Raw genomic sequence first — 57,671 nt, 5'->3', positions numbered from 1 at the left:
GAGGATCATCCGTGCAAGCTCACCGATTGTCACGCCCTTTCCGCTTCCTGCATTTACCGTCTCTCCGATCGCTGCCGGCGATCCGGCTATCCTGATGAAAGCGGAAACGGTGTCAGCGACATAGGTCAGATCCCTGACCGGATCCAAGGATCCGAGTCTCACGGTATCCGATGTGAGCGCCTGGGTAATGATTGTGGGAATTATGGCGCGGGTCGACTGGCGGGGCCCGAAGGTATTGAACGGACGGAGCGTCGTCACCGGGAGATCGAAGGAGCAGAAGAACGATTCGGCGATTTTGTCAGCTCCGATCTTGCTGGCCGAGTACGGGGACTGGCCTTGCAGGGGGTGTTCCTCATCGATGGGGGTATAGCGCGCGGTCCCGTATACTTCGCTCGTGGACGTATGTACGACGCGGGACACGCCGGCATCGAGAGCCGCCTGCATCACGTTCAGGGTTCCCCTGATATTCGTGGCCACGTAGGATTCCGGTGCACGGTACGAATAGGGGATTCCGATAAGTGCCGCGAGGTGAAAAACGACATCTTTGCCTTCGGTACAGCACCGTACAGCGCGCGCATCCGTCACATCTCCCGCTATAACCTCAGGGGATTTGCCTTCATGGGAGATATCCTCAAGCATTCCCCAATCATTGCGGGAGTTGTAATGGACCAGTGCGGTGACGTTTGCACCTTCCCCGAGAAGGCGTTCGACCAGATGACTTCCGATGAAACCGCCGGCACCGGTCACCAGTACTGATTTTCCCTTCCATTTCATTCCCCTTTTCCTCCGTACTGTCTGATAAGGGCGATGTAATCATCTTCCGCCGTTTTCATGAGTTTCCACCAGTCTCCAGAATCTTCAATATTTTTCCGGGCGTTCATCCCCAGTGTTCTTCGTTTCTGTTCGTCTTCGGCGAGCATTAAGATTTTTTCTGCAACAAGCGCGGGCTCTCTCGGCCTTACCATAAGGCCGTTTTCTTCATCGCGAATCCATTCGGGTATCCCGCCTACCGCCGTGGCAATGCAGGGGAGTCCTGCCGCCATTGCCTCGAGCAGCGAGACGGGAGTTCCGTCCGATAGTGCCGTTGTGATGAAGATATCCGCAGCCCGAAGGTCTGTTGCCACGTCCCGGTATTCCCCGCGCCCCTGGAATATAACAACACCGTCTATTCCCAGAAGGTGCACGAGTCCGGCTATTTTTTCCTTTTCCGGCCCTTCACCCTTGAGAATCAGCCTGAGGGATGGATTTTCGGCATATGCCCCGGCGAATCCTCTCACAAGTGTTTCGTTGTCATATACGGGCTGAAAGCCGCGGTTTGAGAAGATCGTAATCGTGCGATCCGCCGGCTCGTCACGGTGTCCGGGCTTGAACATCCCGGTATCCACGCCGAAGGGAAGATGCCTGACTTTATCGGGGCTGATATGAAAATCATGGATGATACGGGATTGTATGTCGCGGGAGACAGCGTAGATCCGGTCGGCACGGCGGAGGGCGAGGCGCGTGAAAGCACGGATGATGGTGCTCTGCGGAGGAAGGATCAGCACGTCATCTCCCCATGCTGAGAGTACCGACGGGTGAAACCGGAGCAGTGCGAGGTGAAATCCGTATTTGGTGATAAAATGCGCATGGATAAGATCGGGGCGAATTTTTCGGACGAGACGGATAATCCGGATGTGCCGGGGCCAGAATGCGGCATGGAGGCCGGGAATCACTGTCCGGAGAACGTGCTCCTGCACCCCGGGGATGGTTCGTTCCATGGCATCATAGGTGATGAGGTGCACCTCGTGCCGTTCGGCAAAATACTCCACCCACCGCTGCGTGTGCACACTTCTCCCGTCCCCGATCACGCACAATCTCATAGAATCGCTCTTCCGCCGTTTTTACAGCTGAGGTACGTGTTGCTTCCCAAGATTCATGTAATCTTCTATAGTATCGCCCGTTTCATGCTGACCGGCGAGCGTCCGCCCGGCTGACGGCAGGCACCCGGCAGGATGAGACCCGCTGTGCCTTTCCTGTCCCATGCACTTGATCAGAGGGCTCATAACAGTGAAGAACGAAAAAGAATAGATAATGTGCGGGATTGCGGGGCATTTTGCCATGTCCGGAGGTGAACCGGACGAGATGCTGGTACGACGCATGTCCGGGCGGCTTGTCCATCGAGGACCCGACGGGGAGGGTTTCTTTCGTGACGGCCGCATTGCCCTTGCCCACCGGCGCCTGTCCATCATCGATCTGAGTGAGCATGCCGTACAGCCGATGACGAACGAAGACGGGTCGCTCCTGCTCGTTTTCAACGGGGAAATCTATAATTATCGGGAACTCCGGAAGGAGCTTGCCCTGCTCGGCCACCGTTTCAGGTCGGAAAGCGACAGTGAAGTCATCCTCCATGCCTTCGAGGAATGGGGGCCCGAGTGCCTTGCACGGTTCAACGGCATGTGGGCATTCGCCCTGTATGACAGTACCTGCGGAGAACTCTTCTGCGCCCGCGATCGCTTCGGGATAAAGCCTTTTTATTATGCTCTCAGGGACGGATCACTCTACTTCGCCTCGGAGATCAAGGCGCTGCTCGAACATCCGGGCATTGGCACACGCCCTGATGATGAGATGGTGATGGCGTTTCTTGCATGGGGCGTTATGGACCATACGCCGGCAACAATGTTTGCAGGAATATCCCAGCTCCCTCCGGCCCATTTCATGGTTGTTCGCGGTGGTGAAGCGCTCCCTCCGGAACGCTACTGGCGGCTCTTCATGTCGGATACGGTGGTATCACGCGGAAGTGCTGAAGAGGCGGACGCTGCCGGGCGGTGTATTGACCTGCTCCGTGATTCCGTAAGGCTTCGCCTTCGAAGTGATGTGCCGGTCGGGACCTGCCTGAGCGGTGGCATTGATTCGTCGACAATTGTCGCCCTGATTAATGGTCTGATCCGTACCGAATCACCGGGGAGTGTCGGGGATCGCCAGAACACCTTCTCGGCCCGGTATGCCGATGAACGATTTGATGAGGGCAGATTTATCGACATCGCCCTTGCAGGAACAGAGATCTCGCCCCATTCCGTATATCCTGATCCGGATCGGCTGAAAGAGCATCTCGATCGGCTTGTCTACATGCAGGATGAGCCCTTTGGATCGCTCTCCATATTCGCACAGTACTGTGTTATGCATCTTGCCGGTACAATGGTCCGTGTCGTGCTTGACGGGCAGGGTGCGGACGAGCAGCTGGGAGGATACATCGCATATATGGTACCGTTCTTCCGCAGTCTCGTCCGCCACCCTGCCCGTGCCGTAAGTGAAGTGGGGTTGAGCCTTCTGCGCCACCACGCCTTCTTCCGGGACGCCTTCGTGCAGAGGCAGGTTCGATCCGGCAGGCGTGCGCTCCTGAGTGGATCGGTGCCCTCCATTAACCGGTATGAAGGTACGCTTGACCGCGTTCTTGCCGCTGAGATTGAGGCTACGAACCTTCCCGCCCTTTTGCACTACGAAGACAGGAATTCGATGGCTTTTTCCGTTGAGGCGCGGGTTCCGTTTCTTGACTACCGTCTTGCCGAGTTTTTCGGGGCACTTCCGCTCGACCATAAAATTCGCAGGGGTGTAACGAAATCCGTTCTCAGAAAGGCCATCAAAGGGATTGTCCCCGATGCAATTCGATGCCGCATGGATAAAGTCGGATTCGCCGCACCCGATGAGGTGTGGATGAAAGAGGATCTCCGTGCGTTGATCTGTTCAATCCTCACCTCGGAGAGTTTCCGGAAACGGAAGTACTGGAATGCCACCGCAGTTGAAGAAAGCTTTCGTGATTTTCTCGCCGGCACTTCGGCATATTCCCATGAAATATGGAGAATTGTGTGCACGGAACTCTGGCTGCGCAGTTTTTTTGACGGTCGCTCAGGGAATCCATGAAGGGGGGTCGGGGTCTTTTCACTCATCCGGTACCGGGATTTTCATGAACCGTATTCTGCCCTGATATACCGGTAAAGTTCATAAAGGTCGCTTATAACATGATCGACGCCGGGTTCGCCGGTGAACCTGTTCGGCTGACGGGGGGTGACCCTGCCGACAAATCGCACTCCTGCCTCCTTTGCCGCCTGCAGATCGTTATGCGCATCCCCGACGAAGAGGACGGACTCCGGGGGAACCCCTGTCATGGCAAGGATAGCCCTGATGCAATCGCTTTTTGATCGGGGAGAGCCATAGACACCCGTGAAATAACGGTCAAGATTCCTTCGCCTGACAATTTCCCGTATCTCCCCCTCGGGCGTTGCCGAGACGATGAAGAGCGGAATGTGTTTTGAACACACTCTGAGCAGTTCTTCGGCTCCGTCGACAAATGATGATGCGAGCACCCCGTCAAAGACCAGTTCCGAAAAACGGCTGCCAAGCCATAAAAACCGCTCCTCGGACAGTGGTTCGAGCAGAATATGTGCATAAATATATCGGAATTTGTCAAATCTGGACATTCCTCCGTTATTGAGATGAAAATTCACGATTTCATCGAGATGTTCGGGCGCAAAGGAAAAGAGTTCTCGGAAGGCATCTGTTTTTACTAAAACCGATTCGAGAATTACCCCGTCAAAATCCAGAATCAGCACATTCAGGTTGGACATGAAAATCCTGCCTCCTTCTTAACCGTGCGATACGATTGCTGACACCGCCGTATATGTCACGGGTTCCTCTGCCGGTTGTTTCATGGCATGCCATCTTCCTCTTTGCTGAGTATGCACATGTAAAATTTTTTAAAACAGCCACAGTACATGTCTTTTTCCATGAACATCCGCCAGAAAAAGAAAATCATTTTTTCCCGGAGGGTGTTGCCGTCATTCAATACGACTGCTTCGGCTTCTTTTTGAAGGGTAAATCGCGTATGTGTCAGGATTTTTTTAAAGTCCGGGGGAGAGAATTCGAAGATATGGTGCTGATGGAGGGGCTTTATCGGATCATAGTTGTGGCGGTGGATCGTGGTTGTTGAGACGAACGGAATGGAGAGTACAAGTGACTTCCTGCAGACACGGCCGATCTCGTTCAGGAGTGCGATGGGATTGGGAACGTGTTCAAGCGTTTCAAAGAGCAATATATGATCAATACTCCCGGCTTTAAAGGGGAGATGTTCGATATCGGCCTTTATTACCTCAATCTGTTTTGCGTGAATCGCTTTCAGAGCAGGATCGCTGATATTAACGCTTATCCCGTCCCTGTTCATTGACCTGATAAATATCCCGTTCGAATCACCAAGATCGACCAGCGTATCGTTCTCTGAAATCCGGATATTATCGTGGATAAACCGTATTCTGTCAATGGTAAATCCGCGGATGACATTCTGCGACCCGCTCTCCGTCAGTTCGATGTCGCCGTAATGCTGCCGTTCGTCTTCTTCTTCGAGAAGTTTTTTGACCGGACGGTTGAGATGCTTTATTTTCTCATCAAGAATCCTTCCGGAATTTCGTTCGAAAACATCAAATAAGATTTTATGTGTGTCCAGGTGTAAAATGCGTGTAACCTTTGAGATTATTGTTGAGATCATGGATTCCCTTCGTTTTCCGCCCTATGCCTTCTCATTCACGCCCAGGTCGAGTCAATCTCCGCCGGTTACGCCGTATGCCTGCCCGGTTATGTAATCGCCACATTCCGAGGCGAGGAAAAGGCACAGGCGTGCTACATCGAGGGGCGTCCCTGCCCGCCGGAGAGGAATTCTTTTTACCCGGTCATCGAGTGACTCCCTGCCGATTTTTTTATGAAATGCCGTATCGATTACACCCGGCTGGATGGAATTTACAAGAATATTGTAATCCGCTCCTGACCGTGCAAGGGTACGCGTCACCGCGTCGAGCCCTCCTTTCGCGGCACCATAATGCGCTGTAATTTCAGAACCCCCATATTTCGAAGCGATTGAACTGATATTGATGATCCTGCCCCCTCCATGGTCTTTCATAAAGCGAAAGGCTTCACGGGCCAGGAAAAATGGTCCGGTGAGGCAGATCTGGAGTGTTTTATCCCACGAATCCCGGTCCATGTCAAGGAAATGGTCATGCCCGTATACCGTTCCGGCATTGTTGATGAGAACGTCGATGCCGCCGGCAAGCCCGATAAAGTCGGGGATTACATTCTCGCGTTCCGCCGGACTGAGGAGATTTGCGGTGAGGAGGAATGCCTCCCCACCGTCCTCCCGGATCTGGCGGACTACGTTTTCCGCATTGTCCCTGCTTCTGTGGTAATGGACGCCCACGATGGCTCCATACTGTCCGAAGAGGCGTGCTGTGGATGCCCCGATACCCGATCCCGCACCGGTAACCAGAACTTTTGATCCCTTTATCGCTTCAAACATGGTCATACCCATGGTTTTTCAGCCAGTATTCGACACCCGGCACCTGCCATTCATAATCCACATCGCAACCGCCCCACTGCCTGAGCGGATAGATATGCTGTCCCATCCATTTTTGCGGCAGGAGACCGGATTCAAGATTTTCAAGACAGTGTGGTCTTACTATCGACACTCCCATATCGGCAAACCAGACATCACCCTGTGAATCACGGTCGCAGTTGAGTGTTTTCGGGTCACCGAAGTGCTCGAACGGAATAAAGGGGTGCAGCAGACCGTCATTTCCTATCCTCCGTGCTCTCAGCGGACTCCACATGTTATATCGGGATACCGTCACGGCGGAGTCGATGTCGGGATTTTCGCGCAACACCCGGATCCCCTCATCAATGGTTTCAGGAAGGATTGTTGCAGCATTGCAGAGCAAAAGGACGATGAATTCAAGGGTTTTACCTGCCTTCTCCTGTTCATCCCGGATCAGCCGGTAGCCGTGGACAAAGGCGTCCTCGCCAAGCGCCTCGGGCGTGCATAGCTCCGGTGGCCTGTCAATAATTATCGCCCCGGATTTCCTTCCGATTGCCTTTATCGCTTCCGAGTCGGTTGAGATATAAACATCATCAACTTCCCGCGATTTCTTTGCGGCAAGGAGGGGATATTCCATAAGCGGTCTGCCGAGGACAGGTTTTGTATTTTTACCGGGAAATCCCTGGCTGCCCTCTCTCCCTAGCATTAATGCAGCAATCATACACGTTTCCTCAGTAATTTTCGAACTTCGTTTTCACGGAGCGGACAGCGGTCACATGCCGGGATCTCATGCGCTTTTCCCCTGCGGTGCACCTCACGGTATCCCGCCTCCCGGGCACTGTTCCACGCTTCCCTGATTGTAATCTCCTGAATGTTTCCGAAACTCATCCATTCATAGATATCATGAACACAGGGCAGGATAGTGCCTTCCCACGTAATTGTCATCCTCTGCCACAGCTGCGGACATGCCCAGGGATAGATCCGGCCGCGATGATCCGGATTGCCCTCTTCATCCTTCATGTCCAGAAAACCCACTTCATCGGCTCGTGCAGACCAGAAATCAGCATAATTTTTTTCTTTACCCAGCAACTCGGGAACGCGAACCGTCTGAATCCGCACAAGAGGCTTCTCCACTCCCAGTTCCTCCTTTATTGCTTTCAGGCGTTCGATATTGCCAACCACCTGCTCAAACTGTGCACCGACCCGGTATTTTTCGTATAACTCTTTTTCATATCCCTCGAAAGAGATTGAAATACGGTCAAGTCCCGCGTCGATGAGCTTTCTTACGGCATCTTCGTCGAGTTTCGTGGCATTTGTATTGAAATAGACGTCCATGACGCCGGCATCCTTGGCATATGCCACCATCCGGACCAGATCCTTATGGAGCATTGGTTCGCCGCGATAGGTGAATTTCAGCGAATACAGCTCGTTCTTTCCGGCCTCATCAAGGATTTTCTTCCAGATTTCCTCCTTCATGAAGCCGCCTTTATACTTATTGTGGGTTGTTGCACAGAAGGGGCATCTCAGGTTGCAGACGTTTGTGGCCTCGATATCGAGGTGAAGGGGAAAATCTCCCGTGGAAAAATTTTTCGGCCATTCACTCCACTTCCTGCGATACTCCTGATATCTCGCATCGTTGCGCTCAACGACGCTCGTCCCGGCAATTGTATGAAAGTTTGCATCAACGTTTATTTCTGTCATTATCGTCACCTGCGGTAGCGTTAGTCTCTTTTATTTCGTAATCAGATTCGCATTCCTTCTGGACTTCTCTCAGGCACCCGAGAATTCCTTCATTAATATCAATATACGTGGAGAGATTGACTCTGACGGGGATATCCGCTTCGAGGGAATACGGGGTCATTACGTAATGCCGCTGTTTTTCTTTTGGCGTATAGTGAATAGCTATGTCACGGTTGATAATTTCCCGGATGATCTCAAAAAATTCCTCAATTTTCATCCGCTGGTGGCCGGTAATCATAGCTGCCTTATTGATGAAATCCTTGTCCTGCGCTATTCTCACGGTTTCACGGGCGGCATCCTGAATATGAATATATTCTCTCACCGAATCCGGGGAGCTCAGATACGTGAATTCACCTTTCGTCAGCAATTCCCTGCAGACATTATTGACAAAATTCCAGTGATTACTATCGCTCCCGTAGAGGCTGCCGTACCGGAGAATCGTATACTCCAATCCGAATTCTTCGTAGAATGTCTTGCATAAGGATTCACCGACCTGTTTTGAGACACGGTAAAATGAGCCGTGAATGCCGGATGTATAAACGCTGCTGGCAAACATAAATCGCCTGACGCCTGCATTGCAGGCGGCTTCGAGGCATTTTGCCGTGCCGATACCATTGACCTCCATAGTCCGGACGGGAACCGTGCGTGCCACGTCGATATCGGCAATGGCGGCCGTGTGAAATACCAGATCACACCCCTCCATTGCCAGAGCCAGTGATTCGCCATCAAGAATATCTCCCTGAATATGACGGACGCTCTCCGCGTTTTCGCCGGGTGAGTAATTCACGTTCTCCAGATCATACGAAACGGTTTCAATCCCTGACTTTTGAAGTTCTTTCACAAGATATCTGCCAAGAAATCCTGCTCCTCCCGTCACAAGAGCCTTCATGATATTCCCTCCTCAACAAAACGAAGAATGTTGTCCACAGCCTCCATCTCCATCCGGTAGCGGGACTCAACGGTATCAGATGCCACATGCGGTGTCAGAATAACCTGGGGGAGGGCGAGCAGTCGCCCGGAAACAGGCTCGCCGACAACATCGAGGCCGGCACCGGCAACCACCCCCTCCTCAAGTGAACGAATCAGTTCGTCCTCATCGATAAGCGATCCGCGTGCCGTATTGATAACGATGACATCCTTTTTACAGGCTGAAAACGCCTTTCTGTCAAGAACCGGCTTATTTCCTGCCTTCGGTGGCATATGGAGCGTGATAATGTCGGACAGGGAATAGAGTGTCGAAAGCTCCTCTGTCCGTACCCACGAATCGGGTACCGCATGTGTTACGTAGGGATCGTAGTAGAGAACGGTACACCCGATTGCATCAAGGATGGTCGCCACCCGCGTGCCGATCCTTCCCAGCCCGATAATGCCTGCCGTCTTTCCGGCGAGGAGAGAACCCCGGAGTACAGGGGTAGTTCCCCGTCTTATCTGTTCATTGTAATTCGGGATATGCCGAAGGCAGGAGAGGATGAGGGCGAGCGTATGCTCGGCAACGGCCTGTGCGGGAGCCTCCGGTGTGTTTAAAATCCTGATATCCCTTTCAGCCGCCGCCGCCATATCGATAGCGTCGAGACCGACTCCCACCCGTGAAACAGCCCGGAGATTTTTTGCTGAAAACAGCACTTTTTTGGAATAAACTTCCGTTCCTGCGATGGCGGCATCGGCATCTCGGAGCGCTTCAATCAACTCCTCTTCCGAAAGGCGTCTGCCTGTTGTATTGACATAAACAAGTGAGCACTTTTTTTTTAATTTTTCCACTACAGGACCGGTTTGATCAAATGAGCGAATGGTAATAGCGACCCTGAATAATGTCATGCGCATGTCCCGATACTTCGGTCTGGATTAATATAGGGAGAGAGGGGTTATAAATATGGTCGTAATGGTAAATTACGGCGCATCGTTTTGCCTGTCCACTCCCGGCTGCCGCCACATCAAAAAGGCTCCTCCGCAACGGTTCGGGGATTTTATCTCACATATGCCAAGAAATAAATCTCTTGTCAGATTATTCTATGCATAGGTCACATAGATGAAAACATCGGATGCACGAAGAGTTATTCTTATACATGCAAATGCCACATTAATTAAAGATTTTTACAGACTTAATGGGCAATTTTACGGTAAATTTTGGATTTATCTGGGAGAAAATGTGCCGTTTGCCCTTGGTCTTGAGGAATTATTCGGCACGGTGCTTCAGAGGATTGAAATCGGTGACGAATTGCAAAAGACGGCAAAAGAATGTCGGCAGGAGTATATAGACTATATAGGGAGGCTTTCCGAAAGCCATGATCTGAACTGGTGGTTAACATCAGCATCTGAAAAAAATCCGTTTATATCAAATATATTCCTTTATTTCTGCTATGTGAAGATATGTATGCGGTGTATGGAGAGATTCGACGACGATCTTCTCATCGTCTGCGAATCTCCCGCACTGATGCGGTCACTGCAGAAAAATCTGGAGAATTTCCCCTGCACTGTCGAATGTATTTTTCAACCTTTCTATTCCGTTGTCAATGCTGTAAAATCGTGGACGGAAAGGATAAGAAATAAGCTCTGGTTTTTAATCAGATATACCGGCCGTAAAATGGTTGCACAGTATTATCTCTTGAAAAAGAGTCGATTTCATTCGGGAGAGAATGATCGGGAATATGTTGCCATTCATTCCTGGGCTGACGGGCGCTCATTTACCCGCACGGACACCTATCAGGAAGTCTATTTTGGTAATCTCAGGGATGAGCTTGAAAAAAAAGGCTGCAATGTTCTCTATCTGGTGCATGTGCTGCCGACATTGGCGTATCTTCAGGCAGTCCGGGAACTGCTTCGCAGAGATTATGACGGTGTCCTTTTCGAAGAATTTTATTCGTATGCGGATATCATGAGGGTTCTTGTCACACTTTCCGCGAATTATCCGTGTCCACAATCGATTCCGCCTTTCATGGGACTGGACGTTTGTGCGATTGTTGCACACGAATGCACAAAAGACCGGATTACCACCCGTGCTGAACAGTCATATCTCTGCTATTTTGCCGGCCGGAATCTTTGCCGGGATTTTCGTATCCACACCTTCACCTACATCTTTGAAAATCACATGTGGGAGAAGATGTTTTGCGCCGGAATAAAAGATGCAGGCGGCCAGACACGAACTGTGGGATATCAGCACTCCGGCGTAATTTCAATGTTCACCTGCTATGCGGTATCGAAATTCGAAGCAGAATGGATGCCTCTTCCCGATCTGATTGTAGCGAGCGGATCAGCAGCCAGAGAGCAGCTGATCGCTTCGGGCTTCAATCCGAAATCAATTGTCGTAGGAGGTGCATTACGCTATTCGCACCTGACAGAAGAGATGCCTTCATCGCATCGCGGTGCGGGAAACACTATCCTCGTGGCGTTGTCCGCGAGTCTGAATTCCTCGATGGAACTTACTTATAAGGCTCTTCTCGCATTTGGCAGCGCCGGCGATCTGAGTATTATTATCAAAGCTCATCCTATCGCACCGTTTGAAAAAATCGCTCAATTTTTACCTCCTTTTCCGGAGCATTTCCACCTGAGCGACAAACCGATAAATGTTCTTCTCCGGTCGGCTGATCTGGTATTATATTCGGAATCTACCGTCTGTGTCGAAGCTCTGGCTCATAATATCCCGATAATTCATATTAAGTCTGATTTCAAGATAGATTTGAATCTTCTTGAGGAGGTGGCGTGGGTACCTTCCCTGAGCAGTCCTGAGGAGATCCGCGCAACATCAAGGAATTCTTTACAGAATGATACGATTTCATCCGAGAAAGCCCGGGAACTTGTACGTCGGATATTCAGCCCTGTCAAAAGCGAAATTGCGTCGTTTTTTATGAAAGATGGATGTAAACGTGAGGAATTCAGTCTCCGGACAATTGAGTGATCAGTGTTCTTTTGAAAAATTCTCAGCGTATTCAGGTGGGATATATCGAGGCCGGACGCAGTGATGATCCCAATGAATAACTTCATATCATATTTTTACTAACCCGTAGAGTACTATGAAATATGGGAAATCAAACACCAGGTCCGAGAGTTCTGAAAAAATACTGGATAAAGAAACATTAAAGAAGATCCGGGCATTTGGGAGTATCGTTATCATTCGTGGCGGAAGCCTCTACAAAGATGATTGATGTATAAGATCTCATTGTGCTGTGGTGTTGCTTTGGAAAAAAAAGGATATCTCCCATCGATTGAAGATGAATTTATATCGTCAATAACAGACGGGACGATTGAGGCTTTTTTGGAACTCTGGTTTGATAATATCAGGAATAATTTTGATATAATCCGCAAATCGGAAAGCGTCAAAAATATACCAAAACATCCGGATATTCCTGCGATTGTCGTGGGTGCAGGCCCCTCCGTAAAAGAAAAAAACCACATGAAGCTCATCAGGGAATCTGACTTCGGAGGGATCATCATTGCAGTCGATCGTATGCTCGTTCCCCTTCTTGAAGAAGGAATTGTCCCTGATTTTGTGATCAATGCCGATGGACACTGCGAAAATATTCTCAATTTTTTTGATAATCCTCTGGTGGATCAGCATGCCAGTGAAATAACAGCGGTTTTTGCCACAATTGCCCCCTCAAACGCGGTGAACCGGTTTGTCGGGAGAAAATATTTCTATAATCCGATGATTGACAATATCGACTCCACCACATCCATTACCCGGTGCATGAAATTCCTCACAAAAATGAGCATACTTAATACGACGGGTAATGTTGGAGGCTTTGGTGTCATATTTGCATATTATCTCAAGTGCAATCCCATTGCGATGATAGGGCTCAATTACGGATATCCCGGAGGAACTTCATTGCAGGACACATACGCATATCCCAATATCAGGACGGCATTCCCGAATCTGACCGATGAGGAGATCTATGATCGGTTCTATATACAGGTGGATCATCCGTTCTTCAAGGAGGGCGGTTTCACCGAACCGATATTCTCCTACTACAAAATTGGTTTGTTAGAGGCAGCCACTACGATTTCAGAAGAAGGTTATACTATTTTCAACTGCACGGAAGGTGGGATCATTTATGAGGAGCCAATCAAGTGCCTCAGGCTTGCTGAATTTTTAGAGAGTTGCAGGTGAATTTATGGGTAAGAAACGAATTTTATTGATTAATTCCCCGATACGGCTGACACAACCTCCGACGAATATCCCCTACGGACTCTCGATTATCGCCGCTGTGCTGGATCTGGAAGGGCATGATGTTGTTTTACTGGATGCCAACGCTCACAGATTGGGGATCGATGAGATTCTCGCTGATATCGCGGATGAGTCTTTTGACATCATATCTCTTTCGGGACTTGTAACAACATACGGATTCCAGAAAAAGATCCTCCCCGGCTTAAGGGGATTATTTCCCGACGCACTTCTCATAACCGGTGGCGGCTGTGCCAGCAGCATCCCTGAAGAGATGCTCACGTGGATTCCCGAACTGGATCTTTGCTGTATCGGAGAAGGCGAAAAGACAATCGTTGAGATTGTAGATAATTCGGATGACCGGAATTTTTCTGATGTAATCGGGATCAATTACCGAAATAATGAGGGAGTCATCATTAAAAATCCTCCGCGCCCCTATATGAGCGAGGAGGAACTCAATACCCTGCCTTATCCGGCTCTCGACATGCTGCCCATGGAGGAGGTATACTTTCCGAACAGCTCCATTGCCCTTTCTGCCGAGGCTTTCGGTGCAAAACGAAGAATCGATGTCATTTCGCAGCGCGGATGTCCCTATGACTGTACGTTCTGCTATCATATCGTCGGCGGGAAAAGGGTACGCTTTCAGAGCGCCAGGTATGTTGTCGGCATGATCAAGCATTTCAGGTTCAGGTATGCGATCGACTTTGTGACACTGATTGACGAAAACATGCTGGCGAACAAAAAAAGAGCTCTCGAATTCTGCGATCTCTATGAGGAGGAGGGGCTTGCAGATCTGGTAAAATGGGGCACAACGAGTCATGCAAATTCGATCGATCCGCAATTACTCAAGAGGTTGAAGGAATGCGGATGCACGTATCTTGAGATCGGTGGGGAGTCCGCAGATAACCGGATCCTGAAGGAAATAAAGAAGAATACAACGGTTGATCGGCTGCAATACGCACTTCAAGAGACAATCAGAGCCGGGATCAATCCTGTAATGAACTTTATGGTGGGATATGAAGGAGAGGATTGCCAGTCGATTTATGAAACGGTCACTTTCTGGATTAAAAACGGCTTTAAGATCTATCCGTTTATTATTACGCCATATCCCGGTTCCGCGTTATATCACTCGAATATGGATAAAATCCTCGAGCAGTATGACGGAAAATTGGAAGATTACATTCTGTCGCTTGGTGACGCCACCGAATTGACAGTAAATATCAGTCGTTTCAGCGATCCAGAACTTCTTGGCCTGAGAGAACTGATGGCGAAAGGAGATCTCAAACGGATAATGCGCTTCAGTGAACAGAGAGGGGAGAAAATAACGGTAAATAAGGCGGACAACGGAGAATTTCCCGTCGGAAACAAAGGGGAATAATTTTTTTACCACGGTGAGAGGAGATTGCGGATCCTTTCATTCATCTCATGAAAGTACATCCACCGGGACCGGTATCACACCAGCTCCCCGATATTCGCGGTAACCTTCTCGAATGCCGCAATCACATCATTCTGATCCGATCGGGATACATTTCCGTGACAGATGTCGGCAATCATCATCTCCTGATAGTACATCCGCTCAGTCACCGGACATATGCCGGGGCTGTAGTCCACTTTCCCCCTATAGCCGTGATAGGTGAAGGGAAAACCCTCTCTTCCAAAAGCAATGCGTCGCTGGTACAGGGGCTGCATGTAGATCGGTTCAACATAACCGCTGGAAATTGGAATTCCTTCCGCATTGAGGGCTTCAACAAATCGTTCTCTGGGTATTCCGATAATTTCTGAATTATAGCGAATCGGATATACGTAATAGCCGTGGCTGACATCAGGACGAACGACCGGCGGAGTAATTCCGGGTATGGCTTTCAAATGTTCTGTCAGGAATTTAGCCGCTGTGATGCGTGATTCGAGCAATGTGTCCAGTTTCTTAAGTTGCTCGCGTGCAATTGCTGCTTCAATCTCCGTCATCCGATAATTAAACCCTACCATATTCACGAGATTTGAGACTCCTTTTGCTCCGACCGCACCCTCGGCATGGTTGCGTATCATCCGGCACCGCTCCGCCAGATCATCGTGCTCGGTTACGATGATACCGCCCTCTCCGCACTGAATTGTCTTGTGGTAATTCAGGCTGAATACACCGATATCCGCAAGTGTCCCTGCATAGCGGCCTTTATATGATGCCCCCGGTGCCTGAGCGGCGTCTTCAATAACGATGATATCCCGATCTCTTGCGATCTCCACGATCTCATCCATATCCGCGGGGTGACCGAAGATATCGACAGCGATGATTGCTTTTGTCAGGGGAGTGATTCGTTCTTCAATCGATTCCGGTGTAATGCAGAAAATCTCAGGATCGATATCTGCAAACACGGGAATCCCCCCGTAGACAACTGCTGCAGTCGCCGATGCGCTCATTGTATAGGGAGAGACGATGACCTCGTCACCCGGTCCCACACCTGCCGCCCCGACCGCAGTATAGAGTCCCGAGGTTGCAGAGTTTACACTGACGGCATGCCGCACCCTGAAATACTCTGCCCACTCTCTCTCCAGTTGACGGACCTTCGGTCCGCCATAATAGTCCGGAGACCATTTCGCAAGGAATTTCGAGAGTACTGTGCTGTCGAGCACCTCCATTACTGCCCGTTTCTCCTCCTCACCTATCGTGACATAGCGTGGAAATGCCTCATTTCTGACCGGAGTTCCACCATTTAATGCCAGTTTATTCATATTGATTCTCCTAACCTGATACGGACACTATGATAGCATATCATAAATGCACTGTGCAACCCGCTCGGTGGCTCTACCATTAATTTTCACTTTTTTTAGTTTTTGAACGAGTAGACGGTGTTTTTCAGTGTTGCTCAATACATCTTTTATTACTGCGGATATAGCATCTTCGGAGTAGACCCCGATACTCAGGCCCATCCGGTTGGTCGGCAGGGGATCAGCAGTGCGAATACCTGGCTGCAGGCTTACAACGATCCGTCCGAGACAGCACGCCTCAATGAGCAAAGCAGTGGTCATGCCGACAACGAGATCGGCAGCCATCACAAGCTCACGCGAATTTCCCTCAGTTGAAACGATGACAGGCACCCGGTCACTTTTCACCGGGAGGAAATCCTGTGGTTTTTCGCGCGGATGCGGACGTATTATCAGAAAAATCTTCCGGTTTACCAGAAATCCGGGCTCTTCGAGGGATCGAAGGAGGGAAGCGAGCACACTCATTTCGGTATAGCCGGGGTACAACGGATGTGAAGGATCCGTGCCATATAATGCGGAGAGAGGCTGCGATGCAAAAAGAACCATCAGGTCATCGTGCCCGATCCCCAGGCTCTTTCGAAGTCCTGCAATGCTGTCAGGGCCAAAATTCTGTTTCCACCTGTAGAGATCATCATATGCGGGATTACCTGTGATAACAAGGCTCATTGGATCAAAGCCCGCCTCAATCATCTCCTCTTTCATTCTTTCATCGATTACCGCAACCCGGTCAGGAAGAGAAGACAAATTCCCTTCGTGATCACAGAACCGTTCACAATAATGCGACCAGAAGTCCATGATCGTCAGTGAGGGTATTGCCAGCCGGCGGGCTTCATCGACGAACAGCCTTTCGAGGCCAATACCATTGAAGGATGTTCCTGTAAGCAGCAATGAAGGCATTATCTCCTTTAACAGTGATTGAATGTCACAAGCAGTCATTTCCTCGGATATTTCAGTGTATTCAATTCCCTGCTGCTTCCAGAGATGACATGCTTCGCGGTACGCCATGGCCCGGACCTGAACGCGGGCGTCACTCCTGAGAAGGTTTATGACGGGAGCCACCGCCTTTGCCCCGCCCGGATCACCGCAGACCGCCACAATCACCGGGAGATGTTTTTTCGGTATCATTCACTATCCATTGTGATCGCTCTGCCTTCTTTTGCTGAATTCAGGGCAGCCTCGGCAATTTTCAGGTTTTCAATGCCGTCTCTTCCGGTGCAGAGGGGTTCTGCTCCGGTGTCGAGGCACATTACGAGATCTTCGACGGCATGGAGTACTGTGTCCACCATACCGCCTCTCTCTTCCTTAAACGGCATGAGAGACCGGTAACCCGAGTAATAGGGACTGTCAGCCACCCGGTGAAACCTCATGGTATGGCCTGAATCGGAGATTGTTACACGTCCGAGTGTTCCGATGATATCCAACTCGAATATGCTGAAGTCACGGGAATTATATCCATGGAGATATCCGAAAATGTTTCGATCAAGTTCGAGATGAACATCAAGAGTGGGATCCTCTCCTGCTTCATGCAATCTGTCAAATGCCCGGACACGGCGTATTTCTCCGACCAGAAATCTGACGAGATCGAACCAGTGCGTTCCGGTATGTCGTGTCCCGTTTCCATAATGGCCGCTTATAGCCTGAATATCCCCGATACCTCCTGATTGAAGGAATTTACGAAGATTCTGAAAATTTCCTGCATAGCGACGGGAATAGTTCACCGCCAGGACAACCTTTTTTCGGCCTGCCATCCTGAAAAGGTCACGGGCCTCATCAACACGCATTGCGAGAGGTTTTTCGGCTAATACGGCACGGACGGATGGTGATGCAATTGCAGTTCGAATAAGCTCATAATGGGTAGGATCCGGTGTGCAAATGCTCACAATTTCCGGCTCCTGCACCGCGAGCATGTCATTAATGTCATCAAACCGGTATTTTACTCCCCATCGGCTCGCACATCGCTTCAATTTCCCGGGATTGCTATCGCAAACAGCTACAAGTTCCGTATCCCGGCATACGGAGTAGGCTCCTGCGTGCGTATAAATATCCTTGATCCGGGGATCGTCTGCAAATTCACTGCCTATCTTTCCGCATCCGACAACTGCCGCACGATATACCATTTTACCTCTCATCGTTGAACTGGTTCACCCGATCATCTCCCACCTGAACGGCGTCCCCTTCCTCGCATCCCTGTTCACACGCTTCCCCAGCAGCATCTCATAATATTTGGGCGATAATCCCAGACCCGGCCTGACACACCGCAGATTCTCCGGGGTGAGCAGATCTCCCTTCTGAAGATCCTCGGCAATGTAGAGAGACCGTCGAAAGGCCAGAGATCTCTTTTCTTCTTCACCCGGACCATACCGCACCTGTCCCAGCGACTGCCAGGCGCGCTTGGTCTCCACAACAAGAGCGCGGAACTCATCCGGCTCCAGCGAGAATGTGCTGTCCACACCGCCATCTGCACGGCTGAGGGTGAAATGCTTCTCGATCACCGTCGCACCCTGCGCCACTGCCGCGACGGCAACTCCCACGCCCATCGTGTGGTCGGACAGACCCACCTCACAGCCAAACAGGGCTCGCATATGGGGGATGGTGACTACATTGCTGTTCTCCGGAGTAGCCGGGTAGGTGCTTGTGCATTTGAGCAGTATAAGGTCACGGCAACCGGCTTCACGGGCGGCCCGCACCGCCTCATCGATTTCTGCTACGCTTGCCATGCCGGTGGATATGATCACCGGCTTGCCGGTGGCCGCCACTTTTCTAATCAATGGGAGATGAACATTTTCAAAAGAGGCGATCTTATAGGCGGGGACGTTCAGTTTCTCGAGAAAGTCGACTGCGGTCTCGTCAAAAGGAGTGGAGAAACAGAGTATCCCCAGTTCCCGTGCCCTCTCCATGATCGGCGCATGCCACTTCCATGGTGTGGATGCAGTGGTATAAAGATCATGCAGACTCTGTCCCTTCCATAGATTCTGCTCGTCACTAATGAAGAACTCGCCCCCGTTGATATCGAGGGTCAGGGTGTCGGCAGTATATGTCTGGAGTTTGATGGCATCAGCGCCCGCCTGTGCCGCCGCCTCAACAATAGCAAGGGCCCGGCCGATGGACTGGTTGTGGTTGCCGGACATTTCGGCGATGATGAAGGGGGGGCTGTCGAGGCCGATTGCGTGTTCTTTGATTTTCATAGCCATCAATTATTCTTTTGTACTACTGGTGTGTTCAGATAATCCGTCTTTTTCCTTGTGATGGTGATCAGAAAACACGCTGAAACACCACCACATCCCCGTTACAGTGAGATTCGAAGTCAAGAGATTCAAATACTTTGCGGGAAGAAAGATTGTTCTCTTTAACCTTACCGAAAACTACCAAATCTGAGGATTCAGAATGCATTGCATTTAAGGCAGCCTCGATAAGAGGTCGGCCAAGACCTCTTTTGCGATACTCGGGAGCTAAAGAGTAACTCATCTCCCATGCCTGATCTTCCTTCTCGAACCGCACCTGCCCGACTGGTATCCCTTCTTCATTCTCCACGATATAGAAATGGCAGTTCTCCAGATTCCGCAGCCGATTGCGGAACCAGTGCCGATGAGTATCCGCAGATATGGGATCCGGCGTGAAAGAGTTACGCCGTGTCTCGGGATCGTTCGCCCACGCGAGTATCAGAGTTTCATCAGACAGGCGGGCATGGCGAACCGTTAACGGCGCCTCTGGCGTGATCGTTATCACCGCAGAGGTACGCTCCGCCCCTTTTCCATCCACGATCCGGTGACATCGCAGAGACCATTCCTGATCCAGTTCCTCTTTCACCAGCTGACAGAGTGCCTGCCTGATAGCATCTTCAGATACCTCATCCTTATGTCCGAGCCACCGCGCCAGCCTTTCGTGTTCCAGCCAATCGCCAATCGGCCGCTGGTTCTCAGCCAGCGTCACGACGAGTGCGGGGAGTCCGAGGCATAAACGCTCCCAGCTTGTTGTTCCCGCTGCACCGATGGCGAGATCAGCTTTCACCATCAATGGCGCAAGGGTGGGCAGATTGCCATGCAGATGAATATTCGCGAATCCCGCAGCCAGGTCCCGAACTATATGGTTATGGGGACTGCTATCGGGGATAACAACATTGACCTCGATATCCGTGCGATTCAGGCCGATAAAGGCTGCAAGCGCCAGTCCCGTCAGGTTATCGTTGTCCCCCCCTCCGAAGGAGATGAGAATATTCCTTATCGGTCCTTCCCGTGGTGGGATACGATCATGCAGATCAGCATAAAACGGCTGCAGCAGAGCATACCCGGGGCCGAGGAGAAAGGCACAGCCTTTCGGTACCTTTTCACGATACCGGGTGTGCAGATCCGCGACGAGATTCTGGTCAAGTAATATTTCACAGTCGTGAGTCCGGTCGGCAAGATCATCAATCACAAAGATACGCTCCGCGTAAGGACGGATGGTGCGTTCCCATCGATGATCGAGGGCGTAATGATCCACAACCAGCCAGTCGGGCTTTGCTCCTGAGTTTCTGATGACAGCGATGGTCTGTTCGGAATCCTCCTGCCACGCCGCACCAAGCCAGGCGGCATGCGCCGGTTTTGATTCGGCTGCAAATCCATCTTCGGGAGGAGGAAGGCGGTGAACCGGAAAACCATGATCTTCAATCAGGTCGCAGAGATGGCCTTCATGCTCGCGGCAGATAAAGGAAACGTCCGCACCTTTTCCGACCAGATATTCTGCAAGGTTCAGACAGCGCATGATATGGCCGGTGCCGATGGTGAGTGAGGCATCCGTCCGAAAGACTATGTGCATGTTCATCAACACCATCAATCCTGCAGCTTGTGTAACAATTCGAACATTAACTCGGCCCGCACCCAGTCCTCCGGGGTGTCGATGTCCTGAACCCGGTGGCGGGGGAGAATTACAGGAGCGGCTATGTGTGAGAAAAGAGGCTTTTCCTCTCTCCATGCATCAGAAACACCCCAGTAAAACTGACCGGCGTCGTGATATGCCTCTTCCAGATCCTGGGAGCGGGTGGCAAAATGTTCGGGCTGGAACATTTCCAGGCGCCCGTCTTTTGTGATCTTCACGGCACGCTGGATTGGAAAAGGGAAGCTGGTTACTGAAAATGCATATTCGCTGCCGCCGGTGGTGAGGATTTCCAGACCGCGCCTGATGTCATCAACAGATACAAATGGCGCCGTAGCATAGATGCAGCATATCTGTCCGAAGTCAATGCCTCGCTCTGCGAACCATACAACGGCATGACGGATTACCGAAAGTGTGCCCGAATAGTCAGTCGATAGTTCTGCCGGGCGGATGAATGGCACCTCCGCCCCCCATTGACGGGCAACGTCGGCGATTTCAGCGTCATCCGTAGAAACGATAACCCGGTCAAAGCACCCGCTGTCCAGTGCGGCTTCAATCGACCAGGCGATGATCGGCTTACCGCAGAAATCCCTGATGTTTTTTCGGGGAATTCTTTTACTGCCGCCACGGGCGGGAATGACTGCCAGTCTCATTCACGTACCGCCCGGCGGATTGCATCCACCACCAGATCCTGTTGCTGTTCCGTCATTGCCGGATATATCGGCAGGCTGATTGCTTCCGTGTAATATCGTTCGGCTTCGGGAAAATCGCCCTGTTCAAATCCCATCCGTTGATACAGGGGCTGAGTGTGCACAGGGATATAATGAAGATTTACCCCGATGCCCTCGTCACGCATTGACTCAAACACCTCCCGATGGCTTTTCGTAATTTTTTCCCGCTTCAGGCGGATGACGTAGAGATGGAAGCTTGAATAACAATCCGGATGCTGCCATGGTGTCGTGATCGGCAGATCAGCAAGAAGGCGATTGTAACGATCCGCCAGTTCATGACGGCGGGTCACATATGTATCGAGCCGCGTCATCTGGCTGATACCAAGTGCCGCCTGCAGATCCGTCAGGCGGTAGTTGTAGCCCAGTTCTATCTGCTGGTAGTACCACGGGCCTTCGGATTCATGCGTCATCTTCGCCGGATCGCGTGTGATGCCATGGCTACGCAGCAATGCCATATGTTCTGCAAGCGTGTCGTCGTTTGTCAATGCCATTCCACCCTCGCCTGTCGTGATAATTTTCACCGGATGAAAGCTGAAAACAGTGATATTGCTGTAGCGGCAGTTTCCAATGTGCATTCCTTTATATCGGCCGCCGATTGCGTGTGAAGCGTCTTCGATGATCGCAAATCCGTAGCATTCCGAGAGATCATGTATTCTTTCCATGTCGCAGGACTGGCCGCACAGATGAACGGGTACCACCACATCAGGCATTTGCCCATCTTCTTCTGCTGTGATCAGTTTTCTCTCAAGTGCCTCGACGGAGATGTTGTATGTGAGAGGATCAATGTCGACGAAATCCACGTAAGCCCCGCAATAGAGGCCGCAGTTGGCGGAAGCGACGAAGGTGACGGGGCTTGTCCACAACATTCCGCCGGGCTTTAATCCGAGAACCCTGCAGGCGATATGCAGGGCCGACGTACCGCTGTTCACGGCAACTGCGTGTCTGGCCCGGACCCTGGATGCTACAGCTTTCTCGAAACGGGGTACAGCAGGACCCTGGGTGATGAGATCTGAGCGCAAAATACCAACGACCGCGTCGATATCGGCTTGATTGATATCCTGTCGTCCATATGGAATCTGTTTCATAAGTATCGGCGCCGCACAATCGTCACTTACTGGTGGAGTGATTGTACCATCTGATTAAGATCATCGATATCAAGCCATTGGGTGTTGGTGTTGCTTGCATACCGGTATCCTTCCGGCAACGGCCTCCCGCCATCTCCGGTCTTCTCCCCCCAGAACTTCAGCTCGGGCTCAATCGAGTAATAGGTGTCGTACTCCTTGGTGTGCCGGGCCTCATCCTCGGTGATGAGTATCTCGTGAAGTTTCTCCCCGGGTCTGATGCCGATGATCTCAACCTCCGCATCCGGCACGATGGCACGTGCGAGATCGGTCACCTTCATACTGGGGATCCGGGGAACGAAGATCTCTCCTCCTGTCATTCGCTCGATGCTCTGCTGCACGAATCTGACCCCCTCTTCGAGGGTAAGCCAGAACCGCGTCATCCGCTCATCGGTAATGGTTATCTTCCCGGTATTCTTCTGGGAGAGGAAGAGCGGTATCACGCTCCCCCTGCTTCCCACGACATTTCCGTACCGGACACAGGAAAATTTTGTGTCTCTTTCATCTCCTGAGTATGAATTCCCCTGTACAAACAGCTTTTCGGCCACCATTTTTGTCGCGCCATAGAGATTGACGGGATGCACTGCCTTGTCGGTGCTCAGGCCAAGGACCCGATCCACATTGTTATCGATGGCTGCATCGATGATATTTATTGCTCCGTTAATATTGGTCTTTACCGCCTCGATCGGATTATATTCGCATATGGGTACATGCTTGAGGGCGGCGGCATGTATGACGATATCAACCCCGTTCATGGCACGGGAAAGTCTCTCCTTATCCCTCACATCCCCGATGAAGAATCGAAGACGCTTGTCGGGAAAGAGTCTCTCTGTTTCATATTGGAGCAGTTCCCCGCGTGAGTAAATGCGGACGCTTTGAGGATCATTCTCTTTTAAAAGGCTTTCCACAAACGCCCGTCCAAACGAACCGGTGCCCCCGGTGATGAGTATCGTCTTATCATCGAAATATTGCATTGAATAACGTTGTATTTTAAGTGCTTTCTACCTTTCGTCAGGTACGGTAACGAAATTTCTGTTAAAAAAATTAGCCCTGTTTCTGACCATGAATCCGAAAAAAAGAGACAGGATCCTGGATGACGGTAGATATAGCAGAGTTCGAAGCTCGTCGCTGTTTTGGAGGGTGAAAACTGATTGGGAAGTGCCCTTTACACAATAGCGAAGAGCCATACTCCTGAGAAAACAGATCAGGCCTCTTCCCTGCAGAGCAGTTCACGAAACAACGTTATCCCTTTTCCCTCTAAATTTGCGTCGATTTCGCCTTGAACGTAGTTCTTCAGGTATTCATCGAAGCCCTCATCACTGATTTCATAGAGCCAGTATTTCACGAAAGCTTCAAATTCATCATATCCATGTGCGACCATCGAGGGAAATTTGTCAAAATAGCAGCCTTTAAAGCGGGATGAAGAGTCGAAGTATATCGCCTTTTTTCGTGCGCCAAGTGCTTCACCGGTGGTTGAGGTGAAGCACGCGGAAACAATGAGGTCGGACTCTGCAATCACTTCACAGGTTTCGCCAAACCTCCCGACAGAATAGCACCGTTCATGGGATAACAACTCTTCATACACATCCCTGAAATCGCGGTCAATGTCCGGCATTTGCACCATCATCTCTTCCCAGACTTTTTTTGGCTTGAATAGTACTCCGATCTCCGGGTTATTTTTAAGGAATTTCAGAATGCCCGCAATATATGATATTATATCATCTTCCTGCAGAATGACGCCTTTTCCAAATGACGTATCAAATACGCCGAGCACTTTTTCCGGCTTTGTTTCCAGATTTTCAAATGCTTTTTTCCGTAAACCGGACGGGCATTCCCCTTCCGCTATTCTTCGTGCATGCTCGGACCAGATGCATCCCACATTGTAATAATTCGTAAAATAATTCTTTGTTCTGGTGAAAATCTCAACACACACATTTCCCCAGGAAACCAGATTGTCATAATACAGATAGGAATAAAAGACATGACGAAGAGGGCTTTCGCCCGGTTTCTCAAATAAGTCGTTATGGTGCGTTGAATGGATATAATACCAGGTTTTTATCCCGGCCTTTCCCAACACGATATTCCGGACAACATGATATTTCTCAAAATGAGTGTATACCACGTAATGTGTCAGCGCGTATACTTCCGTGAATCGCGTCCATATCATATAATGATAAATAATCCCGATTGCTGTCTTGATGAAATACGATGGCACAGCGGGTGAAAAAACACACGACCTGACCGAACATTGCAGCCCGCTCTTTATTGCAACGTTCCAGATAAAATCGTAAGTCAGAGTCGACAGTATTGTTCTGATTTCAATAGTATTGTATTTCTTCGCATTCAGAATATCCCGGTATTCTTGTGAAATATCTGTTTCTATGCAAAAAAGAGTATTTTCTCTGGTAATTGTGTCCCCGTCCAGAAGAAAATCTATCTTCCTGTACCTGAAGAGAAAACCCCAGTCCTGCGTATATACCCTGAGACCGATGCGATATCTTTTTTTTGCCCTCGTCTGGCTGTCAATATTTCTCGTAGTGAGAAATACCAGCAGAAGCGGGAAGACGGCAAGGCCGATACCATACATAAATCTGAGAATGAGCTCATGGACGATCGAGACCAAACGACTCCATAAAGGAATTTTTATCCGCGAATCATACCGCGTATCAGTAATGCTTTCGAAGCTGGCGTACCCGGCCGGAATAAAAACCAGATTGCCGCCTGTTTCGGCGATCTTGTTCACACAATTTTGAATGTCATAAAAGTTCTGAAGTCGTTCAACAAGCTCCTTTTTATAAACCAGATGTATCCTGTCAGAATTCACAAGATGAACAAAAGGACGTATAAATCGGCTGCCGTCATATGTTTCGCGATATATTTTTTCAATCGCGGTGAGTGCCTGATCATGGCTGAACATCCGGAAATAGTAATCAAAATCGGTCCATTTAATTTCCTGAATATGTGCCCCGGCAGAGATTTTGCCAAATACTTTCACGGCTTCGGGGTGAATCCTGAAATATTTTATGGCATACCCCATGATTGTATATAAATATACAACCGGGATAGAAAACACGCCGATGAACTCAAATACTGCCGTTTTCTTTATTTTAGTATTTTTCATTCATAATCACTCAGTAATGCAGGACTTTTTTCCGGATTTCACCGAATACCCGGGTGGTTAAAGCATCTGTTATCGGAGTTCTTCATACTTCCCCGCTCCCGGCAATTTAACCGCCTTCAGTCAGGACAATTCTCTCATCAGGCTTATTACCGGACTTTTCGGACTGCAGCCACGGATACGGGAGGCCGGAGACACCGGGGGCCTCAATAATAAGAAATACGGATTTATGGTTCATCGCTTTCAAGCGTCCTCTTTTTTTCGTATTGCATCGTATAGTATCGATAATAGGCATCCCGCTTCCTGAGCAGTTCGTCGTGTTTCCCTGTTTCAACAATACGACCGTCTTCTATCACGACAATCCTGTCAGCATTTATTATTGTGGAGAGCCGGTGCGCAATAATAATAAATGTATATTTATGCCTGATGTTCAAAATGGAATCCTGGATTATCTTTTCGGATTCGGTATCGAGTGCACTGGTGGCCTCATCAAGGATGAGGAGTTCGGGATTCCTGTATAGTGCGCGGGCAAGAGAAATCCGTTGTCTCTGGCCGCCCGACAGCTTCAGGCCCTTATCGCCCAGGGGCGTGTCGTACCCCTCCGGCAGCTCCATGATGAAATTATGGGCAAAAGCAATTTTTGCCGCTTCCATCGCTCGTCCGGGAGATATCTCATCACTGCCATAGCAGATGTTGTTGAGGACAGAATCGTTAAAAATATAGATGTCCTGCGTAACGACGCCCAGTTTTGCGTGGTAGGAGGCGAGATCCAGTTCCTTTATGTCATGCGTATCGATCATTATGCGGCCGTTTGCGGGATCCATGAGCCGTATGATGAGATCGACGAGAGTGGACTTGCCTCCTCCGGAACCACCGACAATCGCAATCATCTCGTTTTTATGGATTGTCAGGTTTACATCCTTCAGGACGGGTTTTCCCGGCTCGTACGAGAATGACACGTGGTCAAGCGTAATGCTCTTTTCTAATCCTGTAAATTCCGCGTCCCCACTTTCAATTGACCGGGCTGTAACCGCTTTGGTATTGATCTGTTCGATTTTATTAAAACTTGCAAGCTCCCCGGCAAGTTCGTGACGCAGGTTGTTCAGGGTTCGCAGAGGGTCTGTCATCCGGACGAGAATGAACAGGAAAACGAGAAGCAGCGCCACGGGGAGCTTGAATATTGATACCGATATGAACAGGATCAACGCAGCGATTAAAAATATGACCGCCTGAAAAAAAATCTCCACTTTCTTGCCGTTGATGCCATACATTGCGTTTACATATGACAGTCTCCGGGCGATATCCGAAAAACGTCCCGATTCCAGATCTTCTGTCGATGCCGTCTTAATAATCTTGAAAAGATTAAATCTCTCAACGGTAAATTCATTGAGTTGCGAATTATTCCTAACAATCTCAATGCCGTACCGTTTTGATGCCCTGAGGATAATATTCAGCAGGTAAAAACCGAGTATTGTTATTCCGATGCAGATGAAGGTTATCTCGACAGAGATGTAAAAGAGCATGAGAGCATATACGCAAATCAGAAATATTGTGCTCATCAGCTTGGTGATTGCATAGATTCCTGATCCGGCCCTCTCGGTTTCAACCAGCAGCCCGTTAATCAGATCGCCGGATTTCTGCAGGTGAAAATATGTCATGTCCGAGGCGACGATATTTTTGAATATATGTGATTTCAGGTCTGAGACAAAAGTAAATCTGAGATGTAACTGGATATATTCCTTAATATATATCAGGCACTGCCCTGAAAGAAACAGGACGAGGATCAGAAGCAGAAGGTTGTTGAAGTTCAGTTCGAGACCGACAATGCTCAGCAGCCATTGCAGGTAGACGACAAGGTATCCCCCGGCGTCGCTCTCCCCTGACATGATCTGAAGAAGCGGCACGAGAGCTCCGATGTTCACGGCTTCAAAAACACTGCATACGATGGTAAGAAGGGCGATAATGACAAGTTTCGGAGAATAAGGGGTGATATATTTTTTCAGCAGTGTGAGATCCGCATTCATTTGGTGATCCTCAAATACTCAAAACAGGAACCGGATTGCTTTCGCACCCATTTTGGATTGCATAATTTTGTCTTTTAACCCTTTAAACATTCCTGCATGGCCGCGATTGACGGAGGGGACTGCCCTTTGCCGTGAAAACAAACGCCCGGCGTTCAATCATAATTTTATAGGAAGGTAACAAAAAATAGGAATGATGCCTTCGGATTCACGCGATATCGATATCGTCATCTTCTGCGGCGGGCGGGGGACACGCCTCAGCGAGAAGACGCGGGAAATGCCAAAGCCGCTGGTAGAACTCGGTGAATACCCGATTCTATGGCATATAATGAAGATATATGCCCATTATAATTACAAAAAATTCATCCTCACGCTCGGGTACAGGGGGGACATGATTGTGAATTATTTTTTAAACCAGCATCCCCTGACGCAGAACTTTTCGATAAACCTCTCTGATATATCTGTCCCGCAGGCAAAGGTAGACTGGGAAATTTTCTTTATCCAGACAGGACAGGAGTCGAAAACATCGAAACGGCTTGCATTGTGCAGGCAGTCCCTACGGCCGGGCACATTCATGGTGACATACGGCGACGGCGTCGCAGATATCGATATCGACTCCCTGCTTCTCCGGCACGAAAAACTCAGGGCGGAGCATGGCATTATTGCAACGATCACAATAACGCGGCCGTATTCCAAGTATGGAATTGCTAAACTGAACGGCGATATAATCGATTCGTTCCGGGAAAAACCGCGCATGGACGAATTTATCAATGTCGGGTTTATGGTTCTCGAAGAGGAAGTCTTCGACTATATTTCGGAAAACGACGATGTCATGTTTGAAGATACGCTGCAGGTGATTGCCGGCGAAGGCAAACTCGGGTACTATGTGCATGATGGTTTCTGGCACCCGATGGACACGTATAAGGATTATGAAGAGTTGAATCAGATGTGGCAGGTCGATCCCCGATGGAAGATATGGAACGACTGAGAATGTGGAAGGATACGCGTGTGCTCGTGACCGGGGCTACGGGAGTCGTCGGCCTGAATCTCGTCAACACACTGGAAAAATATGGCGGAGAGGTTGTTGCGCTCGTCCGGGACTGGGTCCCGAGGGCACGGCTGCTCGGCACCTGGCTCGACGGCGACGCATCCGTTTGTATCGTACGAGGGGAACTTGAGGATTTCAGCCTGATGCAGCGAATACTTGCCGAGTACGATATCGAGTATATTTTCCACCTTGGTGCACAGACAATCGTTCATGTCGGAAATACTTCGCCGGTAACGACATTCAAGGCAAATATTGAAGGAACATGGAACCTGCTTGAGGCTGCACGGATCCATTCCGTATATTCTGACACCCTACGGGGAATTTGCGTTGCATCGTCTGATAAGGCCTACGGGACAAGTAAAATTCTCCCCTATACCGAAGAGATGCCGCTTGCCGGTGAACATCCCTATGATGTCTCGAAAAGCTGCACCGACTTAATTGCACAGTGTTACGGAACCACGTACGATCTTCCTGTCTGTATCGCCCGGATGGGCAACATTTACGGTCCCGGCGATCTCAACTTCAACAGAATCATTCCCGGAACAATCAAAGCCGTTTGTGAGGGAACGCGTCCCGTAATCAGGAGTGACGGTACGCCGGTGCGGGAGTATTTCTATGTAGAGGATGCCGTGGATGCATACCTCACGATGGCCGAGAAGATCTCCGCTCCGGGAGTCTCCGGCGAAGCATTCAATTTCAGCAGCGGCGAGAGGCATACGGTTCTTTCTCTCGTACAGAATATTCTGGACCTGATGGGATCGGAGATTCAGCCCGAAATCATGGCCTCAAGCCGCCACGAGATCCAGGATCAGTATCTCTCCATAGAGAAGGCACAAACGACGTTGCGCTGGTCGCCCGGTACGAACCTGGTGGAGGGGCTTCACAGGACGATTCAATGGTACAGGGAGAAGGTGTTTCCATGATAGAAGGAGTTTGTATTACACCGCTCAGGACATTTCTCGATGAACGGGGCTATGTGCGCCATATGATTAAACGGACCGATCCGACCTTCACCGAATTTGGCGAGATCTATTTCTCGGTCATTTTCCCGCATGTGATCAAAGGCTGGCATATTCACAGGGTGATGGAACTGAATTACGCGGTTATTTCAGGCAATATCAAACTTGTTCTCTATGATTCGCGGCAGGATTCACCAACATACGGAGAACTGCAGGAAATTTTCATGGGTGAGGAGAATTATGTGCTTGTGAAGGTCCCCCCCCATGTTGTCAACGGATTCACGGCAATTGGCAATGAAAAAGCGATTGTGGCAAACTGTGCGACGATTCCGCATGACCCGGACGAAATCGAGAGAATCGATCCGTTTGATGAAGAAATCGGCTATAACTGGGGTGTCAGGCACGGGTAACCGATGAAAACGATATTAATCACCGGTGCTTCGGGATTTGTGGGATCTGCAATTATCCGGCATATCGGTAACCATCCCGGGTGGAACGTCATCGGCACAAGTCGGAGGAGCCACGATTATACGGATATTGTGGCGGATCTCACCGATAAAGGCGCTGTTGCCGCACTTTCACGTGCCTGCAGCCCCGATGTGATAGTTCACACGGCAGCGATGGCGAAAACCGATATCTGTGAGAAGAACCGGGAGGAGTGCCATAATGCAAATGTTTCCTCGACAAAAAACCTGATCGAAGCATTTCCCGAAAGTAAATTCATCTTTTTCTCCACATATGCGGTATATAACACGGAGGAAGGGAACTGCGATGAGTCATGCAGCACGAACCCCACCAACTACTACATCGAAACAAAAATCGAGGCAGAAAACTATGTTCGAGGCAGGGCAGGGCATATCATATTCAGGCCCTCTGTTATTTTCGGGTATACGCCCTTCACAAGGGCCACGCAGAATTATTTCATGCAGCTCCTCGATATGGTGCAATCGAAAAAAGTCATGCGTTCTCCGGCGGATCAGTATTTCAATCCGGTCCTCGTGAACGTGGTTGCGGATATTGTGATGCGCTCTATTGAGGAGAATATTTCCGGTACCTATAATATTGGTTCAACCGAGAATATCAGCAAGTATGACTTCAACAGGATGATCATGGAACGCTTTCATTTTGAGATGCGGTATCTCCGGCCAATAGAATCAAAAAATCTTGCAGTGAGCCGGCCGGACAACGGAACGGTTTCGTCATCGGCAATCCAGCATATTCTCTCATACCGGATACCTCCCCTTGCAGAGATGGTGCATTTCCTGTACGAAGAGATGTCCGCGTCAACAAACCTCCGGGTGTCCTGAATGAAAAACGAGCCTCTCGTTTCAATATGCATCCCGACATTTAACCGTGCCCGAATGGTGGGAAAGGCAATCGAGAGCGCTCTCAACCAGACGTACACGCACATCGAAGTCATCATCGTCGACAATGCGTCCACTGACACTATCGAGGATGTCGTCGCCTCATTTCCGGATACCCGGGTGAAATTTTTTAAAAATGAGAAGAATCTTGGTCTTTTTGGAAATTTTAACAGGTGCATCGATCTCGCACACGGCGAATATATTCATATTCTGCATTCGGATGACTATATCAACGAGAATTTTACCGAAACCTGTGTCTCATTTCTTGAAAGCCACCCCGACGTCTGGCTCACGTGCACATCTCAACGCGCCGTTTCTGCGGATACCATTCAGGAATATAACTATTCTGAAAACAATATCGTGTTTGAGGCGCCGGAAGGATTTAAACGTCTTCTTTCGGAGAGATCCTTTATATCCTGTCCCTCTGTCATGGTTCGCCGTGGCTTGTATGAACAGACAGGGGTTTTTTCTCTTGAATATCCCTATTCCGGGGATTATTATCAGTGGCTGAAAGTGGCAAGAGAATTCTCTATCGCATATATCAGCAATGCATGGGTGTATTACCGGCGTGGAGAGCATTCAGAATCATACCGGCTGCTGTTCAGAAGTCCTCTGGGGTATCTCGATACCCTGAAAATCTATGCGAGACTCATTGAGGAACTCGGAACCCAGGCTGAGGAGTTTGCCGGTGAGATAAACATCGCCCTCCGGAGGTTTATCCGTGACTGCATCTATGCGGGCTTCAGGCGATCGGATATGATGCATAATTTCCGCCCGTCAGTCTTCGCCGGCATTGCGACGGGCGCATGGTCGTTGCAAATGCGGGGATCGTGGAAAGAGGGATCCATAAAAGCGGCATATTTATTTTTAATCCTAATTTCCGGATCCCTGATGCTGTTTTCGGGAACACGGCGTGCGGTAAGAGCATTGCTCGAAAGAAAACAAGAAGATTACTGAGTTCTTATTTCTCCTCCAATGACAGCCGCAAGCGCAGATATCGCACGCTCTGCAACCCTTCCATCCATCTTGTGAATGCCATAATGCTCAAGAAATTCAGTATTTTTACTATCCGGCTGCTGATCGAGTGGTTTTCCCGTACAGTACCGGGCAATCATTTCAGCGAGTTCAGCCGGATCCTCACTGCAGTATGCGCATTTTTTCAGGAGATTGATGGCATGCGTGTTGAATTTAAGATGTCTGAGAAGAACAAAAACCGTCTTGCCCCGTGCAAGTGCCTGAAGGAGCGTTGTGCTGGGAAAATCGATAACAACAATGTCTGCGTCTGCAAGGAGTGCGGTGTAGGATCGCTCGTTTTTAATAATCGTCACACACGAGTAGGATTTGCTCTCTACATATTCGGAGAGATGGTGGTCATAATATCTGCCCGGATGCAGCTTAAATGCTGTTTTTAACCCGAGACGTCCCACCGCATCAAGGATCGTTTTCTGTGTGCGCCAGAAATCATTGTCCTGAAGGACCGAAGGGGAGAAAATATACAGATGGTTCTCCATGTAATTCGTTGTGACATAGAGCACATCGTACTCTCTCCTCCCTGCGGTTTGTGTCGCAAAGAGTGACTCGAGTTCCTGCGATCCTACCGGAATCGTTTCTGTTGCAAAGGCGAGGCGCTCAATATCCTTTGCATAGACCTCCTGCACCCCTTCACCAAAGAATAAATGTGCATTTGAGTCCATTGTCTCGACGAAGAGCATCAGAGGGGCATAATTCATCCCATGCGATCCATGCTGCCAGGAAACCACGGGAATCTGTTTCCGATGCGCCACATGCGCGGCAAGATGGTCGATGAAATACGGCTTTGTCCCGCATATCATCGCTTGTGGAGATAATTTTTCAAGAATGGAGTCCAGCCTGCCGGTGTGCGTCATCGCACATGCAACGGATGTTCTGATAAAGGATTTACACCGCTCGGCAAACTGTTCGGAAAAGTCGATTGCGCCGATAGTACAGTATTTTCTGATAATTGGCTCCAGTTCCGGTGTAAAGAACTCTTCGGAAGTATCTCCCGGAGCAGTATCACCGAAATGATAGTGATAAACCGAATACCCTTCCCGGTACAGTTCGGGAAGTATATTCTCCCAGTTATAGGCGTATCCCATACAAAACAGCTTTTTCCGGCCGTGTATGTGATTGATGAGAATTCGGGGGATCAGGCATAGCGTACCGGCTATTCCGGCGACTCGTGTGCAGTACAGGATGGCCGTGACACATGCAGAATGCCGTACATGCTCTTTCAGATGTGCGAAAAGAATTGAACCGGGTGCTCCCGATATCGCCGTATCTTCACCGGGCTCTCCGATGCCAATCCTTTCATGTGTGATATCGCCGCGCAATTTGGGAATGCCGAGCAGGATGTCATAGATGCTTTCGTGATAGCTGAAGGGCAACGATTGCGGGTTGCAGGATTCGCGGGGTGCTTTACGGACACAGGTGACGATCGTTTCAGGCTTTTCCCGTGCGATCACGTTCGAAAGGATCGCGATCCGAATGCTGAGCGCATCATAGAGTATTTTAAGCGGATAAATATTGTCAAGCGTAAGCCGGAGTCCATACTTTTTTACATCGAAGTACCGGGACCTGAGCAGATCGTCAACCTCATGACAGAGCGATTCAAGTGTCCGGAAATTATTCATGCCCAATGTGATTATCTCGTACCTGTCAGAATAATCCTCGATCTGACGGTACGGCAGCCCCGTTTTTTCAAGTTCGTGACAGACCTGCGGTGATGTGGCGATGAGGAGGACTTCGGAGTCCCGATAGATATCTTTTTCAAAAAAAGCGGAGACATCCTCGACCTGTTCGAGAAATGCAACGACTTTTTTTCGGACGGAATCTGCCATACGTTCTCGTATTCCGGCACAGTAATTATTCGCTTGCTCCGCCTATGTCTGGGGATGTCGTATAATGAGGTCGATCAGATTCATTCCCTCATCGACAACGGGAATAAGGAAAATATCCTTTGTAACGAATAATTTTTCTGCTTTTTCCCGCTCATCTTCCGTCAGGCTGACGAAATTGATATTCATGACTTCCCGAACCGGAGTATTTAAAAGCCTTTTTGCAAGAATGGCCTTTCGCATATCGCCGTCACTCAGAGAACCAACCACTTTTCCTTCCTGAATTACAATTAACGTACGCTTATGATTGACAGCAATCTTTCCCCAGGCCTCTTCAATGGTATTGTCTGGTTCAATAAGATACTGCAACAAACCTGAATCCACCACGTTCTTCACCCCCCATTCAGAATGTAATTTTTTTGTATAGAAGTTTTTCGTCAATCGGAATTGTTTCAAGGATTTTTACAATTCTTTCGCTTGAATGGCCGTCACCATGCGGATTTTCCGATTTTTCAAGGGACATCACAAAATCCGGTGAGAGTGCATGCCTGATGGCTTTTTCGATTGTCTCAGCCTCGTGATGCTCGACATCAATGACGTTATCTCCCCTGAATCTTCCTTCCTGCCTTCTCCCGATATTGACAACCGGCAGTTTAAAGGACGGAGCCTCAATAATTCCGCTTGAGGAGTTCCCGACAAGAACTGAAGCGACATTTAAGAGTCCGCCGTATACTTCCCGCGAGACACTTCTCTCCACCCGGATATTGATATGTCTGTTGTTCTGGATGCATTTCTGGATGGCCACGCTCCCCGCATCATTATTCGGGTAAATTATGACAATCTGGTAGTCATTAAACGCGGCCAGCGCCATCATCGTTTCTGTCATCTGGAACGCCGCCATATCCGCCTGTTCGGTTACCGGGTGCTGAACGACAAGAATTATCCCTTTGGTGAGATCGAGGGAAAATGCTTCGGCGATTTCCTCCGGCTTTGCAATATGTCCGGCGAGAAACTCATCCAGCTGTGGTGCTCCCACATTAAAGACACGGAATTCCTGCTCACCCGACCGTATCAGGCGTTGTGCCGCATCTTCATTGGGAGCCAAATGAATATGGGTAAACCGTGCGATGGCATGCCGTGAAAGCCCGTCAATATTTCCCGAGACTTCTCCCGCCTGGATATGGGCGACAGGAATGTTCATATGCGCACCCGCCATTGCCCCAATCAGCTGCTCCCCCCTGTCTCCCGCCAGAAGTATGATGTCCGGAGGCCGGTTCTCCAGGATATCGCCGAGTGACAGGAGAAATACACCCAGAGACTTCAGCATCGTAACATTCGTATATCCGGAAAGCGCCATGAAAATTCTGTAATCAACAGGTATTCCGTCTTTTTCAAATTCAGCTATAGTATTTCCGAATTCCGGAATAAGGTGCATATTCGTGACCAGTACTTCAGGCTCCAGAATCCCGGAATGTTCAATGAGCTTCAGTACCGGCCTGATATAGCCATATTCTCCTCGCGAACCGGTTATTACGAGTATTCTCCGTTTTTTTTGCGCTCTTACCATATGATATCCTCTTTCTTTACGAGCGTATTTTTACCAATTGAATTCCTTGTTTTTTTACCGACAAGGGAGGGGAGATCCTTTGACGGGATTCCGGTGCCCGGTCGTTTCGTGCAGAGCATCTCTCTCGACAGCACCGTTCCAGCCGGAATGTCGCGCGTTGAGACGACACTTCGAAACGCCCACTCGCGGATCTGCTTCTCCCGTTCCTGGACCCTTTTCCGGCTTCCCAGCGCAGCTTCAATTTTGCGAATGCCGTCAACAAGCTCGGCAAGATCTGACATGTCAATTGAAACGGACTGGTCGGGGCCGGGTGTTTTTTTATCGAGGATGATATGTTTTTCAATAATCTTCGCTCCAAGTGCGACTGCGGCAAAAGAGGTGAAGAGATCGGGCGTATGATCCGAGTGACCGATTACTGTATTGGGAAATTCTTTCTGCAGAAGGGTGATTACCCCGAGATTCATATCGCCATATTCCGGGGGATATTCCGATACGCAGTTGAGAAATGCGAATTCCGCGCCCCACGCCTTCAGGGCATGATACGTCTCCCGAATCTCGTCCAGCGTGCACATTCCAGTTGAAAGGAGCATGGGATTGCCAAGCGCCGAAATGAGTTCGAGGGATGCAAGATCCGTCATCTCTCCGGAACCGATCTTAAAAAAATCGACGCCGATTGATTTCAGCTCTTCTGCTGCCCGGTAACTGAACGGTGTGCAGAGATAGTCAATTCCTGCCACCGCGCAGTATGCCCTGAGTTCGATGTGATCGTCCAGTGAGAGTGCGTATTTTTTAAGAAATTCGTACAGGGGTTCCTCGAAATTGTCCGACATCGGGATCTCGGGCAGCATCTCTTCGTCAGGGAGGTGGTGCTGGAATTTGATCCCGTCAGCGCCTGCACGCTTCGCACCGTCAATCATTTTCTTCGCCGTTTCGACACTGCCCATATGGTTGTCGCAGGCCTCTGCGATGATGTATACGGGGTGACCATTTCCGACAGTTTTTCCGCATAGTGTAAATTCAGCCATTGTTATCCTTTTTACATCCAGTATATCAGTTCCTGTGAGTGTTCAAAGAACCAGCCGGCATACATGAGATCGGGATACTCGTCGATATCAAGCGATTCCAGAGGATCCATTTTATACAGCAGTGCATGCGTGTCAAAGAGCCGGCCTGTTTTTCTGAAGAAATCCGTCCTGCATATATATATTGCACCGTTGATGAAAAATACCTCAGGAAAGTTCTGTCTTCCCGGCGCTTCGGGAGGCTCCATTACATAGGCAAAACCACCTTCCGTCTCCCGTATGTATTCGCAGGGATGAGTGGAGACTGCATTGACACTGATCAGGCAGTCCGAACCGGCATTTTCGATGAGCCGGAATGCCCCCAGAACCGCCCGGGGGCTGCGGAAGGGACAGGTGGGCTGGAGGAGCACGAGATATTCCGGAACAAAGCCTTCCGCCTCATCATACCATGCCAGCGCGTGTTCGATGACCGGGATCATGCCGGTGCCGTCCTGTGCCAGCTCCGAAGGACGAAAGAAAGGCGCTTCGATACCGCAGGAAAGGCCGAATGTACGCATCTCCGGACTGTCGGTGCTCAGGCAGATGCGTCCCGGGAGCCCTGCACCGAGTGCAGCCCGGACGGTGAATTCGAGAAGAGGCCGTGATCCTATCAGGGCCATATTCTTATTTGGAATCCCCTTTGAACCTGCCCGTGCAGGAATGAGCGTGAGACACTTATCCATGGGAAATCACTTTTCGGAGCAGCTCGACAACTCCGTCCTCGTCAATCGGCACCGGATTTAATTTCAGGTTCTCCATCCGCTGTTCGAGAGTCAGTCCGGCAATAAACGAAATATCCGCGGGTTTAACATTAAACGGAGAGAGATTTGCCGGTGCACCGATTGAATCACAAAAAGATGAAATCCTCTTTGCGAAATCCAGTGACTTTTCATCTTCTCCGAGCCAGAGATCCGCATCAGGAAGGCTGTCATAGATATCCCGGTATCCGTGATACCCTTTTTTCACATTGTACCAGACAACGTGCGGAAGGAACACACCACCGGCTATCCCGTGAGGAACCCCGAAGTAGGTCCCGAGGGGGTAGGATATACCGCTTGCAGGGCCACCTCCCGCATTCAGCATGGCAATCCCCGCATAATAGCTGCCGAGGAGCATATTTTCCCGTGCTTCATAATTATCAGGCTCCGACAACACAGACAGAAAATTGGCATAGAGAAGTGCAAACGCCCTCGTCCCCAGCATTTTTGTAATTTTACTGGCGTTTTTTGCAGTCACCGCTTCAATGGCATGAATCATGGCGTCAAGACCCGATGCGATGGTGACCCCCGGCGGACAGGAAAAGGTCAGTTCAGGGATAAGAACCGCCATAAACGGCGTTACATTTTTTCCGTTTATCCCCAGTTTCTTCTTTGAGGCAGCATCGATCAGGCTGGCAGTGTGAGTGACTTCCGAGCCCGTGCCCGCGGTTGTCGGGTAACAGATCACGGGTACTCCCGGGTTTTTCACCCTGTCCATGCCGCGATAATCCAGTGCCTGACCCGGGTTCGTAAGAAGTATCGCGACGCTTTTCGCAATATCCATCAGGCTGCCGCCACCGACGGCAACAATGGCGTCGGCATCGGTTCCTCTCATTGTCTCCGCAACGTCATCGACAAGGGCATAGGTCGGTTCGGCAGTTATGGAAAGTTGTTTTACGTCCCGGATCCGAAGCCCTGATTCCCTGTACAGCGCGATGAGATCACGAAAAGGAGCGGTCTCGTTGAGATGGCTGTCGACAAAGCACACGATATTATGCATCCCTTCTTTAAGGAGTACGTCCACCGCCTCTTTCGAGCCCGTCTTTCCAAAAAAAACCCGTGTTTTTACTGAGAACTGCGCCATGCCATCACTTCCTGAGCCAGTCAAGCGTATGGATGGTCGATTGTATCATGTATTCAAAATCTTCTTCCGGCAGCCAGTGATGGAACGGGAACGAAACCATGGTATCAAAGAACCGATCCGAAACGGGACATTCGGCGTCCCCGAACCCTGCTTTTTTAAACATCGGATAGCGGTACAGCGGGCAGTACTGAACAACAAGCTTGATTCCGCAGGTAAAGGCCATCATCCCGATAAAGTCGTCACGCGTGGCCGAATTTCCGCTGTTGTAGGACGCCGGCAGAAGATGATAACTACTGAAATGGCCTTCAGGTACTTTTTGAAAAGTAAGTTCGGGAAAATCGGAAAGGGCATCGATAAATCGTGCCGCACGTTCATTTCTGTCACGGTTCAACGAATCAATCCGTTCCAGAAGTTTTATGCCGACCGCACACTGCACCTCGCCCATGCAGAAATTATACGGCCAGAAGGTGTCGATGTCAAAATCCACGTTGCTCATTGCCGGAATCCAGTAGTGTTCCCTGTCGGGATCGAATCCGCGAAGACCGTTATGCCTGAGACCGGGCACGAGCTTTGCGCATTCATCGTCCCTCACCACCAGCATACCGCCTTCACCGAGAGTCGTCATATTTTTATGGGTGTGAAAGCTGAAACAGGCAAAATCCCCGTAATTACCAGCCTTTATCCCATGAAGGGAGGCACCAATCGACTGTGCACAATCCTCCACGACAAGAAGATTTTTGTGCCGTGCGAGGGCCATGATCTCATCCATCGGTGCCATTAAACCGTACAGGTGGACAACCACGATCACCTTTGTTTTATCAGTGATTCGCGACGCTATCGTGGCGGCACTGACGACTAACGTGCCGGGATCGATATCTGCCCATACTATTTTTGCGCCGGTGCGGGCAAACGGGATAGCGGTGGCGCAAAATGTGTGTGCCGGAATAATGACTTCATCTCCGGGAGCCAGCCGACACAATATTGCAGCCAGTTCCAAAGCCGCGGTTCCGTTTGATACGGCAAAACAGTTTTTACTTCCATTATATCGTGAAAATGCATCTTCGAATTCCGCCTGGTACTTACCCTGCGTAAGGGGATCGGCGAAACGCATGGCATGGACGGCGCTATTAATTTCTTCTTCGGTATATTGTGTGGATTTCCCGCTGAAATCAATCCTGAACTCTTTCATGACAACTCCTTTCAATAACCCCGATATATGGTATTTTTTATGATTCGGGCTATTTAAACTTGTAGGCAGTATCACCGCGTGGTATTCGGAAGGATGCCGTGAATGCGTTTTACGGGTGATACGCGGGCGGGGAGTCCGGGCTGTATCCGGCTTTACAAACTTTATTAATGTCATGGCGGGAAATGCGTATACACCGGATCCGACCCCGGAGCTGAAGAATAGGGCTTTCCCATCTGTTCCGGAGACAGCAGATTCCCCTCAGACCCGAAGGGAATACACGAAGGTGGAGGATTCTCTCGGAAAAGTGGCGGAATTACTTTGCGAACGGTGATCTTATGAGTACACAAAAGCATAATTTCAGGGTCCTTTTTCTCTATCCCAACACTATGATGGCCACGCTTCTTCCTATCAATATCTCACTGCTTCATGCATGTGTCCGGGATGCAGGCTATGATACCCGGTTGTTTGACACGACGTTTTACAGGACTGAAGAAATAAACTTCGAGATGAAGAAGGTGGAACTCCTCCAGATCAAACGGTTTGATTACGCAGAAACCGGTGTGCGTTTTAAAGAGACAGACCTTTTTGATGATCTGGAGGAGGTTATTGACAGTTATAAGCCGGATCTCATCGCAATAACCATTGTTCAGGATACTTTCGATCTCGCCGTGCAGATGATCACCCGCATAAGGAACCGTAACATACCCACGGTCGCCGGCGGAGTCTTCGTGACATTCAGCCCCGAGGACGTGATAGCAGTCGACGGCATCGATTACGTGTGCATCGGTGAGGGAGAGGAAGCCATCGTCGAACTCTGCCGCGGACTCGAGGCGGGAGAACCGGTTGACACCATTCGGAACCTCTGGATTAAGGCGCCGCAGGGCATCATCAAAAATCCTCTTCGAAAACCGGTAAACCTTGACGTTCTCCCCTTCATAGATTATGATATCTTTGAAAAAGAACGGATTTTCCGACCCATGCAGGGAAACATCTATGCAATGATCCACATCGAACTTGATCGCGGTTGTCCCTACCAATGTACGTACTGCTGTGCACCCGAACTGAAACGCATCTATCGCGAGTATGCGGGTGCCGCGTATTACCGCCAGAAAAGCATCCGGCGGATTATTAACGAGATGAAATTTCTGAAGGACAGGTATGATGCAAAATATATCAATTTCAATTCGGAAACGTTTCTCGCCCGGCCCATTGAGGATCTCAGAGAATTCAGTGAGTTGTACCGGAAAGAGATTGGGCTTCCGTTTTGGTGTCAGACCCGGCCTGAAACGGTGAATGAAGAGAAAATCAGGCTTTTAAAAGAGATGGGGTGCAGGAATGCCCAGTTCGGCATCGAATGCGGCAATGAAGAGTTTCGCAAACATGTTCTCCAGCGAAATTATACGAATGAACACATTCTTACTGCTGCAGGACTTCTCGAAAAGTACGGTATCGATTATACGGTCAATAATATCATTGGATTTCCGGGGGAAACACGTGAACTGATATGTGAGACCATCTCTATCAACCGGCAGATCTCTCCGGGAACCATGAACGTCTACCTGTTCACTCCCTACAAAGGAACCCGATTATACCAGTATTGTGTCGATCACGGCTATCTTGATGCCGATGCACAGGTACACCAGCTGCTGGACAGCACCGAACTGAAAGGGCAGCCGCTTTCCCACTCCGAACTGAAAGGTCTGCAGAGAACATTCCCTCTCTATGCAACATTTCCGGAATCGGAGTTCGATCGGATCCGTACGGCCGAACGGTTTGATGATACGGGTAATACGATGTTTGAGGAATTAAAGAAGGAATTTTATGAAAAAGTGTTCAGGCTTCCCGTTTCATGAAGCAGTATTCCGGTGACGTATGCCCCCCTGCAATGACGATGTGCCATGATAATCCCGCTCTCATATCCCCTGACCTCCGAATCTCCCCTCTATCCGGGAACGCCCGAACCGGTGATTTTCTCCGAAAAAGATATCGCGCGGGGGGATACTGCAACTACAAGCACTTTTACGGTCCATAGCCATTCAGGAACCCATATCGACGCCCCCCGCCACTTTTACCGGGACGGGGCTTCCCTTACCTGCATGATCGCGTACGGGGAGATTATCGGGCCCGCGTACTGCCTGTCGGTCCCTCTCACGGGGGATGCATGTCTCTTACCCCGTGATATCTGTCGTGTTGCAGAGGGATGCAATGACGCCGCGGCTCTCCTTGTGCGGACCGGTGCGTATCGTGACCGGGAAGCCAGTCCCGAACGATACCGGCGCGAGCATCCCTGGGTTCATCCCGGTGTCCCCGATGCACTCAGGAGTCTGTGCCCTCACCTCCGGTTGTTCGGTATTGATACCATATCCGTGGCAACGCCGCTCCACCGGGAAGAAGGACGGGCCTGCCACCGGGCGTTTCTCTGTGAACGATCGCCTGTTCTTCTGCTGGAAGATGTTAATCTCGGGGATGATCGTCTCCTCTCGGGAGTATGGAGAATACATCTCTACCCCTTCCTGTATGAACCGCTTGACGGCGTGCCGGTTTTCGCATGTGCCGAAATGATAGCCTGATCGCTTATTTCACCGCTCAATGAGTTCAATATGTCGTTCGGCCTTTTGCCTGAGGTCCGCCTTCCCCTCGAGCCCGGCAACATCCCGGATTGCTTCAAGCTCGTGGACGGAATCCTCCAGAAAACTGAGAATGTCCGCAGGATAGAGATTGATACCGTATTCTTCCAGCAGGTAGGAGCTGATCTGGCGGTGATCCAGTCCCGTTTCACGCATCTCAAGAATCATTTTCGTGAATTTGCGCTCAGGGCAGCCGCACAGGGGGGCATGCCGGCACCTGCAGTCGAGAAAGTCATGGATAATATTAAGCATCTGCTCCTTGAGAGTCCTGTCCATCCGGTTATAATCGGCTGCAGAGAGGACTGCTTCGAGAAACGATCCCGTAAAAACCAGGTCGGGTATTCTATAACCGACGATATTCTGGATTTTTTTTGCTGAATGGAACCGTGCCCGGCCAGCGATCAATTTGTTTCCCCGGGTTCCTCGTCAAACTTCTTCAGTGTTTTTAAAACTGTTGCCATATCATCAATCTCGATGAGCCAGTCGTCAAATATTCCCGGTTCCTCGAGATCGCCACGAAGATACTTGCCGCAGCATGATCCGCCGTCAAGCACGAGAGCCCCGATCGTGCCGGCGATATCAAGGGCACGTTCCACATCGGAATCCGCACTCTTTCTGCCTTCGGCGATAAGCGTCTTGATATCCCCGCTATACTCTCCCTTCAGGTATTTCTTGATGGAAAGAAACAAAGCAAGGAATCTTAGCTGAATCCCCTCGATAATTTCACTGATATCCCCCTCCGGCGCGGGGCCCATGATGATCTCTTCGACCTCATTGAGGCGTTCAAGCGCTTCTTCGGCTGTGAAGACACCGTTATCTTTCAGTTTAGGTATTTTCAGGACCGCGGAATTGATGTCATCAGTAAAATTCTGAAGCTGTCGGAGTCCTGCAGGCATCTCCTCAGAATCAGGCATTTCATCGAAACTGGATTCTGAGAGCGCCTGTATCCAGTTATTCCATCGTTCCTGTGTATAGAACAGATAGAACAGCTTTTGGTGCTCTTTCTCCTTGTTTTTTTTACTCCGGGCCATTGCAATATCACATCGGTCAGCCCGTTTTAAAGAATTTTCTATCGTGTCCGAAAACCGGAAATCCCCGGATATCAGGTAGGAAGGGTTTCGGACAGTCCGGGCCGGCGTCTCCTTCGTAGAAATACCGGGACTTCCGATATTCATTTCCCTCCCCCCGGCTCATGTGTGATACAATGGAAGGCATTGAATGCGTGGCACGCCGGCTCCGTGACAGCGCTCCGGTTGCAATAGCGCTCTCGGGAGGCACCGACAGCCTTGTGCTCCTTGCCATCGCGGCTGCGGGCAGGATTCACGCGGCGGGAGTGACCGTGGATACCGGGATGAATCCGGCAGGGGAACGGGAGCGTGCGGAGCAGATTGCACGCCGTCTTGGGGTACCATCGGTGATAATCCCGGTGAATATGCTTGCATTGCCATCTGTCGCTGCCAATGCTCCCGACCGGTGTTATGCCTGCAAACGCCGGATGATGGAGGAGATCACCGCATGGGCACGTGATAACGGATATCGATCGGTGGCTGACGGCACACATGCCGACGATCGTGCCGATACCCGTCCCGGTATGAAGGCTCTTGGCGAACTGGGAATTATCAGTCCGTTTGCCGAATGCGGAATAAAAAAGGCAGAAATCGCAGAATTTGCCGCAACGCTGGACGTTCCTGTCCTGCCTTCCTCCTCCTGCCTCGCAACGCGGTTTCCCGGCGGCGCGGTTCTGTCGCCGGGCGAGATTGACCGGGTTCGGGAAGCCGAAGCGGTGGTAAGAACGAGGGTGAAGGGCTACCTCCGCGTACGGGTCGATGGTACCGGTGCCATCGTGGAGTGCGATCCTGCCGAGTGCCCGGATGCCATGGCGATGACAGAGGATCTCACGCGGCTTGGTTTCTCACCGGTGCGTGTACGTCCTGTCTCCCGGGAGGAGCGTGAATGAAGGCTGTTTTAATAAAATACGGTGAACTTTTCCTCAAGAGCGAGTCGGTGAAACGGTGGTATATAACACTGCTTCTGGATAACCTGCGGCATGCATTTGATTCTCTGGGGCTTGAATTCAGTTTTGAAGTCCATAGGGGCCGTATTCTCATCGAAGGTCCCGATCCCGCGGCGCTTGCCGGTGCCGCCCGGCGTATTTTCGGCATCGTCGGGGTAGCCGTCTGCACGCGGACCCGCTCCGACCGCGCGGAAATCGAGGCTGCCGCCGTTCTCATGGCAATGAAAAACCTCAAACCGGGAATGTCTTTTGCAGTCCGGGCACGCCGTTCCGGAGTATCCGGATTTACGAGCCAGGAGCTTGCGGCGTCGATTGGTGCCGCGGTTATCAGGGACATACAGGGGATTCACGTCGATCTCACCTCTCCGGATTACGAACTTTTTGTCGAAGCGCGTGATTTCGGAGGCCTGCTCTATGATCATATACTGCCGGGCCCCGGGGGAGTCCCCCTCGGGACGCAGGGAGAAGTGCTCTCTCTCCTTTCAGCAGGGATCGATTCTCCGGTGGCGTCATGGCTGATGATGCGGCGGGGTTCCCGCGTCGTCCACCTTCATTGCGACGGGGGAAAGTGGGCCGGGCGTGATGTCTTCGAAACTGCGATGGCCCATCACCGCGTTCTGTCGACCTGGAGTCCGGGCACGCCGCTGTTCCTGATTGTTGCAGATCTCGAACCTTTTTTTCGTGCACTCTCAACCCGTGCAGCCGTCAAGAACCGCTGCGTGATATGCAAACGGTTCATGCTCCGCATTGCCTCCCGGATTGCCCGGATGCGCGGTGCGAAGGCACTCGTAACGGGTGACAACCTCGGACAGGTCGCTTCACAGACGCTCGCCAATATGGCGGTAACCGGCATGGTGGTTCCGTGTGATCTCCCTCTTCTCCGTCCCCTGATTACGAACGACAAGGAAGAGACGATTGCTGTGGCCCGGACAATCGGGACATTCCGGGACGATGCAGGCGATCTCGGCTGTCTCGCGGTTCCCAGACACCCGTCAATCGCCGCAGACACGGCGGCAATAGAAGCTGATGAGGAAAAAATGGATTGCGACGGGATTGAATGTGCCGTGATTGGAGCACTTCGTTGTTTCAGGGCTCGGGATGGCGCAATCGAGGAGATTAATTCACAGAAATTCCGTTTTCTTCAGCAATCCCGGTAAATGACGCTGCGACATGCCGTGCCTGCGTTTCGGTCAGTCCGTATGTGTTGTATTTCCAGACTCGTGTCGATCCGGGGATCACTCCGGTGACTCCGCGTTTTTTCAGTTCGCTGGAGAGGAAGAAGCCGCGTTTTTTATGTCGCTGCGCGATTATGTCGAACGAATTGATTGTATTTACGCGGGTCAGTGTATGATCGCGGGGAGTGTCGCTGACGATTGCCGTGCCTTCGATGGTTCCGAGCGCTTCGGTCACCATCCTGCTCCGTTTGACCTCGTCATCCCAGTGAAGCACACGTTCCTTCACGGCGGGAAATGATGCGATCATTCCCATCAGCGTGACACCCATGAGCGTGCAGCCCATCATCTCCACTTCTTTTATCCCGAACGTACGTCCGGTCACGTCGCCCTGTGACCGGGTTGTGCGAAATACCCTGCCGGCATATTCCTCCGTGGTTGCAAGGACGCCCGACGGTGCAGGGGCCGCCATGCTTTTATGGCCCGATCCCACAACGAAGTCGACACCGATGTCCCTGCCGTTCACGTCCATGATACCGACGGAGTACGCACCATTGAGCAGTATGGGTACGTCATACTGCCGGGCAACCCGGGCAATACCTCTGATGTCGTGAATATTTCCGTACTGGTAATCAACATGTTCGACGAACAGCAGGGATGGAGGTCTGCCGAATTCCCGGCAGACTTCCTCGATCTTTTCGGCTGCGTTTTCTGCGGTGATATGGTTTGCCGGATCCTTCGGAATCTCGCGGACAACGCCGCCTGCCTGCTCAATCGCGACAAATTCGGTATAGTGCGAAAGCGCGGTAAGGATAACGGGATCCCCCTTTTCGACGAATGTGCCGGCAACTGCCTGAAATGCCCGCCGGGCACCCGGCACCACCCGTGCGGTATCCATGGAGAGCCATTCTGCAAGGTCTTCATGAAATTCGGCAATAGGCGGTTTTTTTATATAATCAAGCCTGAATGGCTTCCTGCAGTTGTCGCACACCGAATATCCGTCGCCATAGGAGATAACCGCCTTCATCGCCTCTGCCGTCAGCCGCCCGCCTGCCTGAATTGGATCAATGTTGATGAACAGCTCCTCGACATCGCGCGTATCGATATCACCCGCACACTTCACAGGACCAGCTCCTCCTCAAGAATATGCACCTGCTTTTTCAGCTGTGCAACAAGGGTTCCCGCACGCTCCTTCCTGATGGCATCCAGCTCATGCGTGGGTGCTGTCTCCCTGAGGATAGCCCGTATATCCGTGAGGAGATACAGGGACTGAAATAATGCATCGACCGCCCTTCGGGACACAAAAATCACCATACTAATATCGGTGCCGGTATATAGATAGATGGCGTTTTCATGGGAGTGTTCAGATTCACACCGCACGACATACGACTATTAAAATTAAAAAAGAGTAATTCAAAGGAATATCCGGCATGCACTTTGTCCATATTGCAGACACTCACTTAGGCCACGCGGCATTTTCACGGGTTGACGAAGACGGGATGAATCTTCGGGAACGTCTGATCTATGAAAATTTTCTCGCGGCCATCGAGGCGGTAATCCGGCAGAAACCCGACGCTCTCATCCATGCCGGTGATCTCTTCGACCGTGTCCGTCCCAAGACACGCGCCTACACAACGGTGCTTCAGGCTCTTGACCGTCTGAAAGAGGCGGATATTCCCCTTCTGGTCGTTTCAGGCAATCACAGTATGCCCAAAACCCGCTACACTACCTCCCCCTTTGAAGTACTCGCCTACCATACGGCCGCAGTTCATGCGGCCTACCGGTACCGGTATGAATACGTGGAGGTCGGGGATACGATATTTCATCTCATCCCGAATATGCTCAACCCGGCTGATTATCGTGATGCGTTTGACGAAATACACTGGTCGTCGGATCATGCCAATGTGCTTGTGACGCACGGCCTTGCCACCCTCCTCACGGATCGGTGCCTGAGGACGGTTGCCGAGCATGAACTTGATTCCACCGTTCTTTCTGTGGAATTCGATTACATCGCACTCGGGCATTTTCACGATCAGCGGCAGGTTGCCGATAACGCCTGGTACTCCGGCTCGCTCGAATACCTGACATATGGAGAGATACATGATACGAAAGGGGGTCTTTGCGTGGATACCGGTTCGCATTCCGTGTCCCGCCTTCCCCTGCCGCACACTCCCATGATGGACCTCGGCCGTATCTCCTGTCCGGACGAATCCCCCGAAGAGCTTGCAGCCGCTATTGTTCATGCGGTCCGGCAGGTACCGGACGATATGCGGTACCCGATGTGCCAGATCACGCTTGATGGCATTACGCGCGAAACCCTGAGGGCTCTCGGCCGGAAGGATCTCGCCGATGCGAAGAGGCGGGTGCTGGATCTGCGGTTCCGGCTCATCTCCGGGGATTCACCCGTGCCTGTCAGGAATCACGATCTTCACGCGGTGGATTATGTCGGGGAGTTCGAAGTATTCCTGAAGAAAAACCCTCCTGCCCCAAAGGAATTCGACTTCATCCTGACTACGGGGCAGCAGGCACTGCGCACGGCGACAGCCCGCCACACGGAGGATCGGGATGCTGCTCCATAGCCTGCAGATGGTCAATTTCAAGCGATACCAAAACGAGATGATCCGGTTTCGCGATGGTATCACGGGAATTATCGGAAATAATGGATCCGGAAAGAGCACGATCGTCGAAGCAATCCTTTTTGCTCTCTACGGTGTGCAGGGGCTTGGAACGGGAAGCGGCGAGTTCATTGTCCGCACCCTTGCTGGCCCGAAGGGTAAATGCGAAGTCAGGCTTGATTTCGCCGTTAATGGCACTGATTATGCTGTTGTCAGGTCGTTTTCGAAAACCCCCTCGACAACCCGGCACACGGCGCACCTCTTCCTTGGCGACAAGCTCCTCTCCACCGGAATATCGGAGGTGTCCCGCGAACTCAGCCGTATTGTCGGAATGGGAGCTGACGATTTCCGTCATACGATATATGCCGGGCAGCGCGATCTCCACTCTCTGCTCGAGAAAAATCCGGGCGATCGACGGAAATGGTTCATGCGGGTGCTTGGGATCGATTTCATCAAAGAGGAGAGCGATGCCTTCCTGAAGGCGCAGATCCAGGAGAAGGAACGAAATTTTAGCGTCTACCGGATGCGGCTCGATGAGTGCGATTCCGCCGCCCTTACCCGGGAGCGGGAGTGTACCGCCGGAGAGCTGGAGGAATGCCGCGGGCTGCTCGCATCACAGGAGCGCGAGATCCGATCCCTTGACACCGAACGGAAGCAGGCGGAAGAGGCGGTGCAGGAAGGACTGCGCCGGAAAGAACAGTTTATCCGTTTCAGTGAGCAGGCGGATGCAAAAAAGTCAACGCTTTCGGTGCTTGAACGTGATCGGGAGCGGCTCACCGGCCACTACGACGTGCTTGTGAAGGATGCGGACACATTCAGGACGCTCACCGGTACGGAAGAGGCATATGCTGCCCGGAGGGAACACCTCGAAACACTCGCCACCTCCAAGGAGAATCATGATCGCCTCAGTTCGGAAGATGACCGGCTTTCCGATCAGATTGAGCATCTCCGGGCAGAGCTGGCCCGGAAAGATTCCGAACTTGTTCGAATGGAGGAGGATGAAGCCGCATGTGCCGGGCTTGCACGGGATGTGGCACTCCGTGAATCAGTTCTCTCTGATCTTGAAGAGATGAAGCGGAAAGAACCGCACTATCTGCAGCTTCGTGATGAACGGAATGCATTCCGCGCAAAGCTCGGCGAAATACAGGATCAGGTACGGGAAATTCGGAATTCTATCGGGGTTCTGGAACGAACGGTCGCCAGTCTGGGAGATCCTGCTCTCCGTGAGGAGGCTGTCGCTCTTCTCCTGTCGGAGCGGGACGAGCTCCGGGACAGGGTGAGTGCAGCCCGTGAACAGGTGCGGGGAACCGATCGCGAATATGCCCGGCTGTCCCGCCAGCAGGAGGATATCCGGGCTGCCGGGAGAGGTGGCGTATGCCCCACCTGCCACCGTCCTCTCGGTGACGACTATGCCGCCGTGCTTGCCGACCTGTCGCACCAGTCCGCGGAGTGCGAAGCCCGGAGAAAACACCTCACCGAGGCCATAGCGGCGGGCGAGGCGGCGAATGAGGAATACGAGGGACGGATCGCACGGGAGCGGCAGGTATTACGGCATGCACAGGAGGAGGCCGATCGTCTCCGACAGCTGCAGGCTTCCTGGCAGACACTCTTCAGGGATGCGGAAACGTATCTCGAACGCCTGGCCGGCCTTGATGAGAAGATGCTGCTTCTGGACTACGATCCCGACCGGAGACGTGCCTGTGAAGAGGATCTTGCCGCATATGAAACGGTCTGGCGCCGCCACCTTGCCCTCACCGAACGGCTTTCACGAAAGACGGATCTTCTCGAAACCGCAGAATCCATCCGCAGACGGTTGGAGGAGATCTGCCTGCGGCGTGCCGAGGTCCGGAAGCAACGTGTGGATACCGGGTTTAACAGAGCGGCCTATCAGGAGGCGCTGGAGGCCTATAACCGCGCCGATGAAACGTACAAAACGTTCATTGCACTCCGGGAGAAGGTGGATGCACTGCCGCGTCTTGCCCGGGAAATCGAGGAAAAAAAGGCGATGGCAGAGGAGAATCGCCGGGAATTATCCCGTATCGAGTCGGAAATGGCACGCCTTTCATTCTCCGATGCATCACTCGCTGCTCTCACGGAGCAGAGTGCCGTGCTCTCCGGAAGATATGACCGGCTCCATGTGTCGATGGCGCAAAACAGCGCAAAAATTGAGGCACTCGAACGGGATCTGGTCAGGCTTGCTGAGGAGGAGGCACGGCGGGCGGGGTATATCGTCGAATGTGCCCGGCTTGAAAATGAAATCGTCCTCCTGAAAAAGACACGGCAGAAACTCGGCGAGTATATTGTCTACCTCCTTCACGTCGTTCGTGACCGGATAGAGGGAGAAGCGGGCCGTGTGCTCGGGGAGATCACCGACGGCCGGTACGAAAACGTGCTGATTGACGATACCTTCAACGTGCTCGTCCATGATATGGGCGATCAGTTTCCGTCCGACCGGTTTTCAGGTGGTGAACAGGACGACATCGCCATCGCACTTCGTATCGCCCTCTCCCATTACCTTGCGGAGATGAACAATGTGCATGACAGCTCTTTCCTCATATTCGACGAAATTTTCGGGAGCCAGGACGAGGAACGACGCAACCATCTCCTCCAGGCACTCCGCTCGCAGGAATCGCGGTTCCAGCAGATATTTCTGATATCGCATATCAGTGACATTCAGGGCGAATTTTCGAACACGCTCCAGGTTGAGATGGGTCCCGACGACACCAGCCGGGTGCAGGAGGTATCCTGACGATGCACCGCGACACGCCATATGCAGACGACATCGACGGTATCGTGCGGTATATCACCGACCGGTCACCCGTGGATCAGGTCGGCCGGTTCATCCGCGAAAGCGGCATGGAAAAGGACGATTTCATCTCCTGTCCGTCACAATTCGGCGGGAATGTAGCCGCGATTGACGGCAGCAACGCGATGGTGCTCGAATCGGGCAGTCTCTCCTTCATTGCGGTGCGTGCCGCAGAAAGTGTGTTCTCGTGCGGGCGGCGAGAGCGGCATCGCATCTCGCCGCTCCGTGTTATCCGTATCGGGCCCGGGATGACGGATTCCGGTTTTCATGACCTTTATGCCGAATGCTACAACACTGTCCCCGGAAAACCGCTTGCGATCGACGATCTCTCCATGGCCGCATCCATCCTGCGTGACACCGTTGAATACTGGGTCGCCATACGGGCGCTGGAGTGTCTTCGAAGGGGCGACTGTCTCCTTCTGGACGGTGCGCTTCGCGTCAGCCATGCAAGCCACAATCCGCTGCTCACCGGGATTATCCGCGAATCTGCATCACGCGGTGTCGGACTCGGCGCGATCGCAAAACGCTCTGCACTGACGTGGGGAGGCGGGTACCCCCTTGTCTGGACGGTGGAGATGCTCGCACGACACCACAGGCTTGTCCCCCCCTGGTACCTGCGCATCCGCGACGATTTTCCCGATCAGCGCCGTTTCGACGAGTGGCGGCATGGAGACATATTTGTGGCAAAATTCCACGAACGGGCATATTCGGCGTTCAAGGTCGAGATTCCGCACGGCATGGATGCGTCGGCAGTTTCCGGCGTGTTCTCCGCCTGTGCCGCTTATGCGGATGACGGACGGATACCCGGCTATCCCTACCCTCTTCTGGATGCACACCGGACTGTCGCGATCGGCCGTGATGTGATCGAACAGGTACGGCAGGATGTGCTGCGGGGGATGAACGGCGCAGGCCTCTCCTTCGAAGACTACCGGCAATGGTTTGGCGATTACCATGATGAATTTGAACGATATTGATACCACGGATCCCTCGAAATTCAGGCTTATCGGCACAAGTGTGCTCTCGTACCGGTTTGCAGTCCCCCACGACAGGGAGATATTTGTCGGCGACATCCTCAAAATAATGGATACTGCAAAGAAAATGACATTCTTTGCCAAAGTGACCGACCTGATCCATGACAGCAATTTTTCCGATACAAAATGGGACACGCGCCCGCGGACGGAGCAGTTTTACGGCCTTGGCGAAGACGTCTATCTCCGTGTCGAAGCCGTCCCGCTTGGTTATATCGATTCCCGCGGGGTATTCCGGAAACCGAGGACCCTTCCCTCAAAATTTTCACGCATCGAGTACCCCGATGCGGAGGACTTTGGATTCCTGCAGCAGGTGATGGGCGACATTGAAGTCGGCGTCATGAAATCCGGCCAGGATATCCTCGGGGGCGTCCACGTAAGTCTTCATGCACGCGTGCTTCCCCAGCACATGGGCGTCTTTGCCACGACAGGGATGGGCAAGAGTAATTTCATGAAGGTATTCTGTGCCTCGTGTATGAAGGCGCGTCAGTTCGGTCTCCTGATGGTCGATCCCCACGGCGAGTATGTCCGGGGAGGCACGTCATCAACCGGTGACCCTACAAAAGGTCTCCTTCACTATACCACGGGAAAGGCGAAGGGGATGTCGGTCTTTTCCACACGGCGCGAAGCGGAGCGGCGCACCTACAGCTTAAACAGCCTGTGGCTCGAATACGATGATTTTCAGGCATCGGACCTCTTCCTCCTCTTCGAGCACTCGGCCCCCCAGGCGGAAGTCGTCGAAAGTCTTGAGGATATGAGGGGATCCGAAGTGATTGCATTCTTTTCAGGAACCGATTTCGATAATTTCACGCCGGAGATGTACCGGGGCCCGTATCCTCACATAGCGCGGGTAATAGCTGACTATCACCCGGGTACATTGAAGGTGATAAAACGGCGTATCGACATACTCACGCGCAACAATCGGTTTTTCCGGGCACGCGGCTCGTCCGTACCCGATATTATGCGCGCACTGCACGAAAATCGTGTGGTGCTTGTCGACATCCCGGGAATGGGTGAGCGGAGCGAGTTGTTCGTTCTGTCCATCATCACGCGGATGATCCTGAAAGACCATAAGGAGAAAACGGGAGGCTGGGGCACGGGGAACGCGGAGGAGAACAGGCAGGTCCTCATTACCATCGAGGAGGCACAGCGTGTGCTTGGTTCCGGGGGGCGGGGGGCGCAGGTCTTCCGGGAGATTGCCATGGAAGGCAGGAAATTCGGTGTCGGTCTCTGTGTCGTGACCCAGCAGCCGAAGAATATCGACGCACGCGTTCTCGCCCAGCTCAATACGTTTGTTGTGATGGGGCTTGGAGACCGTTCCGATCGCGCCATGATAGCGGGCAGTGCCAAGCAGGATTTATCAGGCATGGATACCGAAATTCAGACGCTTGAGCAGGGGGATGCAATCATCAGCACACTCGGAATTCCCTTTCCGGTCAGCACCCGAATCCATCTCTTTGAAGAGTACCTTTCCGTTCTCAACCGGGACACAGGGACGAATATCCGGGATGGCCTGCCCAGTCGGTTCTGACATCAGGCGGATTCCCGGAAATTCGTACGTACGTGTGGGGGAAGTTTTACAGCCCCGAATCGAGGAAATCAGGATTTCGCGGGTTTGTTGATTTTACGGATGTTTACACAGTTGATAACCGGATCCCCTGTGACAAAATACCGCCTCATCACCTGTCCGAGCACCTCTACGACATCCCCTTTATTGATATCTTCTTTGGGGGGTGTAAACATCTTGACCGAGATTTCCCCGCTCCTGTCTGCAACACGGAACTGGGGTCGGTTCAGATATTTGAAGTGCGTCTCTTCGACGACTCCTTCAAACCGGACCGGCTGCCCGAGCATACTGGCATTAACCGCCTTGATACTGACCTTCTTCGCCTCCGCCTCGTATACGGGCACGAGATGAGCATACTGATCCTGGCTCATGTAGTTCAGTGCCCCGGGTATGATGAGCAGCAGAAGGAGGGTCGGAACTCCCCACGTCAGCATTCTCCAGTCGTTGGTGAGAATAACGTAGGAGAGTAAAATAAGGGTGAAGATTCCGAAAACCGCCATATTGACGGCCGAAATCCTCACGTTGACATTTCCAATTTTCATCGGGTCGCTCTTACTTCAGTGCTTCGATTTCCTTGCGGAAGGTCACCCAGTAGATGACACCTACGAAGAAGAGACCGCCAACGATGTTACCGATGGTAACCACGATGAGGTTGTTGGTCCACATAGTAACCCAGCTCAGGTTGGCAAGCTTGGGTCCGGCAGCAGCCACCTGTTCCGGATTGAGGAACCCTGAACAGAAGAGCCCGGCGGGGATGAAGTACATGTTCGCGACACAGTGCTCGAAACCGGAGGAAACGAAGGCCATGATCGGGAACCAGATGCCGAAGAACTTACCAATCAGGTCGTCTGCGCAAATACCGAGCAGGACGGCGAGGTTGACGAGCCAGTTACAACCAATTGCTTTGAGGAAACAGGACCAGGTTGCGGCACCGCCGACATAACCGACCTTTCCAATTGCAATGTTGACCGCACTGATGCCGAATGCATTGACGGTTGCCACACCTGCTGCGTCCCAGCCGGTGAAGGGCCCGTATGCCATGATGTAGGCGTATACGATGGAACCGATGAGGTTTCCGATATATACCCACACCCACAGATTCAGAACTTGTGCCCAGCTTACCTTGTGGATAAATGCTGCCATGGGGGCGATCATTGCGTCACCGGTAAAGAGTTCTGCACCGGTAAGGATGATGATAATAAGCCCAACAGGGAACACGGCACCGAGAATCAGTTTTGCCATACCTGCACCGAGTGTGGCTGCCACACCGGTGAAACAGGTTGTTGCAAGGGCGCCACCGATTGCGATATATGCTCCTGCCATGAATCCACGGATAAGCATGTTTACCGGGCTGAGGCCGACTTTGTACTTGCCGGCATCCCCGGCTTTAGCGACAATCGCTACTGGAGGATGGAACACCATATGTTAATACACCTCTCTAAAGTCCTACCTATACCAACAACGTATTAAACTTGTATAGGTCAATTTAATCATATTTTTGAATGATATTAAAAGGTTTCTAATTAGTTACCCTAATTGGGACATTTTTGGATGTATTTCCTTCTTTGTGTACGCATTTGAAGGGAAATCGTAGTACAAAAAAACATGCACGACCAAATCGCTTATAAAGACCTTCTCTCTTTACATGACAGGATATCCTGTCGCGGGAGGATTTATCAAACCGGCACGTAGGGCGCGCCGATGCCTTGCGGCATGATGGAGATCGATTTCGAGGCGATTGCCGCACTCCTGAGTGAACGGAAAAACACTACTCTAATCTATCTGCACAGGAAAATCTGTTGTAGATTTCATGGTCGGGCCCGACACTACATTGAGACGCACTCTGAGCATTGCTGTTGTTATCGGCGTAATATCCGGCATCGGTGCCCTCATTTTTTACGAAGGGCTGAAACTGGGAACACGGTTTTTCATGGGCGGCATCCTCGGGTACCGCTTTCCTGACGAAGGACAGAGCATCACGGCAATCGCCTCATGGGTGCCTCCTGACAGTATCTGGCTTCTCCTGCCGCTCATCTGTTTCGGTGCACTTGTATCCGGCCTGCTTGTTGCAACATTTGCTCCGGAGGCAGAAGGACACGGGACTGATGCGGCCATTCGGGCTTTCCACGGGGAGGGGCGCGTCCGCTGGCGGATTCCGCTAGTCAAAGCTGTTTCGGCCATACTGACGATCACGACGGGAGGAAGTGCCGGGCGCGAGGGGCCGACCGCCCAGATTTCGGCGGGCTTTGGATCAATTGCCGCCGACATACTCGGCCTGTCTGCGAGAGAGCGAAGAATTGCTCTTGCAGCCGGCATCGGGGCCGGTATCGGCACTATCTTTAAGGCGCCGCTTGGTGGTGCAATCCTCGGCGCCGAGATCCTCTATATCCGTGACTTTGAATCTGAGGCGATTGTCCCGTCTTTTCTGTCGTCTATCATTGGTTATGCCATCTTTTCATCATATGAAGGATTTTCTCCAATCTTCGGTTCTGCCGGTGGTGTCTGGACCGTATCGCAGCTTCCGTTATTCCTTTTCCTCGGCGCCGTTTGCGCCGCGATGGGCATCCTGTATATCCGCACATTCTACAAAACCCGGGCGGCATTCACGTCGGTCTTTTCCCGGTTCGGACTGCCGCCCCATATCAAACCGCTCTGCGGTGCTTTTCTCATAGGCGTCGGCGTGATTCTTCTGGCTCACATCTCCCCCGAGGGCATGATGATCGGGCTCGGCAGCATCGGGACGGGGTACGGATTCCTGCAGCTTGCGATGTATAATATGGTCCCGCTTCTCGTCCTTCTGCTCCTTCCCTTTGCTAAAATTCTTACGACGTCACTCACTATCGGATCGGGAGGGAGCGGAGGGGTTTTTGCACCCGGCCTCGCCATCGGCGGTTCGACAGGGGGGGCGGTGGGACTCGTATTGCATCAGCTCCTGCCCGGGCTCGTCCCTCTCGCCACGGTTCCTGTATTCGTCATCGTCGGGATGATTGCACTGTTCGGGGGGATCGCAAACGCACCGATTTCCGTGCTCATTATGGTTGTGGAGATGACGGCAGATTTTTCCCTGCTCATCCCTGCGATGGGTGCCGTTGCGATTGCGTACATTCTGACCGGGGAAGAGACTATCTTTCATGAGCAGGTGCGGACCAAAGCGCAGTCGGGGGCACATCGCGGCGAATACCGGGTTGAAGTCCTTGAGGAGATCCGGACGGGGGATGTCATGGTGCCTGCCGAACGCGTCATCACTCTTACGCCCGACGACTCCTGTGCACACGTCCTCTCGCTTATCAACGAGACATGGCACACGGGATTTCCCGTCCTCGACGACAAACTGTTGGTCGGAATCATCACGATCGGCGATGTGCGGAACGGCACGGCACCGGGTACCCCGCCAGAACGGGTGCGTACTGTCATGGCACACGATATCGTGACAATTCCTCCCGACGCCACGCTTGAGGCGGCGCTCATCCTGATGATGAACCATGAGATCCATCACCTGCCCGTGGTTCATCCGCAAAAATCCGATACCCTGGTCGGGTTTCTCACATCAACTGACATTCTCCGTGCATATACACGGCATGTCGCCGGGAAGGCACGCTCTTACTGATGGGGCTCTTCCGTTTTTCACTCCGGACGTTCCGTAAGGCAAAAAAAAAGATTATTTAAAGATGTCGAAGATCTGGTCGCTTCCCGTGTCGGCAAGACGCTTCCTTTCGGTCGGTTCTTCGACAAGCGCGAGCAGCGGCAGATCCATGTTTACACCGGGTGTGAACCCGAACATCTTCTCAAGCTCCACCTGAAGCGCGTGCATGAACAGGGCATTGGGGATGTCCATGGCACAGAGTTCCTGGCACTGCCCGCAGTTGATGCAGGAGTCGGAGATATGCGAGAATCTGATCAGGTGGAACATGAATGGCGGGGGTACCCGGCCGGGCTCCACGAGATAGGGCTTCTTCGTGCTGCATTCCACGCAGTAGCAGATCGGACAGTTCTCAATGCACTGGTAGCACTTGATGCAGGCGGAGGTTGCCTCCATAATCGTCTTGAGGCGGTCGGTGCCCTCACCCAGTGATGCAAAGTCCTTTGCCCGCCACTTGTCGCCGAGCTTGAGCATGGCGCCCTCGACCTT

Annotated in this window: 50 protein-coding genes and 1 pseudogene (1 of these 51 running past the window's edge); 18 read left to right on the top strand and 33 right to left on the bottom strand. The window is 51.4% G+C overall.

Features of this window, described 5'->3' with window-relative positions; translation table 11 throughout:
• Positions 1-774, bottom strand: partial view of an NAD-dependent dehydratase gene (locus tag APR53_03430; GenBank protein ID KQC04410.1) — the 5' portion only. It extends 213 nt beyond the left edge of the window; only the first 774 of its 987 coding nucleotides appear in the window; it begins with the start codon at positions 772-774; the stop codon falls past the left edge of the window.
• Entirely contained in the window at positions 771-1,847 is a 1,077-nt protein-coding gene (locus tag APR53_03425) for a hypothetical protein (protein ID KQC04409.1), read from the bottom strand. The genes APR53_03430 and APR53_03425 overlap by 4 nt, the downstream gene beginning before the upstream one ends.
• 223 nt (positions 1,848-2,070) lie before the next feature.
• Between APR53_03425 and APR53_03420 the strand changes: the two genes are divergently transcribed.
• A complete protein-coding gene (locus APR53_03420; protein ID KQC04408.1) occupies positions 2,071-3,897 on the top strand; it encodes an asparagine synthase in 1,827 nt (608 codons plus the stop codon).
• Positions 3,898-3,938: 41 nt separating this feature from the next.
• Here the strand turns inward: APR53_03420 and APR53_03415 are convergent, their stop codons facing one another.
• The 7 genes from APR53_03415 to APR53_03385 form a co-directional block, all read right to left on the bottom strand.
• Positions 3,939-4,601, bottom strand: coding sequence for a haloacid dehalogenase (locus APR53_03415; GenBank protein KQC04407.1), 663 nt, complete (start codon positions 4,599-4,601; stop codon positions 3,939-3,941).
• Between the two features lie 80 nt (positions 4,602-4,681).
• A complete protein-coding gene (locus tag APR53_03410) occupies positions 4,682-5,515 on the bottom strand; it encodes a hypothetical protein (protein ID KQC04406.1) in 834 nt (277 codons plus the stop codon).
• A 51-nt stretch (positions 5,516-5,566) separates the two neighbouring features.
• Complete coding sequence (locus APR53_03405) at positions 5,567-6,322, bottom strand: hypothetical protein (protein KQC04405.1); 756 nt, start codon at positions 6,320-6,322, stop codon at positions 5,567-5,569.
• On the bottom strand, positions 6,309-7,052 hold the full coding sequence (locus APR53_03400; protein KQC04404.1) for a cytidylyltransferase: 744 nt from the start codon (positions 7,050-7,052) through the stop codon (positions 6,309-6,311). The genes APR53_03405 and APR53_03400 overlap by 14 nt, the downstream gene beginning before the upstream one ends.
• Positions 7,049-8,032, bottom strand: a complete 984-nt coding sequence (locus tag APR53_03395; GenBank protein ID KQC04403.1) for a hypothetical protein — start codon at positions 8,030-8,032, stop codon at positions 7,049-7,051. The genes APR53_03400 and APR53_03395 overlap by 4 nt, the downstream gene beginning before the upstream one ends.
• Positions 8,013-8,960, bottom strand: coding sequence for a hypothetical protein (locus tag APR53_03390; GenBank protein KQC04402.1), 948 nt, complete (start codon positions 8,958-8,960; stop codon positions 8,013-8,015). Before APR53_03390 ends, APR53_03395 begins: the two co-directional genes overlap by 20 nt.
• Entirely contained in the window at positions 8,957-9,829 is an 873-nt protein-coding gene (locus tag APR53_03385; protein KQC04401.1) for a hypothetical protein, read from the bottom strand. The genes APR53_03390 and APR53_03385 overlap by 4 nt, the downstream gene beginning before the upstream one ends.
• A gap of 388 nt (positions 9,830-10,217) precedes the next feature.
• On the opposite strand from APR53_03385, the gene APR53_03380 reads away from it, so the two are divergent.
• The 3 genes from APR53_03380 to APR53_03370 all read left to right on the top strand — a co-directional run bounded on the left by APR53_03380 (position 10,218) and on the right by APR53_03370 (position 14,604).
• Positions 10,218-11,963, top strand: a complete 1,746-nt coding sequence (locus APR53_03380; GenBank protein KQC04400.1) for a hypothetical protein — start codon at positions 10,218-10,220, stop codon at positions 11,961-11,963.
• A gap of 246 nt (positions 11,964-12,209) precedes the next feature.
• Positions 12,210-13,172: a hypothetical protein gene (locus tag APR53_03375; GenBank protein KQC04399.1), complete on the top strand. Its 963-nt coding sequence runs from the start codon at positions 12,210-12,212 to the stop codon at positions 13,170-13,172.
• A 4-nt stretch (positions 13,173-13,176) separates the two neighbouring features.
• Complete coding sequence (locus tag APR53_03370) at positions 13,177-14,604, top strand: hypothetical protein (GenBank protein ID KQC04398.1); 1,428 nt, start codon at positions 13,177-13,179, stop codon at positions 14,602-14,604.
• Between the two features lie 74 nt (positions 14,605-14,678).
• Here APR53_03370 and APR53_03365 read toward each other — a convergent pair whose 3' ends face one another.
• From APR53_03365 to APR53_03320, 10 genes are all read right to left on the bottom strand, one after another.
• Positions 14,679-15,953: a hypothetical protein gene (locus APR53_03365; protein KQC04397.1), complete on the bottom strand. Its 1,275-nt coding sequence runs from the start codon at positions 15,951-15,953 to the stop codon at positions 14,679-14,681.
• A 27-nt stretch (positions 15,954-15,980) separates the two neighbouring features.
• Complete coding sequence (locus tag APR53_03360) at positions 15,981-17,111, bottom strand: hypothetical protein (GenBank protein ID KQC04396.1); 1,131 nt, start codon at positions 17,109-17,111, stop codon at positions 15,981-15,983.
• Entirely contained in the window at positions 17,108-18,103 is a 996-nt protein-coding gene (locus APR53_03355) for a hypothetical protein (GenBank protein KQC04395.1), read from the bottom strand. Before APR53_03355 ends, APR53_03360 begins: the two co-directional genes overlap by 4 nt.
• 24 nt (positions 18,104-18,127) lie before the next feature.
• On the bottom strand, positions 18,128-19,171 hold the full coding sequence (locus tag APR53_03350) for a pseudaminic acid synthase (GenBank protein KQC04394.1): 1,044 nt from the start codon (positions 19,169-19,171) through the stop codon (positions 18,128-18,130).
• Positions 19,172-19,238: 67 nt separating this feature from the next.
• Complete coding sequence (locus tag APR53_03345; protein KQC04393.1) at positions 19,239-20,795, bottom strand: hypothetical protein; 1,557 nt, start codon at positions 20,793-20,795, stop codon at positions 19,239-19,241.
• Positions 20,795-21,490 (bottom strand): pseudaminic acid cytidylyltransferase, encoded by a 696-nt coding sequence (locus APR53_03340; protein ID KQC04392.1) that lies wholly within the window; start codon positions 21,488-21,490, stop codon positions 20,795-20,797. The genes APR53_03345 and APR53_03340 overlap by 1 nt, the downstream gene beginning before the upstream one ends.
• Complete coding sequence (locus APR53_03335; GenBank protein KQC04391.1) at positions 21,487-22,653, bottom strand: UDP-4-amino-4,6-dideoxy-N-acetyl-beta-L-altrosamine transaminase; 1,167 nt, start codon at positions 22,651-22,653, stop codon at positions 21,487-21,489. Before APR53_03335 ends, APR53_03340 begins: the two co-directional genes overlap by 4 nt.
• 26 nt (positions 22,654-22,679) lie before the next feature.
• Positions 22,680-23,663 carry a UDP-N-acetylglucosamine 4,6-dehydratase (inverting) gene (locus tag APR53_03330; protein ID KQC04390.1) on the bottom strand — a complete coding sequence of 328 codons (984 nt, stop codon included), beginning with the start codon at positions 23,661-23,663 and terminating at the stop codon, positions 22,680-22,682.
• A gap of 230 nt (positions 23,664-23,893) precedes the next feature.
• Positions 23,894-25,810, bottom strand: a complete 1,917-nt coding sequence (locus APR53_03325) for a hypothetical protein (protein KQC04389.1) — start codon at positions 25,808-25,810, stop codon at positions 23,894-23,896.
• Between the two features lie 224 nt (positions 25,811-26,034).
• On the bottom strand, positions 26,035-27,831 hold the full coding sequence (locus APR53_03320) for a hypothetical protein (protein KQC04388.1): 1,797 nt from the start codon (positions 27,829-27,831) through the stop codon (positions 26,035-26,037).
• Positions 27,832-28,045: 214 nt separating this feature from the next.
• Here APR53_03320 and APR53_03315 point away from each other — a divergent pair, with 214 nt between their 5' ends.
• Genes APR53_03315 through APR53_03295 form a run of 5 tightly spaced genes read left to right on the top strand, consistent with a single transcriptional unit; the run spans position 28,046 to position 32,156 of the window.
• Positions 28,046-28,816: a hypothetical protein gene (locus APR53_03315; GenBank protein ID KQC04421.1), complete on the top strand. Its 771-nt coding sequence runs from the start codon at positions 28,046-28,048 to the stop codon at positions 28,814-28,816.
• Positions 28,795-29,799, top strand: a complete 1,005-nt coding sequence (locus APR53_03310) for a sugar dehydratase (GenBank protein KQC04387.1) — start codon at positions 28,795-28,797, stop codon at positions 29,797-29,799. Before APR53_03315 ends, APR53_03310 begins: the two co-directional genes overlap by 22 nt.
• Positions 29,796-30,245: a dTDP-4-dehydrorhamnose 3,5-epimerase gene (locus APR53_03305; GenBank protein KQC04386.1), complete on the top strand. Its 450-nt coding sequence runs from the start codon at positions 29,796-29,798 to the stop codon at positions 30,243-30,245. The genes APR53_03310 and APR53_03305 overlap by 4 nt, the downstream gene beginning before the upstream one ends.
• A 3-nt stretch (positions 30,246-30,248) precedes the next feature.
• Positions 30,249-31,142: a hypothetical protein gene (locus tag APR53_03300; protein KQC04385.1), complete on the top strand. Its 894-nt coding sequence runs from the start codon at positions 30,249-30,251 to the stop codon at positions 31,140-31,142.
• The gene (locus APR53_03295; GenBank protein KQC04384.1) at positions 31,143-32,156 is read left to right on the top strand and encodes a hypothetical protein; all 1,014 of its coding nucleotides are present in this window, start codon (positions 31,143-31,145) and stop codon (positions 32,154-32,156) included. It abuts the gene before it with no gap.
• Here APR53_03295 and APR53_03290 read toward each other — a convergent pair.
• From APR53_03290 to APR53_03260, 7 genes are read right to left on the bottom strand one after another with little or no spacing between them, the layout of a single operon-like run.
• Positions 32,150-34,057, bottom strand: coding sequence for a hypothetical protein (locus APR53_03290; GenBank protein KQC04383.1), 1,908 nt, complete (start codon positions 34,055-34,057; stop codon positions 32,150-32,152). The two genes, APR53_03295 and APR53_03290, sit on opposite strands and share 7 nt — an antisense overlap.
• A 42-nt stretch (positions 34,058-34,099) precedes the next feature.
• Positions 34,100-34,423 (bottom strand): hypothetical protein, encoded by a 324-nt coding sequence (locus APR53_03285; GenBank protein KQC04382.1) that lies wholly within the window; start codon positions 34,421-34,423, stop codon positions 34,100-34,102.
• 34 nt (positions 34,424-34,457) lie between these two features.
• Positions 34,458-35,621, bottom strand: coding sequence for a UDP-N-acetyl-D-glucosamine 2-epimerase, UDP-hydrolysing (locus tag APR53_03280; GenBank protein ID KQC04381.1), 1,164 nt, complete (start codon positions 35,619-35,621; stop codon positions 34,458-34,460).
• Positions 35,615-36,646: a CMP-N-acetylneuraminic acid synthetase gene (locus tag APR53_03275; protein ID KQC04380.1), complete on the bottom strand. Its 1,032-nt coding sequence runs from the start codon at positions 36,644-36,646 to the stop codon at positions 35,615-35,617. The genes APR53_03280 and APR53_03275 overlap by 7 nt, the downstream gene beginning before the upstream one ends.
• Positions 36,647-36,657: 11 nt before the next feature.
• Positions 36,658-37,365, bottom strand: coding sequence for a hypothetical protein (locus APR53_03270; protein ID KQC04379.1), 708 nt, complete (start codon positions 37,363-37,365; stop codon positions 36,658-36,660).
• Positions 37,358-38,524: a hypothetical protein gene (locus tag APR53_03265; GenBank protein ID KQC04378.1), complete on the bottom strand. Its 1,167-nt coding sequence runs from the start codon at positions 38,522-38,524 to the stop codon at positions 37,358-37,360. Before APR53_03265 ends, APR53_03270 begins: the two co-directional genes overlap by 8 nt.
• A 4-nt stretch (positions 38,525-38,528) precedes the next feature.
• Complete coding sequence (locus APR53_03260) at positions 38,529-39,713, bottom strand: hypothetical protein (GenBank protein ID KQC04377.1); 1,185 nt, start codon at positions 39,711-39,713, stop codon at positions 38,529-38,531.
• A 386-nt stretch (positions 39,714-40,099) separates the two neighbouring features.
• Between APR53_03260 and APR53_03255 the strand changes: the two genes are divergently transcribed.
• Positions 40,100-41,566, top strand: a complete 1,467-nt coding sequence (locus APR53_03255; GenBank protein ID KQC04376.1) for a hypothetical protein — start codon at positions 40,100-40,102, stop codon at positions 41,564-41,566.
• A gap of 45 nt (positions 41,567-41,611) precedes the next feature.
• Positions 41,612-42,283, top strand: coding sequence for a hypothetical protein (locus APR53_03250; GenBank protein ID KQC04375.1), 672 nt, complete (start codon positions 41,612-41,614; stop codon positions 42,281-42,283).
• Positions 42,284-42,292: 9 nt separating this feature from the next.
• On the opposite strand, the gene APR53_03245 is transcribed toward APR53_03250, so the two are convergent.
• Positions 42,293-42,745 (bottom strand): RNA helicase, encoded by a 453-nt coding sequence (locus APR53_03245; protein KQC04374.1) that lies wholly within the window; start codon positions 42,743-42,745, stop codon positions 42,293-42,295.
• Positions 42,742-43,371: a hypothetical protein gene (locus tag APR53_03240; GenBank protein KQC04420.1), complete on the bottom strand. Its 630-nt coding sequence runs from the start codon at positions 43,369-43,371 to the stop codon at positions 42,742-42,744. The genes APR53_03245 and APR53_03240 overlap by 4 nt, the downstream gene beginning before the upstream one ends.
• A 161-nt stretch (positions 43,372-43,532) precedes the next feature.
• On the opposite strand from APR53_03240, the gene APR53_03235 reads away from it, so the two are divergent.
• Positions 43,533-44,297 (top strand): hypothetical protein, encoded by a 765-nt coding sequence (locus APR53_03235; GenBank protein ID KQC04373.1) that lies wholly within the window; start codon positions 43,533-43,535, stop codon positions 44,295-44,297.
• Positions 44,294-45,511 (top strand): hypothetical protein, encoded by a 1,218-nt coding sequence (locus APR53_03230; GenBank protein ID KQC04372.1) that lies wholly within the window; start codon positions 44,294-44,296, stop codon positions 45,509-45,511. The genes APR53_03235 and APR53_03230 overlap by 4 nt, the downstream gene beginning before the upstream one ends.
• Here the strand turns inward: APR53_03230 and APR53_03225 are convergent.
• Together APR53_03225 and APR53_03220 are read right to left on the bottom strand one after the other, a co-directional pair.
• Positions 45,471-46,649, bottom strand: coding sequence for an O-phospho-L-seryl-tRNA:Cys-tRNA synthase (locus tag APR53_03225; GenBank protein ID KQC04371.1), 1,179 nt, complete (start codon positions 46,647-46,649; stop codon positions 45,471-45,473). The genes APR53_03230 and APR53_03225 overlap by 41 nt on opposite strands.
• The gene (locus APR53_03220; GenBank protein ID KQC04419.1) at positions 46,646-46,828 is read right to left on the bottom strand and encodes a hypothetical protein; all 183 of its coding nucleotides are present in this window, start codon (positions 46,826-46,828) and stop codon (positions 46,646-46,648) included. Before APR53_03220 ends, APR53_03225 begins: the two co-directional genes overlap by 4 nt.
• A gap of 128 nt (positions 46,829-46,956) precedes the next feature.
• On the opposite strand from APR53_03220, the gene APR53_03215 reads away from it, so the two are divergent.
• Genes APR53_03215 through APR53_03200 form a run of 4 tightly spaced genes read left to right on the top strand, consistent with a single transcriptional unit; the run spans position 46,957 to position 53,506 of the window.
• The gene (locus tag APR53_03215; protein ID KQC04370.1) at positions 46,957-48,105 is read left to right on the top strand and encodes a metallophosphoesterase; all 1,149 of its coding nucleotides are present in this window, start codon (positions 46,957-46,959) and stop codon (positions 48,103-48,105) included.
• Positions 48,092-50,890, top strand: coding sequence for a hypothetical protein (locus tag APR53_03210; GenBank protein KQC04369.1), 2,799 nt, complete (start codon positions 48,092-48,094; stop codon positions 50,888-50,890). Before APR53_03215 ends, APR53_03210 begins: the two co-directional genes overlap by 14 nt.
• 2 nt (positions 50,891-50,892) lie before the next feature.
• The gene (locus tag APR53_03205) at positions 50,893-51,921 is read left to right on the top strand and encodes a hypothetical protein (protein KQC04368.1); all 1,029 of its coding nucleotides are present in this window, start codon (positions 50,893-50,895) and stop codon (positions 51,919-51,921) included.
• The gene (locus APR53_03200) at positions 51,899-53,506 is read left to right on the top strand and encodes a hypothetical protein (GenBank protein KQC04367.1); all 1,608 of its coding nucleotides are present in this window, start codon (positions 51,899-51,901) and stop codon (positions 53,504-53,506) included. Before APR53_03205 ends, APR53_03200 begins: the two co-directional genes overlap by 23 nt.
• 68 nt (positions 53,507-53,574) lie before the next feature.
• Here APR53_03200 and APR53_03195 read toward each other — a convergent pair whose 3' ends face one another.
• Together APR53_03195 and APR53_03190 are read right to left on the bottom strand one after the other, a co-directional pair.
• Positions 53,575-54,084, bottom strand: coding sequence for a nucleotide-binding protein (locus tag APR53_03195; protein ID KQC04366.1), 510 nt, complete (start codon positions 54,082-54,084; stop codon positions 53,575-53,577).
• Between the two features lie 10 nt (positions 54,085-54,094).
• Positions 54,095-54,964: a formate transporter gene (locus tag APR53_03190; protein KQC04365.1), complete on the bottom strand. Its 870-nt coding sequence runs from the start codon at positions 54,962-54,964 to the stop codon at positions 54,095-54,097.
• A 388-nt stretch (positions 54,965-55,352) separates the two neighbouring features.
• Between APR53_03190 and APR53_03185 the strand changes: the two genes are divergently transcribed.
• Positions 55,353-57,149, top strand: coding sequence for a chloride channel protein (locus APR53_03185; protein KQC04364.1), 1,797 nt, complete (start codon positions 55,353-55,355; stop codon positions 57,147-57,149).
• A gap of 51 nt (positions 57,150-57,200) precedes the next feature.
• On the opposite strand, the pseudogene APR53_03180 reads toward APR53_03185, so the two are convergent.
• A pseudogene (locus tag APR53_03180) lies at positions 57,201-57,671 on the bottom strand.

Source organism: Methanoculleus sp. SDB, from assembly GCA_001412355.1.
GTDB lineage: Archaea > Halobacteriota > Methanomicrobia > Methanomicrobiales > Methanomicrobiaceae > LKUD01.
Note: the sequence above shows the minus strand (reverse complement) of the source record. Positions and strands in the feature narration are given on the sequence as shown.

Coding starts and splice junctions, on each gene's coding strand:
- APR53_03310 (KQC04387.1), top strand. CDS start 28,795: ATGGAAGATATGGAACGACTGAGAATGTGGAAGGATACGCGTGTGCTC.
- APR53_03290 (KQC04383.1), bottom strand. CDS start 34,057: ATGGCAGATTCCGTCCGAAAAAAAGTCGTTGCATTTCTCGAACAGGTC.
- APR53_03240 (KQC04420.1), bottom strand. CDS start 43,371: ATGGCCCGGAGTAAAAAAAACAAGGAGAAAGAGCACCAAAAGCTGTTC.
- APR53_03260 (KQC04377.1), bottom strand. CDS start 39,713: ATGAAAGAGTTCAGGATTGATTTCAGCGGGAAATCCACACAATATACC.
- APR53_03280 (KQC04381.1), bottom strand. CDS start 35,621: ATGGTAAGAGCGCAAAAAAAACGGAGAATACTCGTAATAACCGGTTCG.
- APR53_03420 (KQC04408.1), top strand. CDS start 2,071: ATGTGCGGGATTGCGGGGCATTTTGCCATGTCCGGAGGTGAACCGGAC.
- APR53_03275 (KQC04380.1), bottom strand. CDS start 36,646: ATGGCTGAATTTACACTATGCGGAAAAACTGTCGGAAATGGTCACCCC.
- APR53_03185 (KQC04364.1), top strand. CDS start 55,353: ATGGTCGGGCCCGACACTACATTGAGACGCACTCTGAGCATTGCTGTT.
- APR53_03265 (KQC04378.1), bottom strand. CDS start 38,524: ATGGCGCAGTTCTCAGTAAAAACACGGGTTTTTTTTGGAAAGACGGGC.
- APR53_03250 (KQC04375.1), top strand. CDS start 41,612: ATGATAATCCCGCTCTCATATCCCCTGACCTCCGAATCTCCCCTCTAT.
- APR53_03300 (KQC04385.1), top strand. CDS start 30,249: ATGAAAACGATATTAATCACCGGTGCTTCGGGATTTGTGGGATCTGCA.
- APR53_03230 (KQC04372.1), top strand. CDS start 44,294: ATGAAGGCTGTTTTAATAAAATACGGTGAACTTTTCCTCAAGAGCGAG.
- APR53_03215 (KQC04370.1), top strand. CDS start 46,957: ATGCACTTTGTCCATATTGCAGACACTCACTTAGGCCACGCGGCATTT.
- APR53_03305 (KQC04386.1), top strand. CDS start 29,796: ATGATAGAAGGAGTTTGTATTACACCGCTCAGGACATTTCTCGATGAA.
- APR53_03365 (KQC04397.1), bottom strand. CDS start 15,953: ATGAATAAACTGGCATTAAATGGTGGAACTCCGGTCAGAAATGAGGCA.
- APR53_03405 (KQC04405.1), bottom strand. CDS start 6,322: ATGACCATGTTTGAAGCGATAAAGGGATCAAAAGTTCTGGTTACCGGT.
- APR53_03255 (KQC04376.1), top strand. CDS start 40,100: ATGATGGCCACGCTTCTTCCTATCAATATCTCACTGCTTCATGCATGT.
- APR53_03325 (KQC04389.1), bottom strand. CDS start 25,810: ATGAAAAATACTAAAATAAAGAAAACGGCAGTATTTGAGTTCATCGGC.
- APR53_03235 (KQC04373.1), top strand. CDS start 43,533: ATGTGTGATACAATGGAAGGCATTGAATGCGTGGCACGCCGGCTCCGT.
- APR53_03200 (KQC04367.1), top strand. CDS start 51,899: ATGATGAATTTGAACGATATTGATACCACGGATCCCTCGAAATTCAGG.
- APR53_03340 (KQC04392.1), bottom strand. CDS start 21,490: ATGAGACTGGCAGTCATTCCCGCCCGTGGCGGCAGTAAAAGAATTCCC.
- APR53_03335 (KQC04391.1), bottom strand. CDS start 22,653: ATGAAACAGATTCCATATGGACGACAGGATATCAATCAAGCCGATATC.
- APR53_03355 (KQC04395.1), bottom strand. CDS start 18,103: ATGGTATATCGTGCGGCAGTTGTCGGATGCGGAAAGATAGGCAGTGAA.
- APR53_03390 (KQC04402.1), bottom strand. CDS start 8,960: ATGAAGGCTCTTGTGACGGGAGGAGCAGGATTTCTTGGCAGATATCTT.
- APR53_03195 (KQC04366.1), bottom strand. CDS start 54,084: ATGAAAATTGGAAATGTCAACGTGAGGATTTCGGCCGTCAATATGGCG.
- APR53_03345 (KQC04393.1), bottom strand. CDS start 20,795: ATGGTGTTGATGAACATGCACATAGTCTTTCGGACGGATGCCTCACTC.
- APR53_03295 (KQC04384.1), top strand. CDS start 31,143: ATGAAAAACGAGCCTCTCGTTTCAATATGCATCCCGACATTTAACCGT.
- APR53_03410 (KQC04406.1), bottom strand. CDS start 5,515: ATGATCTCAACAATAATCTCAAAGGTTACACGCATTTTACACCTGGAC.
- APR53_03330 (KQC04390.1), bottom strand. CDS start 23,663: ATGCAATATTTCGATGATAAGACGATACTCATCACCGGGGGCACCGGT.
- APR53_03210 (KQC04369.1), top strand. CDS start 48,092: ATGCTGCTCCATAGCCTGCAGATGGTCAATTTCAAGCGATACCAAAAC.
- APR53_03205 (KQC04368.1), top strand. CDS start 50,893: ATGCACCGCGACACGCCATATGCAGACGACATCGACGGTATCGTGCGG.
- APR53_03190 (KQC04365.1), bottom strand. CDS start 54,964: ATGGTGTTCCATCCTCCAGTAGCGATTGTCGCTAAAGCCGGGGATGCC.
- APR53_03415 (KQC04407.1), bottom strand. CDS start 4,601: ATGTCCAACCTGAATGTGCTGATTCTGGATTTTGACGGGGTAATTCTC.
- APR53_03375 (KQC04399.1), top strand. CDS start 12,210: ATGTATAAGATCTCATTGTGCTGTGGTGTTGCTTTGGAAAAAAAAGGA.
- APR53_03270 (KQC04379.1), bottom strand. CDS start 37,365: ATGGATAAGTGTCTCACGCTCATTCCTGCACGGGCAGGTTCAAAGGGG.
- APR53_03350 (KQC04394.1), bottom strand. CDS start 19,171: ATGAAAATCAAAGAACACGCAATCGGCCTCGACAGCCCCCCCTTCATC.
- APR53_03360 (KQC04396.1), bottom strand. CDS start 17,111: ATGATACCGAAAAAACATCTCCCGGTGATTGTGGCGGTCTGCGGTGAT.
- APR53_03320 (KQC04388.1), bottom strand. CDS start 27,831: ATGAATGCGGATCTCACACTGCTGAAAAAATATATCACCCCTTATTCT.
- APR53_03395 (KQC04403.1), bottom strand. CDS start 8,032: ATGACAGAAATAAACGTTGATGCAAACTTTCATACAATTGCCGGGACG.
- APR53_03370 (KQC04398.1), top strand. CDS start 13,177: ATGGGTAAGAAACGAATTTTATTGATTAATTCCCCGATACGGCTGACA.
- APR53_03400 (KQC04404.1), bottom strand. CDS start 7,052: ATGATTGCTGCATTAATGCTAGGGAGAGAGGGCAGCCAGGGATTTCCC.